Here is a 54,795-nt window from a genome sequence, read left to right on the forward strand (position 1 = left end):
GCGCTCAACAACGAGTACCCGCAGGTCGGTGGCACCTACGAGGTCGTGCACCACACCCAGCTGCTCAACCGCCTGGTGCGGAACAAGAAGCTGGTGCCGGTCGCGACGGTGTCGCAGAACATCACCTACCACGACCCCTGCTACCTGGGCAGGCACAACAAGATCTACAACGCCCCGCGTGAGCTGATGGAAGCCTCGGGTTCGACCCTGGTCGAAATGCCGCGCCACGGTGAGCGGTCGATGTGCTGTGGTGCCGGTGGCGCCCGGATGTGGATGGAAGAACAGCTCGGCAAACGCATCAACGTCGACCGTGTCGACGAAGCCTTGTCGACCAACCCGACCAAGATCGCGACCGGTTGCCCGTTCTGCCGGGTCATGCTCAACGACGGTGTCACCGCCCGGCAGGAACAGGGCCAGGGCGAAGGTGTCGAGGTCGTCGACGTCTCGCAGCTGATGCTGGACTCGATCACCCGCATCGACGCCGCCGAACTGTCGGCGAACCTGCTGGTGGTCCAGGAGCCGAAGGCCGAGCCGGAACCGGAGCCCGAATCGGAACCGGCCCCGGTCGCCGAGGTCGCGACCGAGGCCGCACCGAAGGCCGCCGCACCTGCCGGTGGTGGCCTGGGGATGAAGGGTGCCGCGAAGGCGCCCGGTGGTGGTCTGGGCATGAAGGGTGCCGCGAAGGCACCTGGTGGCGGACTCGGCATGAAGGGTGCTGCCAAGGCTCCGGGTGCGAAGGCGCCTGCTGCCGAAGCCGCGCCTGCCGCCGAGGCGGCTCCGGCCAAGGGTCTGGGTATGAAGGGTGGCGCGAAGGCACCCGGTGGCGGACTCGGGATGAAGGGCGGTGCGAAGGCTCCGGGTGCGAAGGCAGCCGAAGCGGCACCGGCCGCCGAGACCGCGGCTCCCGCGGCCCCGGTCAAGGGTCTGGGCATGAAGGGTGGTGCGAAGGCACCCGGCGGGAAGGTCCAGGCAGCGTCGGCCCCTGTGGAGACCTGTTGAGAATGCGGTGGATTCGCGAATACTGCTCGGACGAGAGCATCTGGCTGCTGTACGAAATCGATGGCGATGGCTACGTGAGCCGACAGGTCGAGCTCGGAAGCATGGACGGTGTACCTGCCACCGCCGCGGCACTTGTCGAGGTATTGCATGCACGTGATAGCGGAGGTATCACCGCAGTTCAGGCATACGAACGCAAGTACGGTGGCGTCGCCGAAGGCAATGCCGAGGAGTGGGACCTCGAGGGAGTCGCTCTCGAGGACATCACCTCGGCCGAATTCGAGAAGGTCTGGTCGGCCGCTCGCGACGCGATAGAACGCCAGGCCGGCAGCTGAACAGAGCTCGCGGGCAAGGCGAGCCCTCACCAGGCGCTCTGCGGACGAACGAGAGTGTGCCCCACGCCCTCACGTGGGGCACACCCTGAAACCGTTGCCGTGGACTACGAGGCGACCTTCGTACGGCGCTCGTCAGGCCCGGCCACGGTCAATGTGCACGCACCGTCCTCGCACGAGCGCTGCAGCCGACCCCTCGATATCGTCTGCATCAATCCGATCGCCCAGCAGGTCGGGCAGCCACGCAGCGCGATCAGCCCGACGGGCAGGAGCAGCAGGCCGGCCGGTCCGGTGAGCGGGATCAGGGCGACCGAGCCGATCAGGGCGGCGAAGCCCACTGTGCCGCGGGCCAGGTGTTTCGGTAGGGATGAGCTGGCGAAGTCGGGGCTGTCAGGTTTCGTTCCGGTCATCGTTTCCTCCAGGAACCAGGTCGGATGCGGATTGCAGTGTTTCTCGTACCGTCGCGCGTGCTCGGTGCAGGCGTGATTTCATCGCGGCGGTACTCAGTCCGAGGGCATCGGCGACCATCCGTCCGCTGTAGCCCTGGATGTCGCGCATGATCAGGACGCGGCGCTGATCGGCGGGCAGGGCGGCGACCGCGGCCGCCACCCGACCCGCTTCCAGGCGTTGCAGGACCTCGTCCTCGGCCGAGGCGGCAGCGGCGACGTCCGGCACCGGAGGGTGATCTCGCAGCCGCACCCGTGCTCGCCGCAGGCACTCGTTGCGGACGATGCGGAACATCCACGACGCCAGTGCGCCGGAGGCCCGCAGCATCCCGATCTTGCGGTACAGGATGATCAGCGCTTCCTGCGCCGCGTCCTCGGCGTCTTCCGGTGTGGCGCACAGGGATCGGGCGAAACGCTGGATATTCGGGTGCGCGCCCGACACCAGCGCGGCGATCGAATCCACGTCGCCGCCCTGTGCCGCGACGATCAGCTGGTGGTCGGGCCAGGTCGACTCAGCCACGCCCGGCTCGTTTGCGCCGCACGACGACCATGCACGTGCACAGCAGTACCAGGCCGACCACAACACCGATTCCGATGATCACAACAAACCTCCGTCTCCGGTCCCGACATTGTGCCGGGACACAGATAAGAGGCAGCGGCGGGCCGAAAGGATTCATGGCTCGTGCGAGCTCAACGACGGGCGGTGACGATCCAGGCCCGCGAATCGAAATACACTCCGGTGCCGCTCGTGTGCCCGGCGAGGGTCGCGAGCAGCCGCGCGCGAGTTCGCTCGGCCGCGTCGGCGTCGAGGGCGGCGAACATGTCCCGGAATCCCCGCAGGCGGAGCAGGTTGGCGAGGGCCGACTCGCTGTCCGCGCCGTAGTAGACCGGCTCGTGCACGTCGGTGAATTCGATGTCGGTGAACCCGGCCGCCGCCAGGACGGTTTCGGTGATGACCGGGTCGGCGAGGGCGAACGGGCCCGGGCCGTCGGCCGGTGCCGCGGCGCGGATCCGCACCAGCGCGGACGCCCACTCGTTGCGGTCGTGCTCCTGCCAGACCAGCAGCACGAGCCGCGCGCCCGGCCGGAGTGCCCGCCCGATATTGGTGAACGCGGCGACCGGGTCGGCGAAGAACATCGAACCGAACCGGCTGATGCAGAGATCGAAAGACGCGGGCGGGAACGGATGAACCTGCGCATCCGCCTGCTCGAAAGCGATGTTGGTCAGCTGCTCGTCGTCGCTGAGGCGACGGGCCCGTTCGAGCATCGGCGCCGAGACGTCGACACCGAGCGCGCTCCCGTCGACGGCAGCGCGGGCGGCCTCACGCGTGGTCAGGCCGGTGCCGCAACCGATGTCGAGCACCCGGTCACGGGCGCCGACGCGCGCGGCGGCACGCAAGAGTGCGTTGTGGGGGCGCAGTTCCGCGTCGTAGTCGAACAGGTCGGTCTCGGCCGCACTGTGCTCATCGGGCATCGCCGTCGCCGCGTCCTCTCGAGGTCCGAGGCTCCATCTCACCACGCCGCGCCGTCGGTATGTGGTGGCCGACCCGCAGGCCGGCCACCACACCGGTTCGCTACGGCGTCGAGTAGCCGATGAGGGCGCCGATGCCCGCACCGATCGGGATGGTGATCAGGGCGCCGACTCCACCGAGGAAGAAGCCGAGTACCGCGCCGATGCCCGCACCGATCAGGGCGCCGATGCCAGCGTTGTGCTGCTTGCGGGCGAGGGTGTCGCCGGCTTCGTCGACGAAGGCGGCCAAGTTGTCGGTGACCACGGCCGGTGCGGCGACGGGACGCAGGGTGACCGACTGCCCGTCGGCCGCGATACCTGCGGCGAGGTCGAAATTGCCCGCGCCGGTAACGATATGGGTCGGCACGGTGGCGACCACCCGGCCTGCCCGATCCGCGAGGGTCACCACGCCACCGGCGAGGCTGAAGGACCCGTCCGCGACGGACGCGGTGAGCCCGGAGCCGTCGGCGAGCGGGCTCGCCGTAAACGCCACTCCCCCTTCGACTCCCTGAACGATCGGAACGGCTGCCGCTGGTCCGGCGTGTGCGGTGGTGGCCGCGAGGCCGAGTGCTCCTGCCGCGAGGACGGCGACCGCGCCGAATCGCCTTGCGCTGGAACTCGTTCGAGACGAGAATGTCATCTTGCCCCTCCAGTCTGCCCGCCGTGATCGGCGGAACATACTCTGCTGGACCGGATCTCGATCCGCGAACATTTTCGCATCGTTAACGACCGAGGGGAACCCACCTGCGGTGATAACGGAAAAACACCACCAGATTTTCCGGTATTCAGGTGAGGTTTTTCTGGAAGCCGAACGGCCGGACGTGATATGGCGGGTGTCGTCAGAGGATCACCCGCGTGCCTCGCCAGGGTAGCTGACACGTAACCATCACCGCCGCCACCGCTGCCGGCTTGCGGAGTGCGAGCTATGTGCGCGCCGCGAATTCTGTTGGCAGTATGGGTAGTCCATCGAGTCTTACCGGAGGCGAATCACATGACCATCCTGGTAACGGGGGCCACCGCGAACATCGGCCGCAAGGTTGTCGACCACCTGCTCGCCGCGGGCCGCACCGATGTGCGCGCGCTGACGGCGAACTCACGCCGGGCGGCGCTGCCTGCCGATGTGGACGTGGTCGAGGGCTATCTGCGACGACCGGAGAGCCTGCCCGCGGCGTTCGACGGCGTGGAGCGGATGTATCTGGCGCCGACGCCGGACAATGTCACCGAGGTGCTGGCGCTGGCCCGCGCGGCAGGCGTCCGGCACGTGGTCGACCTGTCCGGCGAGCCAGAGAGCTGGTGGGGCACCGTCTGCACCGCGGTCGAGGACAGCGGCTTGGCCTGGACCCACCTCTGGCCTGCCGACTTCATGGAGAACACCCTGACCTGGTCGCACCAGATCCGCGAGACCGGCGTCATCCGCGAGCCCTACCCCGATGCCGCGACCGCCCCCATCGCCATGGACGACATCGCCGCCGTCGCCGCCACCGCCCTGCTCTCCGACACCCACCACCGCCGTGCCTACCCGCTGGCAGGCCCGGAGGTCCTCACCCGCACCGACCTGGTCCGTCACCTCGCCACCGCCCTCGGCCGCGACATCACCTTCCGCCGGTCCTCCCGCGAAGAAACCATCGCCGCCCTCACCCCCACCATGGGCGACAACACGACCTGGTACGTCGACAGCGTCCTGACCGACTACTCCCCCGACCCCGCCACCCTGCCCATCACCAGCGTCGGGGACATCACCGGCCGCCCGGCGACCACCTTCGCCCGCTGGGCAGCCGACAACGCCAGCCGGTTCCTCGCCGACTGACCGCCCGAGCGGACTGCCTCGCGGCGGCATGGCGAAATCGCGTTGCACGAGTACAGACCGGTCGATCACGATCGAAAGATGGACACCGAACAGCCGCCGGCGCTGGGACCGGGAATCGTGCCGCCCGATCGGGTGGTGGTCGGCGATCTCGTGATTCGCCGGTGGCAGACCGCGGATCTGGCAGCCAAGTTCGCGGCGGTCACCGCCTCGTACGAGCAGTTGCATCATTGGATGGACTGGGCGGCGGAACCACCGGTCTTCGACGAGATGCGGGCGGCGCACGAGACGGCGACGACGCACTGGCCAACACCGGACGGCGGCTTCAACTACGGCATCTTCGACCTTGACGGACAACTGCTCGGCGTGGTCGGACTCCACGACCGGGTCGGTCCGGCGACCTTGGAGATCGGCTACTGGTGCCATGTCGATCACGTCGGCCGCGGCGTGATCACCCGGGCTGCCGGGGCGCTGACCACGATCGCGCTGGCCCTCCCCGGCATCACCCGCATCGAAATCCATTGCGACGCCGCCAACATCCGCAGCGCCGCGGTCCCCCGCCGACTCGGCTACCGGCTCGAGCGCATCGCCCCGCGCCCGCGGAAGACTCCGGGTGATTCGGGCCACGGAATGTGCTGGGCCAAGAAGGACTGAGCCACTCCGGGCCGGTCAGCCCACGTCGCGGCGCAGCCAGGTGACTTCGGCGCCGACGCAATCGGTTCCCTGCCGGTAGGTCTCGAGATCCTCGTCCCACGGCGTCCCCAGCGCCCGGTCGATCTCGGCCGACAGGTCGAACGCTCCGTGACCGCCGAGTTCCGTGGCGGCTTGCAGGAGGGCACGTAATCGCATCTCGCCCAGCATCACATCGCCGTTGGCGCCGGTGGATCCGTGCCAGAGACCGAGCGCGGGGACGAAGCTGTAGCGTTCGCCGTCGACGCCTTCGCTGGGATCCTCGGTGACCTCGAAGCGCAGAACCGGCCAGGCGCGCAATGATTGGGCAATCCGCGATGCGGTGCCGACGGGGCCGATCCAATCGCTGCTGGCGCGCAGTTGTCCGTCGGCCGGTTGCGCGGTCCAGCGCAATTTCGCGGGGGATGAGAGCGCGGTGGACAGTGCCCATTCGACGTGCGGGCACAACGCGGCGGGCGATGAGTGGATGTAGACCACACCCGCCGTCGCATCAGCGAACTGACTCGATGCGCGCACTACCAACACCTCCAGCCTCGACAAGGAGCGTCTTCCCCAACGACCCGTCGCGGACTGGCGTGGCCCGAGTGTACTGAAGTGTTCGGTGTTGCGGGTGTTACTTCACAGCGTGTTGTGTGTCTCTGCGATCACGGAATCGCTGAATTTCGGCCACGCTGTTCGAGCCCAGTCGCCGAAATTCTCGTCGCTCAGCGCGATCGTCGCCACCCCTATTTCGGGGTCGACCCAGAGGAACGTGCCGGACTGCCCGAAGTGCCCGTAGGTGCGTCCGGAATTGGCCGAACCCGTCCAATGCGGGGATTTCCCGTCGCGGATTTCGAATCCCAATCCCCAGTCGTTGGGTCGCTGGGAACCGAATCCGGGCAGGATGCCGTCGCGGCCGGGGAATTGCACCGAGGTCGCGTCGTCGAGAGTTTGCCGAGATATCAATTCGGGTGTCAGCAACTCGGCGGCGAACCGGACGAGGTCGTCCACCGAGGCTTGGGCCGCGTGCCCGGCGGGGCCGTCGAGGACCGCGCCGCGCATGCCGAGCGGTTCGAACACCGCCTCGTGCAGATACCGCGGAAACGCGATGCCGGTGCTCACGGTGAGGAAGTCGGCCAGTAGTTCGAAGCCCGCGCTGGAATAGATGCGGCGGGCGCCGGGCGCGGCGATGACGTCGGGGGTGGCGAAGGCGACGCCGGAGGTGTGGGCGAGCAGATGGCGCACGGTCGACCCGGGCGGACCGGCTGGCTGGTCCAGTTCGACGGCGCCCTCCTCGATCGCGACCAGCGTGGCGTAGGCGACCAGCGGTTTGGTGACCGAGGCGAGCCGGAAGACCCGCTCGGTGTCGCCGGTGGTCGACGCACCGCCCGCGGTGACGACCGCGGCGGCGGCGTTGGCGACCGGCCAGTGCTGTACCTGCTCGAACGAACGCATATCGGCAGCGTACGAGACGCCGCTACGATCGAGTCACCATGAGTCCCGCTCCATCGATCCACGGCGACGTGGCGGCCGGTTTCGGCCCCGTCGCCGACGCCCTCCGCCGCAACTTCACCGACCACGGCGAGATCGGTGCCGCCGTCGCCGTCTACGCAGGTGAACAGCCCCTGGTCGACCTGTGGGCCGGGCATCGCGATCGTCGGCGCGAGGTGCCGTGGGAACGCGACACGATCGTGCCGGTGTTCTCCTCCTCGAAGGGCATGGCGGCGTTCACGATCGCCACGGCCGTCTCGCGTGGGCTGCTCGACTACGAGCAGCCGGTGGCGAAGTACTGGCCGGAGTTCGCCGCCAACGGCAAAGAACAGGTCACCGTCCGCCAGCTGATCGATCACCAGGCGGGGCTGTCCGGGCTGGACCGGATCGTGAAACTGCGCGAGCTGACCGACCGTGACACCCTCGGCGCGCTGCTGGCCGCGCAGAAACCGGCGTGGAAGCCCGGCACACGGCACGGCTATCACGCGCTCACCCTCGGTCTGTATCAGAGCGAACTCCTGCGCCGGGTCGATCCGGCGGGCCGCAGCCTCGGCCGGTTCTTCGCCGAGGAGATCGCCGCCCCGGTCGGCGCGGATCTGTTCATCGGGCTCCCCGAGTCCGAGCCGATGGAGCGGGTCGCCCAGCTGTCGGCGACGAAGGGCCTCGACATCCTGCGCTACGAACTCGCCGACATCCCGGTGCGCATCGGCGCCGAGGTCTACGCCAAGCGGGGGCTCTCCTATGCGGCGCTGACCAATCCGCGCCCCGGCGCGCCCGCCCGCGCCGCCCGCCGGGAGTTCCTGGAAATCGAGTGGCCCGGTATGAACGGCGTCGGCAATGCCCGCGCGCTGGCCCGTGTCTACGGTGCGGCGGCCGGTCGCACCGGTGCGCTGCCGATCGGCGACGGCGTGCTCGATCTGCTGGCCGCCGCCGATACCGCCGACGACGTGCCCGCCGGCGACCTGGTGCTGCACACCAAGAGCCGCTACCACCTCGGATTCCGCAAGTCGCGCGGTAGTTTCCGCTTCGGCTCGGACAAACGCGCCTATGGCACAACGGGATTGGGTGGATCGTTCGGCTTCGCCGATCCCACGACGGGCCTCGGCTTCGGCTACAGCATGAACCGTCTCGGCATGGCGATTCTCGACGATGTCCGCAGCCGCAACCTGCGCGACGCCGTCCTGCGGTGCGTCGGCTGAAATCCCGCGCAATCCGGCCGACGGGGGGCGGGCGGCGTCACGAACGAGCGGACAGCGCCGCAGCGCGCATCGGCGGGCAGACCCACCGATGCGCGCTGTCGGCTCGTAGCTCGATCAGTGTCCGGCGACGCCGCTGATCTCGTTCGGTGCCGACGCCAATGTGACGGTGGCGGTGACCTTTCCGTCGGCCAGGTCCACCCGGTGCACCTGCTTGGTCGCCGGGTCCGACACGTAGGCGACCCCGCCGCGCACGAACAGCGCAGGCCGCGCGTTCTGCCAGTCGAGCGGTTCCTGCCAGGTCCCGATCACCGGGATGGTCCGGGTGACCGCGCCCACGACCGGGTCGATGACGTGGATCTTGCCGTCGGTGCCGAGTACCAGGGCCTCACCGGCCGGGCCGCGACCCAGCGAGCGGAAGGTGTAGCTGGTGCCGATGTCGACCAGGCGCAGGGTGCCGTCGGTGGTGTTCACCAGCGAGATCCGCTGCGGCCGTTCGAGTTCGGCGTCCTTGTCGACCTTGTAGTCGCCGAGCACGATCGGCGAGGTCTCGCTGCCGGACATGTTGCCGATCCGGCCGTAGGGGTCCGGGCTGGCGACCTTGGTGAACTTCCCGTCGCGGTAGACGAGCGCGCCGGTCTGGCAGCCGATCACCACCGCTTCGCCCTGGGCGGTCGCTTCGCCGTGCACGCCGGGGCAGTCCTCGTTCCGGCTGAGCTCCTTGCGGTTTCCGTCGAGCGCGACGGCGCCGACGCGCTTGTCCGCGGTGCCGAGGGTGAGTACCAGCTGCTCGTCGCTCAGTTCGATGGCGACACCGTGGTGCGGCGCGGCCGCCTGGTAGACCTCGGTCTTCGGCGTACCGTGCGCGAGCTGTGCCGAGTCGAAGATGGTGACCTCGCCGGATCCGTCGGCGAACAGCACGGTCTTGCCCGCGTGCCGCACCACGTGCCCCGGCTTGACGGCGGGGAATTCGGTGCCGGTGAATTCCTTGGCGTAGGCGTCGAAGACGCGGAACCCGTCCTTGGTCGACACCATGAGGTGATCGTCGTCGCCTGCCGGGTTGAGCCGGTTGAATCCGTCGAGCTTCACCTCGCCCTGCTGGGCCAGCGTGGCGCCGTCGAGGACGTAGATGCCGCCGTCGTAGGTGAGGACGACCGGCTCCGCGCCCGGGGTGTGCGCGTGGTCGTGCGCGGCATCGTCTGTGCCACAACCACTCAGCGCGACCACCGAGGCGAGGACCCCGGACATGGCCACCATCGTGGTGATCCGTGACCGACTGTGCATGTGCTGCTCCATTTCTCCTGCGTGAACTACGTTGCCGGCCCGGACAAGCCACGGGCGATGGCCTCGGTGTTGGCGCGCGCCATCTCCAGATAGGTGGCCGCACCGCCACCGGCCGCGGTGAGCGATTCGGTGTGCAGGCCGATCACCTGCACCTGCACACCGGCGTGCTCGGCCAGGACGCGCGAAAGCCGGTCGGGCTGTGCGGAATCGGCGAAGATCACACCGACGCCCGCTGCCCGGATCGCGCCGGCGAGCTCGTCGAGATCGGAAGCGCTGGGTGAGGCCAGGGTGGTGCCGCTGGGAATCACCGCACCGATGACGCGGAAGCCGAATCGCTGTGCGAGATAACCGAACACGTGATGGTCGGTGACCAGTTGCCTGCGGTCTGGCGGTATCGCCGCGAACCGGTCGGTCATCCACCGGTCCAGTTGGTCGATCTCGGCGAGGTAGCGATCGGTGTTCGCGCGGACTTCCCCGGCATCGATGCCGTCGACCTGCGCGAGGACTTCCGCGCTGATCGCCTCGACCGCCTTGCGAACCCGCTGCGGATCGGTCCAGAAGTGCGGGTCCGGCTTCCCCGCTGACTCGTCGGAGGTGTACGCGATCGGGTCGACCCGTTCGGCCACAGCCAGCGTCGGCACCCCGGCGGCGGCCGCCGCCTGCACATGCCGGGCCACGCCCTCTTCGAGACCGAGCCCGTTGTGCACGACCAGCGCCGACCGTTCGATATCGGCCGCCTGCCGCGCCGAGATCGCGAACGAATGCGGATCGGCCCCGGCCTGCATGAGCACGGTCACGGGCACGGTATCCCCGACGACCGCCCTGGTCAGGTCACCGAGGATATTGGTCGTCACGACAATCCCGGACCGATCGCTACCCGTCGAGCAGGCGCCGATCAGCGGCACCATCATCGCCACGACAACAGCCAAGACCATCGCGACAGGCAACCGGCTCCGCCGCACCGAATGACCGCTGGAGGGAGCCGAACTGAAGTTCATCGCGTTCACAGCCCCGTCTCCACCATCAGCGAAGGCGCGATATCCAGCGGGAACGTACGCGCCACCCGGAGGTTGTCGTTGTAGGCGATCTCGTGGATGGTGCGCGCACGAATGTCGTTGACGTAGGCGCGATCCGGGTCTACGTGGATCGAGGCATGATCGTCGACCGGGCCAGGGGGCAAGGCGAGATGCGCTGTCTCCGCGCCGGTGACCGGATCGATTCCGTGCAGGACGCCGTCACGGGTGAGCACGAGCAGCGACGATCCTTCGCCCGCCGTGTTCACCGCCACTGCGTCGGCGATCGGAGTCAGCGTCCAGGTCTTCTTCCTGATGTCGAGGGTCCACACTCCCTGTCGGCCCGCGAGGGCGGTCAGCGTGGTGCTGCCGGGCCGATGGGTAAAGGCGGTCGCGCGGTCGGCGGGCGGTGCGGGATACGGGATCTTCTCGGTGACGAACCCGTCGTCCCGCTGTGCCACGACGATCGCGCCGTCCGCGCATCCGAAGACGACGCCGCGCCGGGTCACCGCCTGCCCCTGCGGCTTCGGGCACGTCGCGGACTGCACATCCCCCGCCGCACCGTCGCGTCCGCGCACCTCCACGCGTCCCGCATTGTCGGCGACGATCAGCCGCTCGGCGTAGGGCACCGCGATGCCGTCGATCCGCCGCGGCTCCGCAGCCACCCCTTCGCCCAGCGCCGCACGATCGAACACCATGGTCTCGCTGACATCCGAAACAACCGTTACGACAACGGGATCGCTGTGCGCCGAGACCACCGCGCCACTCGGCCCCGGCCCACCACTCGACCCTCCCGCGCCGGACAGACCCCCCACCGAGATATCGCCCGATCCGACCCCGCGAATCGGCGCGCTGTAATAGTGCCGATGGTCGCCGTGGTCGACCGTCCACGCACCGCTGTCCACGATCGAGAGACGCCCACCCGAACTCACGAACCCGAACCGGCCGTCGCCAACGAGCCGCATCGCGCCAAGGGCCGACGCACCCTCTGCTGAAGGTGGTTGCGAGGAACCGGCTTTCACAGTTCCCGCATCGATCGAAGTCACCTTCTCGGTCAAGAGGTCGACGACCCGCACATCCCCCGTGCCCGCATCGGCCACGATCAACCGGCTCTGCGCCTCCGCCATCTCCTCGGCACCGGCGACGAACCCGTGCGGCGCTTCCTCCACCACCGGGGTCTCCCCCGACCCACACCCGACCAGCGGCAGCGCCGCGAGCGCAGCCACCGAGGCCGCACCCATCCGGCGCGCACCGAACCGGTCCCGCAGCGCGGCGACAATCGCCGACAGGAAGAACGAGCCGACAGCCACGGCCGCGATCGTCGCGCCCGCCGCGGTGTGCGCGTGCCATGAAATGAGCAGCCCCACCGCCGTGGAGACCCCACCGATCAGCGCCGCGACCACCATCACCACCGGAATCCGATCCGACCAGTACATGGCCGCGGCGGGCGGCGCGATGAGCAGCCCGAACACCAGCAGCGTCCCGACGACATGGAACGACGCCACGATCGCGAGCGTCACCAGCCCGATCAGCGCCACCTGCGCCGCCTTGGGACGCAAGCCGAGGGTGTGCGCCTTGCGCGCATTGAAGGTCGACGCCACGAACGCGCGATGACCAAGCACCGCGATAACCAGCGCGATCACCAGCGCCACAACGAGATACAGCAGATCACGCGACCGCACGGCCAGCACATCACCGAACAGGAACCCGGTCAGATCGACAGCGAACGACTGCGATCGCGACACGATGATCACCCCGGCGGCGAGCATGCCGACGAACAGCAGCCCGATCGCGGTGTCGGGCGCGAACCGCTTGCTGCGCCCCAGCATCGAGACACCGAAAGCCATGGCAGCGCAGCTGATCGCGGCCCCGAGTATCAGGTTCCCGCCGAGCAGGGCCGCCACCGCGACACCTGGCAGCATCCCGTGCGACATCGCGTCACCGAGAAAAGCCATGCCGCGCACCACAACCCAGGTCCCCGCCAGCGCGCAGACACACGACACGAGCAGCCCACCCCACAGCGCCCGTTGCACGAATGCCACCTCGAACGGGGCGAACAGCCAATCCATAGCGCGGAACCATATACTGAAAACGATTATCGTTTCAATTGAGGTGAGATGCAGCACACAGATGACACAGCGATCAAGATCGAGCACGTGACGGCGGGTTACGGCTCCACGCCGGTGCTGTCCGGGATGTCGGCGACGATTCCGCGCGGACAGATCACCGCGATCGTCGGACCCAACGGATCAGGGAAATCGACCCTGCTCGGCGTACTCGCCGGGACCGTGCCCACCCAGTCGGGCACGGTGCATCGAGGCACAACGCGACGGCCCGCATTCGTGGTGCAGCACACCGCGATTCCACCGACATTGCCGATCACCGTCGGCGAGACCGTGGCGATGGGTCGCTGGGCCCATCGCGGACCGTGGCGGCGCCTCACCCGCGCGGACCGCGCCATCGCCAGCGCCTGCCTGGAACGGATGGATCTCACCGCACTGGCCGCACGGCGCCTGGACACCCTCTCGGGTGGACAACGCCAGCGCGCACTGCTCGCCCAAGCGCTGGCGCAACAGTCCGATCTGCTGCTGCTGGACGAACCGGCGACGGGCCTGGACGCGGCCTCTCAGACGGCGATCTCGGCGGTGCTGGCCGAGGTCAGCGCCGCGGGGGTCACCGTCGTGCAGGCCACCCACGACCTGGCCGAGGCCGACAAGGCAGATCACTGCCTGCTACTCGGGGAGGGCCGTCTGATCGCCGCGGGGCAGCCGGGCGAGGTGGTGGTCCGGTCGTAGAATCGACAGCGCCCGCTCCACCCGCGCGTCCCGCAGCAGGAGGAAATCATGGCCGCGACACCGACCTCGGTCGACGATTATCTGGCCGGCCTGCCGGAGGCGGAGCGCGCCGTCCTGCAGCAGATCCGGGAGACGATTCACCGGGTAGTGCCGGGAGCGGGCGAGAAGATCAGTTACGCCATCCCGGCCGCCACCCTCGACGGCCGGGCGTTCATATCCTTCGCCGGATGGAAGGTCCATGTGAGCGTGTACCCCATCCCCGAGGGAGACGAGGAGTTCGAACGTGCCATCGAGCCCTACACAGCGGGCCGTGGCACCCTGAAATTCCCACTCGGGGAACCGATTCCGTACGATCTGATCGCGCAGGTCGCGGTCCGGCTCGCCGAGCGGGAACGGCAGCGGTGACTTACCAGTCGGCTTCGGTGAAGCGGATGATGCCGCGAATGTTCTTGCCGTCCAGCATGTCCTGGTAGCCCTGGTTGATCTCCTCCAGCGAGTAACTGCGGGTGACCATGTCGTCGAGGTTGAGCTGACCCGACTTGTACAGCGACAGCAGGCGCGGCGCGTCCTGACGGGCGTTGCCGCCGCCGAAGATGCAGCCCTTCACCGTCTTCTGCAGCATGGACAGCAAGAAGCTGTTCATCTTCACATCGCCGGCGTCCATGCGGCCCATCGAGGTGACGACCAGCGTGCCCGCCTTGGCGGTGAGAATCAGGCCCTCTTCGATGTAGTCGCCGTGCATCTCACCCATGGTGAGGATGACCTTCTCGGCCATCCGGCCCTCGGTGGCGTCGATCATCGGCATGATCGCGGCGGCCATGCTCTCGTAGGTGTGGGTGGCGCCGAACTTCTGCGCCTGCTCGCGCTTCCACGGATTCGGGTCGATGGCAATGACTTTCGATGCACCGGAGAGCACGGCGCCCTGCAGCGCGCTCATGCCGACGCCGCCGATGCCCGCGATCACCACGGTCTCGCCCGGCTGCACCTCGGCCACGTGGGTCGAGGAGCCGAAGCCGGTCGGCACGCCACAACCGACGAGGCACGCGACCTCGAACGGGATGGTCGGGTCGATCTTCACGACCGAGGTGTGGTGCACCGTCATGTACGGGGCGAAGGTGCCGAGCAGGCACATCGGGATGACGTTCTCGCCGCGCGCCTGGATGCGGTAGGTGCCGTCCGAGATCGCCTGGCCCATCAGCAGACCCGCGCCCAGATCGCACAGCGCCATGTTGCCCGCGACGCACGCGGGACAGCGGCCACAGGCCGGGATGAACGACAGGATGACGTGGTCACCCACGGCCAGGTCGGCCGGGCAGTTCGGGCCGAGCTTGGTGATGACACCCGCGCCCTCGTGCCCACCCATCACGGGGTAGCCCGGCATCGGCGTCGCGCCGGTGACGATGTGATGGTCGGAGTGGCACATGCCCGCCGTTTCCATCCGGATCTGCACTTCACCGGCGACGGGATCGCCGACCTCGATCTCCTCCACCGACCACTGCTGATCGGTGCCCCACAGGATCGCGCCCTTCGTCTTCATGTCCGGTAGACCTCTCGCCAAGCTTGTGCCTCGTTGTGATTGCACTCACCCTAACGAAGAATCGGCCAGTTCTGAAACACGTTCTAGAAATATTGCCGAGAATTATCTATCCGCGCACGTCATGGACGTGATGGACGAGGTCGTGGAGGAAGTAGCGGGACAGCGAGGTGACCGTGAACAGCGATCCGTCGCTGCGCGCGCCTCGCAACTCGAGCCGATCGGCGGGGACGGCGGCGAAGGCCGAGGCGGTCTTCTCGGCGGCCACCGCGAGCTCGCTCGCGACCCGCGCCGGGTCCTGTTCGCCGTAGCGGTCGGCGACGGCGGTCGCGTCCTGATCCCAGTTCTCGAACCGCGGCGGCTCGACACCGTCGCCGGCCAGTATCAGGGCAAGGCGGGTGTCGAAGATCCGGCACACGTCGCGTACGTGGGCGCCGTACTCGAGTACCGACCAGGTCGTGTCGTCGGGACGGACCCGGGCATCGGCGCGCTCCAGCGCAGCGCCGAGCCGGGCGGCACTGTCGAGCGTGCGCTCGGGAACCGCCGCGTAGGGTGTGTGCTCGGCGTCGTATCCGCAGTCGGGGCAGGCGCGTTCGAGGACCCAGGTCCAGTTCTTGGTGTCGGGAACGATCATGCCGTCAGCCTAGGATGTCCGAATCTTTCGATCCATCGATATTCTGCCAATCATCGGCGAGATCCGGGCATCACGCGATCAGCTGACGTGCCTTCTCGAACAGTTCCATGGTCACCGCGTGCAGGAAGTCGCCCACCGGCTTGGGCGCCTTGCCCGCGAACGCGCGCGCATAGGTGCCCTCCAGGACGATGCCCAGCTTGAAGCAGGCCAGCACCTCGTACCAGGTGACGTTGCTCAGGTCGCGGTCGGAGAACTTGCCGTAGTGCTCGATCATCTCCGCCGGCGTCGGCAAACCGCCGACCGTCCCGAGGGTGCCCATCAGGCCCGCGCCGACGGTGCCGGGAACCGGGCGGGTCGCCAGCTGCCAGCCGAGGTCGAGCAGCGGGTCGCCGATGGTGGACATCTCCCAGTCGACCATCGCCGCAACCTGCGGGCTGTCGTACTCGAACATCATGTTGGCCAGGTGACAGTCACCGTGCATGATGCCCGGTGTCCAGGTGGTCGGCCGGTTGCGTTCGAGCCAGTCGCCGACCTGGTCGACACCGGGAATCCGCGGGCCGGGGTAGCCCTCGTTGGCGGAGTAGGAGTCGAGTTCACGCAGCCAGCGCGGCACCTGGCGTTCCAGGAAACCCTCGGGCTTGCCGTAGTCGGCCAGGCCGAGCGCCTGGTAGTCGAGCGAGCCGAGGCGGGCGATGGCCTCGACCGCGGACAGGCCCATCTGCCGCCGGATCTCCGGGTCGCCCGCGTGCAGGTCGGGCAGTTCGGTCTGCGGGTTGAAGCCGTGGATCGGCTCCATCAGGTAGAACACCGCGCCGATCACGGCGTCGTCGTCGCAGGCGGCGATGACCCGGGGTGAGCGCACCTCGGTGCCGTCGAGCGCGCCGAGTAGTCGTGATTCGCGCCGGATCACGTCGTTGCTTCTGGCGCGCAGATGTTTGGGTCCGCGTCGCAACACGTATTCGCGATCGCCGCGGGTGAAGCGCAGCATGATGTTCTGCGTGCCACCGCCGATCGGGGTCACTGCACCGAACGCGCCGCCGGGCAGGCCACGTTCGTCCATCCAGCGCCCGATCGCCGCGAAATCCGCGATGGTCGGGTCGACATCGACCGGTTGCGAAACAGACATGGCGATCATTGTGCCCGAGGCGGGACTCCGGTGGGACCGACGTAGGATTTCTGCCAGTATGCGCACGCTGTTGATCGACAACTACGACTCGTTCACCTACAACCTCTATCAGCTGATCAGTGAGGTCAACGGGAACGAGCCGACCGTCGTGCGCAATGACGAGGCAGGCGAGCTCGAACTGGGCCGCTTCGACAATGTGGTGATCTCGCCCGGACCCGGCCGGCCCGATCGCGCCCGCGACATGGGGGTGTCGACGGCGGTGATCGCGGAGTCGACGCTGCCGCTGCTCGGCGTGTGCCTCGGCCACCAGGGGATCGTGGTCGGCGCGGGCGGCACGGTGGGCCGCGCACCGGAGGCCAGGCACGGCTACCTCGATCGCGTCGCGCACGACGATCGCGACCTGTTCGCCGGGCTGCCGCAGGATTTCACCGTCGTCCGGTATCACTCGCTGGCCGCCGAGGAACCGCTGCCCGAGGTGCTGGAGGTGACCGCGTCGACGAGCGACGGCGTGGTCATGGGCGTGCGCCACCGCGAGCGGCCGCAGTGGGGTGTGCAGTTCCACCCCGAATCGGTGTCGAGCGAATTCGGCGCTGCGCTGCTGCGCAATTTCGCCGATCTCACCAAGGCGCGCACCCACAATGGTGCGCCGATCCTCGTGCGCGGACCACGCGACCTGTCGCCGCAGCCGACGCCAGAACGTCGATTCGTGTTGCGGCACAGTGTGATCGAGCGCGCCATCGATACCGAGGCGATCTTCCTGCGCCGCTGCGCCGGCTCACCGACCGCGTTCTGGCTCGACAGCGAACACGTCGAACCCGGCCTCGACCGGTTCTCCTTCCTCGGTGACGCGAGCGGACCGCACGCCGAAATCGTCGGCTATCGGGTCGGCGAGGGCACCGTCACGGTGACGGACGCCGAGGGCAGCAGGTCGGTCCCCGGCACCGTCCTGGACTATCTCGACCGCGAACTCCGGCGCAGGCACTGCGAAACCCCGCCCCTGCCTTTCGATTTCGCCGGCGGCTATGTGGGCTATCTCGGCTACGAGGTGAAGGCCGACTGCGGCGCGAGCGCGGCGCACCGCTCCCCCACCCCGGACGCCGGGTGGATCTTCGCCGATCGGCTGATCGTCGTCGATCACGAAGCAGGCCGGACACACCTGCTCGCGCTGGCCGAGGACGATATCGAGCGGGCGGATCGCTGGCTCGCCGAGACGGATGCGGCACTGTCCGATCTGCCCACCTGGGTCAATCCCGCCGATCTGCCTGTCCCGGCCGATCCGGATGCCGTCCAGGCGCATCTGGTCCGCGGCCGCGATCGCTATCTGGCCGATATCGCGGTCTGCCAGGAGCGGCTGCACGCGGGCGAGTCCTATGAGATCTGTCTGACCGATGCGGCCGCGGTCGCCGCCGCCCCCGACGACGGGCTCGCGCTGTATCGACGGCTGCGCCGCTGCAACCCGGCGCCGTATGCCGCCTACCTGCGTTTCCCCGGCCTCGATGTGGCCTGTTCCTCGCCGGAGCGGTTCCTCAAGATCGACCGGGATCGGGTGGTGGAGAGCAAGCCGATCAAGGGCACGGCGCCGCGCGGCCGGACCGTCGCCGAGGACGAGCACCTGCGCCTGTCGCTGGCCGACGACCCGAAGACCCGCGCCGAGAACCTGATGATCGTCGACCTGTTGCGCAACGATCTGGGCCGGGTCTGCGAGGTCGGCTCGGTGCACGTGCCGGAGCTGATGGCCACCGAAACCTATTCCACCCTGCACCAGCTGGTGTCGACGGTGCGCGGGACGCTGCGCCCCGACGCCGGGGTGATCGCCTGCCTGCGGGCCTGCTTCCCCGGCGGCTCGATGACCGGCGCGCCGAAACTGCGCACCATGGAGATCCTCGACGAGCTGGAAACCCAAGCGCGCGGGATCTATTCGGGCACGATCGGCTTCCTCGGCATGGGCGGCACCGCCGACCTCAATATCGTCATCCGGACGGCGGTCCGCTACGACGACGAGTGGCGGATCGGCGCGGGCGGCGCGATCGTCCTCGACTCCGACGCCGAGGACGAGTACGCGGAGATGGTGCTGAAAGCGGCTGCGACCTTCCGCGCGCTGACGCCGGGCGACTGAGCGCCGGAAGATTGGCCGCCTGCGCTCGCGGTCAGCCGGTCAGCGCCGTGGCCGTGAGCGCTTCTTCGTCTGGGGTTCGGGGGCGGGTTCCTCGCCTGTGCGCCCGGTGATCCGGCCGAGCAGCCCGACACCAGGCAGCTTCGCCAGCGCCCCGAAGAGGTCCTCGCCCAGCGAGATCATCGCTTCGAGCCGGGGCAACAGCCGGTCATAGGTCGCGAAGACCGGATCGGCCAGCGCCAGGGTCCGGTCGAGCCGGTCGATGGTGCTGTTGAGCCGGTCCACCGCGATCGACAGGTTCTCCACCAGATCCGGCAACTGCGCGGCCAGCTGCGCCGAAGCCGGTGGCAACCGCACCGCGGCGTCGAAGGCGTACCCCGCGGTCTGCTGAGCGGCATCGATAGCCTGCCCCGCCGCCGTCTGCGCCGCACCGACCGCCGCCTGCGCGGCCGACAACAGGTCAGCCCCCGGCACCTTGCGCCCCTGCGGCTCCGGCACAGGCTCCGCAGCGCGTCCCCGTTTCTTCGGGTTCGTCATGACTCCACTGTGCCGCACCGATGCGAGAGACGCAGGGATGCGCACTCCGTGTCAGCGAACTTCCCTGATTCGTTCAGGCGACGGCCACCTCGCATCGTCGCCGTCGGCGCGGCAATCGCGATACCACGCCACACAGCTCAGCGTGATTCCGGCGACGGTGACTGCCGCCGCGACCAGGTACACCGCGCGCAGGCCGCTGCTGTCGATGACCCGACCGCCCAACCAGCCCGCGAACGCCGCAGCGAGCTGGTAGGCCGATGCGTTCACCGCCATCGCCAGCGTCGGTGCCGCCGCCGCGGTGCTCAGCACCCGTGCCTGCGTCCCGGGGATCACCGAAAAGCCCAGTGCGCCGAGGACGAACACCAGCACAGCGATGAGCACTGGGCTGGTGCTGACCAGCCACATGAGGGCAAGCGTGCCCGTCAGCAGAGTGAGCAACCCGATCTGCGAGGGCATCGGCGCACGGTCCGACAAGCGACCACCGATGAGATTTCCGACGGTCGCGCCGACACCGTAGACCAGCAGCCACCCGGCGACCGAGCCGCTGCTGAAGCCACCGACACCGGTCAGCAGCGGCGAAAAATAGGTGAACACCATCAGCACTCCGGCATTGGCGACGGCGGTGATCGCGATCGCCAATTGCACATCGCGACTGCGGAATACACGCAACTCCGCCACCGACGACGCACCTGCATTCGCCACCGCGGGCACCAGTCGCACCACGAGCAGCAGCCCGAGCGCACAGACCGCGGCGACCGCCGCGAAGGTGGCACGCCAACCGTACTGGGAACCGATGAAGGTGCCCAGTGGCGCACCCAGAATCATCGCCACATTCATTCCGAAGACCAGCTTCGACACCGTCGACGCCTGTTTGTCGTCCGGCGCCGTCGACACCGCGGTGACGATCGCGTTCGCGAAGAATGTCGATGTCACCAGCGCGGTGACGACCCGGGCCGCGAACAGCACCGCATACGCCGGCGCGAGCGCCGATGCGATATTTCCCAGCACGGCGATCACCAGCAGCGTCACCATCAACGGCTTTCGGGGAAACCGCGTGGTGACAACGGTCAGTGTCGGCCCACCGACAATCATTCCGATGGCATATGCGGTGACCAGCAGCCCCGCGGCCGGGATGGAGACATCCAGGTCGGTGGCGACATCGGGCAGGATGCCCGCGATGACGAATTCGCCTGTGGTGATTCCGAATACGCACAATACAAGTGATGCAAGACTCGACCGCATGATTCTCTTCTCTGTCCGAATCAACAGCCTGCCTGCCGAAGTCACGAACCAGCAATGGCGCAACGATTGGAATCGGCGTAATTTGATAATGTGTCGATTATCGATCGAGCCGAGCTCCACCCGACCAGCATCGATGATCCGACCGCTCACCAGCTGCGTCTCCTGCTGACCCTTGCCGAGGAACTTCACTTCGGTCGCACCGCACGCCGGCTGTACCTGACCCAGCCGGCCCTCAGCCAGCAGATCCGATCCCTCGAGGAACGCCTCGGCATTGCGCTGTTCGACCGATCCAGCCGCCGGGTCGAACTGACCGCCGCGGGACGCGCGGTGCTGCCCGCCGCCCGGAGCGTGGTGGACGCGGCCGACGAGCTGCGCAACATCGCACGCCGCATGGCCGCTGGATCCGAACGGCTTCGACTCGGGGTGTGTGAGAGCTTCGCCGCGCTGCAGTCCACCCGCAGCGTCATCGCCGCGCTTACCGAACTCCACCCCGGTCTCGGTCCTGACGTTCGGGTGCTGGATCGATTCAGCGACCAGCTCGTAGCCTTGCGGTCGGGCGAGATCGACGCGGCCTTCACCCATTTCCCGGTGCCGGACGACCTGCACTGTGGACCGCTCACTGTCGAACCACGGCTGGCGTGCATCGCGAGCTCCGACCCGTTGGCAGGCCGCTCGTCGCTACGCCTGACCGATCTTTCCGGCCATCGGGTGATCAGCCTGGTGTCACCGACATTCCGGGCAGGCCATGACTTCTGGTCGGTGAATCCGCGGCCGGACGGCTCCGAGGTTCGCCATGCCCCGCACCAGGGCTCGAGCTTCGAGTCGATGCTGTCCACCGTTTCGCTCGGCGCGGCGGTCGCCTTCGTTCCGGCAGTCGCGGCCGAGCTCTACCCGCGACCCGACCTGCGCTACCTCGCCGTCGAAGACCTCACCGAATGCACGTTCGGCATCGCCTGGCACCCGGGTAACCCGGTTCCGGCGAAGCTGGCCACCCTGCACAGCGTCGTCGACGGTTATCGGCGCCGGGCCTGCGCCCAGGCGAACACGCACCGATAAACCCTGTCGGTGGGGCATGACATCATGCGAGCACCATGGAACTACGTAAGGGCGCGCACGCGCCGGTGCCGACATCGCTTCTCGCCGTGGTTCTTTCATGGCGGTCGGCGCATGCCGTCGATGCGCATGCGCTGCTGGTCACCGAGTCGGGGCTGGTGCGCGGCGATCGGGATTTCGTGTTCTTCAACGCGCCGCGACATGCCTCGCAGGCGGTGACGCTGGATCAGGAGCCGGCGCCGGGGACGGCGCGGTTGAGTGTGTCGCTGCCGCGGACCGAGGCGGAGGTGGCGCGCATTGTCGTCAGCGCGTCGCTCGACGAGGGCACTTTCGATCAGCTCACCGATCTCACGTTGACCGTGCACGCCGCGGACGGGCCGGTCGCCCAGTTCGTGCTGGACGGTATCGAAGATGTGCAGGCGATGATGTTCGGCGAGTTCTACCGGCGCGACGGGCAGTGGCGGTTCCGGGCGATCGGTCAGGGGTGGTCCGGTGGGCTGGCCGGGCTGGCCACCGAATTCGGCGTCACCGTGAACGAGCCCGCCGCCGGACAGCCCGGCGCCGAGCGATCGGGAACACCCGCGCGGCCATCTTCGGCACGGCAGGTGTCCTCACGCACCGCCGATCGCGCGGAGTTCGCCCGCGCACCACATGGCGACACAACGTCGACTGCGGCCGAGTTCTCCGACCACAACACCCCCGCCGATCCCGGCACCCACGCGCATACCGGACGCTCACCCGCACGCCCGCCTGCCCTCACCCGGCGCGTCATCGATGTCCCGCCGCCACCACCGCCGAATCCGGAACTGGCCGACTGGCATCCCGACCCGCAGGTCCCCGGGCAATTGCGCTGGTGGGACGGCGACGAGTGGACGACGAGCACCCGCCCGCACATCCAGGATCACCGTGTCCGCTGCCCCCGCTGCGGTAACCCGTTGCGCCGCAAGATCTTCGGCGGCCACGGCCAATGCCGGTCGTGCGCGGGTGAGGTGGAGGAATTCCTCACCCACTGGCGCAACCGGGCCCGGCGGGTACTCACCGGACCAGGCACCCTGTCCGAGGACTGGCTCGAGGTGTGGGCTGCCTTGCGCTACCAGCGCATCGACGAAGAGCACGGACGCGCGGTGCTGCGCGAGGCCGGACTGACCCAGGTGGAGCGGATGGTCGCGTTCGCCTTCGCCGACGGCGAGGTGCTGGCCGACGAACTGGACGCCTTCGAGCACGTGGTGAGCGAACTGACCCTGTCCGGCCCGATCGTGGAGGACCTGCGCCGCCGGATGCACCGCGGCCGCACCCTGTCCCGGCTACGCGCAGGCGAACTGCCCACCATCGACACCCCGGGCCTGCACCTCGATCCCGAGGAGCGGGTGCACCTCGACCTGCCGGCCGTGCACATCAGGATGCTCGCGCGCGGCCCGCGCAACACCGAGGGCCGGTTGATCGGCAGCTCCAAGAAGCTGCGTTTCGTCGGCGACGGTACCGGCATCGAACTGCCGTGGAACCGTGTGGTTTCCGTGCACCCGGAGCATGGCACCGTGGTGCTGGCAGCGACCTCGGCGCGCGGCGGCGCCACCTTCGGGGTCACCGATCCCGACTATGTGGCCGCCGCGCTGGAAGGTGCCCTGCGCGTGGCGAAACGCCTGGTCCTGACGCCGGGCCAGCGCGACAGCCGCAGCATCCCGCAGGACGTGAAAGCCCAGGTGTGGCAGCGTGACGGTGGCTGCTGCGTCGAGTGCGGTGACGGCCACTACCTGGAGTTCGATCACATCATCCCGCTCAGCCGCGGTGGCGCGACGAGTGCGGCGAACCTGCAGATCCTGTGCCGGGCATGCAACCGCGCCAAGGGCGCCCGGATCTAGCCGACCCGGCCCGCCCGCGACAGCAGGTAGGAGCGCAGGACCAGCCGGAGTTCGTCGACGAGCGCCGGGCGCTGCGCGGGGTCCGCGTCGACGATCAGCGGCATCATGCCCCGGACGAGCTGGATGGCCACGATGGTGGCGCGCTGGCGATCTTCGGGCGCGAGTTCCGGGAACGCTACGCCGAGCAGAGCCTCGAAACGCGCGTGCAGAGCTCCGTGTGCCGGTGCGATGGCCGCGCGCAGGGATTCCGGCATGTCGGTGCGCGCGAAGAGCGCTTTGAAACCGGGGTGGGCGACGTTGAACTCGACCAGGGTGTCGAGCACCCCGTCCAGCAGAGCGTCGATGTCGAGGCCGGCGGATTCGTCGGGGACTCCGGCGCCGAGTGATTCGAGTTGTCCCCGGTAGAACTCGGCCAGCGCGGCGGCGATCTCGTCCTTGTTCCGGAAGTACTGGTACAGGGAGCCGGGCGAGATGCCCGCGGCGGCGGCGACCGCGTTCGTGGTGGTTCCCTCGTATCCGCGCTCGGCGAACACGGCAGCGGCCGCGCGCAGGATTTCTTCGATCCGGCGACGTCCGCGTTCCTGACGGCGCACCTCGGACATGTTCCTCCTCTTGAAAATACGAGCAATCACTCGTACTCTCTTTTGCGAGCGCTCACTCGCATTTTTCGCAGCCTAACAGAGGGGCCGCCGTGCTCGGATCATTCCTCACCCGTCGCCCACGTGCCGTACTCGCCATGTCGCTGGCCGTGTTCGGCCTGCTCGCCGTCGTAGCGAGCGGCGCGCTGGACAGCTTCGCACTGAACCGTTTCGAACGACAGAACTCCGAATCTTCCCTGGTACGAAGAGATCTCATCGACACCTTCGCGACCGGAAGCCCCAACATCACGATGCTGGTGACCGCGACGGACGGCGACGTACGCGGCGACCACGTCACCGCGATCGGTCAGGAGCTCACCGACGAACTCGCCGCGTTCCCCGACGTCGTCGAGGTCCGCTCGTTCTGGCAACCCGGCGCCCCGGAGACGCTGGCGAGCACAGACTTCCGGCATGCGCTGATCCTGGCCGTGGTGCCGGGCGACGCCGACCATGTCCGGCGGATGGTGCTGCCCGCTATCGAGACCGCGTTGCTCACCGAGGTCGATCCGGCGGTGACGATCACCCTGGGTGGCGCCGACCAGGTGTTCCGCGAGGTCGCGACCCAGGCGTCGACCGACTTCCTGCGAGCCGAACTGATCGTGCTCCCGCTGGTGCTGCTGCTGTTGTGGGCGGTCCTGCGACGGTGGACCCTGGCGCTGGTGACGATCGGCATCGGGTTGTTCTGCGTGGTCGGCACGCTGGCGCTCCTGCGGGTCGCGACCGTCTTCACCGAGATCTCCACCTTCGCCGCGAATATCGCGCTGGTCATGGGCATCGGCCTCGGCGTCGACTACGGATTGTTCATGATCTACCGGTTCCGGGAGGAGCTGGCGGCCGGCGCCCAGGTCCCGGCCGCGGTCCGGCGTGCTGTCGCAGGCGCTGGGCGAACCATCGTGTTCAGCGCGGTCACCGTCGGCGCGAGCCTGGCGGTGCTGCTGGTCTTCGGTTTCCCGTTCCTGTCGTCGTTCGCCTACGCCGGTATCGCCGTCGCCGCGGTATCGGCCCTCGCCGCCGTCGTGATCCTGCCGGCGGCGCTGTACCTGTTGGGGCACCGGGCGGTGTCCGCCCGTCCCGCCCGCGCACTCGACCGTGGATTCTGGTACCGGGTGGCCGACACCGTCATCCGCAGACCGGTGGCGACCGGCGGTGCCGCCCTGCTCGTGCTGCTCGTGCTCGGAGCCCCCGCGCTCGGCATGAACTTCGGCGCCCCCGACGACCGCGTGCTCGGCGGAGCTCCGCCGGTGCGTTCGATGTACGACACGATCCGCGCCGACTTCGCGACCGAGGAGGCCGACGCGCTCCAGGTCCTGGCCCGGCAAGCCGATCCAGCCGGAGTGGGGGTATACGCGGCGACGCTGTCGTCGGTTCCCGGTGTGCTCCGGGTGGATTCGGCGGCGGGTTCGTTCGCCGACGGCACCGCGATCCCGGGCCCGCCGTCCACCGGTATGTCCGCCGGGCAGACGACGTGGCTGCGCGTTCTGCCGACCGGCGAGCGGCTGCTGGCCGACCCGAGCGGTCTGGTCGCCGAGATCCGCTCTGTGCCAGCGCCTTTCGCTGTAGCTGTCGGTGGCTACCCGGCCGAACTTGCCGACTACCGCGACGGCATCAGCGCGCGACTCCCCCTCGTCGCCCTGCTGATCATGACCGTCACCTATGCGGTGCTGTTCCTGATGACCGGCAGCGTGCTCGCTCCGCTGAAGGCAGCGGTACTCAACATGCTGTCGATGTCGGTGATGTTCGGCGTGCTGGTGTGGGGTTTCCAGAACGGTGCGCTGGCAGGCGTTCTCGGCTTCGCCCCCACCGGCAGCATCGAGCCGAGCATCCCGATCCTCATGTTCTGCATCGCCTACGGGTTGTCGATGGACTACGAGGTCTTCCTGCTCGCCCGGATCAAGGAGGACTACGACCGCACCGGTGACCCGATCGGTTCCATTCCCCGTGGCGTCGCGCGCTCGGCCCCGCTGGTAACCGCCGCCGCCCTCATCCTGGCCGCTTCGTTCGCGGTGTACAGCACCGGCGAGGTGGTCTTCCTGCAGCAACTGGGCATCGGCATGGCACTCACCGTCGCTGTGGACGCCACCCTGGTCCGCGGCGTGCTCGTCCCAGCGTTGATGCGCCTGGCAGGGCGGGCGAACTGGTGGGCGCCAGGGCCGCTGCACAGGCTGCACGACCGCTTCGGGCTGCGCGAGGCGCGGCACGCCGGCGGTTCCCCCGACCGGAACGGGGTGCTGGTGTGAGACACCGCGAGCGGCTCCGCCCGCGGTGCGCTCGCGGGAGCTAGCCGAGGATCGCGTTCATGATGGTGCCGCCGCTGGTGGCCACCACGCCGCCGATCATCGCGCCGGCGATCATCTTCGGCGACTCCATGGAGCTGCCGTTCCACTTCTCCCAGGCGAACTTTCCGCCCGCGACGGTGATGGCCAGCACACCGGACAAGATCATGAACCACGTCAAGTACTGGACCATTTGCATGATCTTGTCCGACAGTGGCGGCGCCTCGGGCGTAGGGTTGCTGACCTGCGCGAACGTCGTGACAGTCTCGGCCATCGACGTCAGGATGATGCTCATAGCCTGCTCCCCTTTTCGCGTGATGCGAACTGCGTTCCAGCACTGTCGTATTCGGACGAGTCCAGGATAGGGGCGCGAACCCCCAGCACGCCAACAAAACCGATCGGTCCGCTGCGGGCGGGCGGCTGCGGCACCCGATTCGACCGGATAACATCAGCGACAGCAGTTCATCGCCGTTCCCCCCGAGTACCGAGTGAGAGCAAACATGATTCTGGCCGCCGTCACCGATACCCTGGCGCAGATCGGCAATCCGACTCCCGAAGCACCCCCGATGTCGGACAAGATCTTGCAGCTGGTGCGTTATTTCACCTGGTTCATCCTGCTGTCGGGCGTCATCGCCATCACCTACGCGGGCGGCAGGTTCGCCTGGGAGAAGTGGACCGGCGGCGGTCTCGAGTCGCCGAAGATGATCGCCGGCGCGATGATCGGTGGCGCGGTCGCCACCAGCGCGGGCACCATCATGAACGCCATGCTCTGATCCCTTTCCGCTCGCAGGCGGTCCGGGAAATCCCGGGCCACCTCGACCGGCAAGGCACCCGATGACCCGAGTTCTGTTGTTCAGCAAGAGAACTCGGGTCGTCTGGCGTGCGGGGTCTCGAGTGTCGGCACATGGCAGCTACCTCCTTTGCCGTGCGGCGGGGCGAATCGGCTAGGTGTACAGGCGGTCCAGGAACGCGTAGAGGTTCTCGCGCACCCGCTGCGCCTTCTCCTCCGGCGTCAGGTCCTCGCGATACCGGCTGCCCAGCGCGGGCCGCTTCTTGTTGCGGGCATACAGCGAGCAGGCCAGATCGGTGCAGAGATAGCTGCCGATCGTGTTGCCGCGGCGTCCCGATTCCCCGGCCTTGTTCGCGGTCATCAGCGAGACGCCGCCGCCGGTGTGGGTGGTCAGGCAGAACGCGCACATCTGCGTCTTGCCCGATCCGCCGGTCTCGTGCCGCAGGGCGACGCCGACCAGTTCGCCGTCACGCGGGACCGCGAGATAGCAGCGGCCCGGATACGACGGGTCGGTCCAGCCGAGGAAGTCGAGATCGTCCCAGGGGCGAGCGTCGAGGTCACGCGGCACGGACAGGCGTTTGGCGTCCCCTTTCGAACAGTTGACGAACGACGACCTGATGTCGCGTTCGGTGACGGGTTCCATGGAGTGTCCTTTCGGTGTGTCGGTCACAAACGGTAGACACGCTAACGATGTCCCGTGAGCACTGACAACCGAGTTTCCACCCGCGGCCGTCAGCTCACCGGTGCGACGATCCGCTCGCCGATCCACCGCCCAGGATGCACAACGGATTCGCCACCATGGCCGCCTGTGCCGAACCCGACGACGAACCGGTGATCCCGGAGTCGACCGGTGGCGTATTCGGCACCGGTGCGGCCGGGTCGCCCGAGCCGCCCGTCACCATCGACTCGCCGTCGAGATTCGCCGGTGCCGAGACATCGAGCAGGTCCAGAACGGTCGGTGTGATGTCGGCGAGGGTGTACCCGTTGTTCTGTGCTCCCGCCGCGAACCCCGCTCCGCGGGCGATCACGAAACTGGCCGTCTCGTAGGCGCTCTGCCCACCGTGCCCACCATCCGGCTTGTGCCCATGGTCGGTGGTGACCAGAATCGTCCACCGCTCGTTCGCATGCGAGGCCGCCCGCGCGTCCACCGCGGCAGTGATCTTCCCGACCAGGTCGTCCACCCGGCCGATGGCATCGCGATACGCCTGCGGCCAGACCCCGCGCAGCGTGTGTCCCACGATGTCCACCTGATCGAGGTGCGTGAACAGCAGATCGGTCCCGTCCTCGGTGATGGCCGAGACAACCTCGGCGGTGGCATTGGCATCGGCGGTGGACTCACACACACCCGCACCGGTGGGATCGATCTGCGTGACGGCCACCCGGTCGGCCTGCGGGCTGCCGGTGCGCGCGATCATGCCGATCGTGTCCCAGGTCCCGATGGAAGCCGTCGACAACGACGGACGCTCCCGCTCCACCTGTGTGAACACCGTCGGATACTGCGCGAAAGGCCCTGCGTTGCAGGTGGATCCATTGTCCTGAATCCCGTGCTTGGTATCCCACACACCGGTCAGCGCCGTTGCCCACGACACGCACGACATGGTGGTGTGCGGGGCGATCGAGGTGCGGGCCAGGGTGCCCTGCGCGGCCAGGCGGTCGAGGTTCGGGGCATCGGCCGCCGAGACCTCACTCCACAGCGTGCCGTCGATACCGATGACCACGACCTTGTTCACGACCGGAGCCGCCGGGGCGGGCGCTGCCGCGGCGAGTGGGACAGCGGCCAGGGCGGCGGCCGCGAGGATGCGGTGAGTACGAGACATGCGCGGCACCGTAGTTGCCGAGCGTGCCCGGCACCCAGAAAATTGGGCAATTGACCAATGAAGTCCCGCCCAATGGGAAATCCCATCGTCGCGCAGGCACTTCCCGTGTCGATCTGATGACCAATGTCGCCATCGCGCTGCCGCGCAGTCCCCTGCATCTGGCACACACCGCCTACGATCTGCACCTGCTCAGCCGCGGCCGGTTTCGACTCGGCCTCGGTTCACAGATCCGCCCCCACATCGAGAAACGCTACGGCGGAACGTGGTCACGACCCGCCGCCCACATGCGCGAAACCGTGCTGGCCGTCAAAGCGATCCTCGCCGCCTGGCAACATCGGACCCCGCTGCGATTCGAAGGGGAGTTCACCCGGCACACCCTCATGGCGCCCACCTTCGATCCCGGACCCAATCCCCATGGGATACCCGAAATCTGCCTCGGCGCGCTCGGCCCGATCATGACCAGGGTGGCCGCCGAAGTCGCCGACGGTCTGCTGATCATGCCCTTCAACAGTGCCCGCCATCTGACCGAGCGAACCTGGCCCGCGATCGAGAAGGGGCTCGACCGCGCCGGGCGCGAACGATCCGACCTTGCGGTATATCCGCAGGTGATCGTAGCGATGGGCAGGACCGCCGCCCAGCTGGACGCGGCCTCGGTAGGCGCGCGTCGCCTCCTCGCCTTCTACGGATCGGCGCCCGCCTATCGCCCGGTGCTCGAGGTGGAAGGCTGGTCCGACCTACAGCCGAAGCTCAACGAAATGTCCAAGCGCGGCGATGTCGCGGCTATGACCGACCTCATCGACGACCGGATGCTCAGTACGCTCGCTGTCCACGGCACACCTGAGGAGTGCGCCGCCGCCATCCTGGCTCGCTTCAGCGGCTTTGCCGACCGAATATGATGCTATTTCCCGGGTTACGCCGTCGCCGACGGCCACATCCGTGACCTGATCTCCGCGTTGCGGAATGGGTAGTAGGTCTAGTGGATGATGCCCGCGGTGCGGGCGGCGCGCAGCCAGTCGGGGAATTCGCCGAGCAGCCTGCGGTAGAGCTCGGCGTCGTCGACGCGGTCGATGTCGTCCAGCGCGAAGAAGCCCGCGTTGTCGACGACGCGCCCGTCGAGTTCGTCGAGGGTGCGCAGGACGCCGAAGTTGGCCTTGCCGAGGCCGATGAACTGCCAGAACGCGGGCAGTTCGGAGGCTTCCCGCATGAGGGCGGCGATTTCGCGTTTCTTGGCGAAGCCGCCGTCGGTGAAGAACAAGACCAGGGTCGGTTCGGCGCCGGCCGCGAGGGTGTCGATGACGGCGCGCATGACCGGGAGTTCGTCGTTGCGGCCGCCGATGCCGTCGTAGTCGATGCTCTGGTGGGTGCCGGTCAGGTGCAAGTACGTCTGGGCCCACTGTTCGCCGCCCGCGACGGTGATGTCGGGCAGTTTGGCGTAGGTCAGAGCGTAGAGGTAGGCCTCGAGGGTGCCGTCGTCGTCGAGCTGGGTGGCGACGGGGATCATCCGCTCCACCACGCGGTGCACGGTGCCGCCGCGATACAGCTTCTGCATGCTGCCGGTTTTGTCGATCACCAGCACCACGCGGGCGCGCGTGCCGAACGCGCTCTTGTCGATGAGCACTTTCGCGACCTCGTGCTTACGCAGGTCCAGCACCTGCCGCTTCTCGAACGACAGCGCCGCTTCGCCGGGCACGGTCCGAATCTCGGGCTGCGCCACGGCTTCCGGCTCGTCGTCGACGCTCACCCCATGATCGGTGACCAGATCGGCGAACCCACCGGCATACCCCTGCCCGACGGCCCGCACCTTCCACTGCTCGCCGCGCCGGTACAGCTCCAGCGCGATCACCACAGACTCCCGATCGAGCCCGTCGATCACGTACTCGTATAGCACATTTCCCGCGGCATCGGCGACCGAAGCCACCGGTGGCACCGCACCGCCGAACGTATCCCCCTCTGCCGCAACGGTGATCACCGCGCGAATCTGCTCGATCTCGGCGGGCACCGTCGCGGGCGACACCGTGAGCTCCGCTCCATTGAGCCGAACCCCCGGCGCCTGAGGCTGATTGAAGAACACGAAGTCGGCGTCGGACCGCACCTTCCCGGTCCCGGTCACCAGCAGCGCCGACAGATCCGCCGCCACCCCGCCCCGCACGGTCAGCACCACCTCCGGCTGCGTCAACCCCGCGTTCTGTCCCTTCACCAGCGCAGCAGCCACCGCCACTCCCTCATCCGTTCCGCCGTAATGCACCACACCTTAGGCGCAGCGACCGGCGCGGGCAGCGGGATCCGTGCTAGATCCAGCCCTTCTCCCTGGCCTTGAGCGCGGCTTCGTAGCGGTTGGAGACGCCGAGCTTGCTCATCGCGGAGGACAGGTAGTTGCGGGTGGTGCCCGGCGACAGGTGCGCGCGGCGGGCGATGTCGTCGACGGACGCGCCGTCGGCGGCGAATTCGAGCACGTCGGCCTCGCGGGCGGTGAGCACGGTGTCGCCTGCGCTGATGGCCTCGGCGGCCAGTTCCGGGTCGACGTAGCGCCCGCCGTTGTGGACGGTGCGGATCACCTCGGCCAGGGTCGCCGCCGAGGTGGTCTTGGGCAGGAACCCGCGCACACCGGCCGACAGCGCGCGCTTGAGATAGCCGGGCCTGCCGTGACTGGTGACGATCAGGGTGCCCGCGCCCGGCGCGATCCGCTGGAGCTCGACCGCGGTGTCGATGCCGTCGATCCCCGGCATCTGCAGGTCGATGACGGCCACCGCCACCGGCTCGCCCGCGTTCGCGCGCCGTCGCCAGAGGTCGACGAGTTCCGTCCCGGAGCCGACGTGCGCGACGACTTCCAGGTCGGCTTCGAGGTCGAGCATCGTCGCCAGTGCGGCGCGGATGAGAGTCTCGTCGTCAGCGAGGTAGACCGGAATCACTTCTTCTCCCAGTGGATTTCGAGGATGAACTCGTCGCCGGGCGCGGAGACGTGGAGGGTCGCGCCGACGGCGGCGAGCCGTTCGGCCAGTCCACGCAGCCCAGAACGTTCACCGGTCGCGCCGTGCGGGTTGTCGTTGCGCAGCGACATGCCCGCGCTGCCGAGCGCCAGCGTCGCGACCGTCGCCGCGGAGTGCTCGACGATATTCGTCGTACCCTCGCGCACCACCCACGCCGCGACTTCGTGGAACTGCGGCGGCACCTTGGCCGCGTCACCTTCGACGACGAGCTCGCAGCCCACCGCCGCCAGCAGCGAACGCGCCCCGGCCACTTCACCGCGCAGGTCGATATTGCGGTAGCCGCGCACCAAGGTGCGCATCTGCCCCATCGACTCGACCGCGAGCTCCCGCACCGCCTCCATCTCCGCCACGGCCCGCTCCCGGTCACCGGAACGCGACAGCGCCACGGCCAGTTCGCTTTTCACCGCGATCGCCGAGAACCCACGGCCGACGACATCGTGCAGATCGCGGGCGAATCGCAACCGCTCCTCGGCGACTTGCAGTTCGGCCTCGACGAGTTTGGCCCGGTCGAGTTCGTCGACGACTCTGAGTCCCCACACGGTGAAGATCGTCAAGCCGACGACGAATACTCCGGTGAGCAGATACACCGCCGCCAGCGCCAGCGCGGACAGTGGCGACGATCCGAACGCGAGGCCGGTGGCGAGACTCAGGCCGAGCAGCACCCACCACCGGTGCCGGACGAAGGGGATGACGGCGAACATAGCCAGCAGGGCCGCGAGTCCGCCCGCCACCCGAGCGTCGCGGACGATCGGCTCGGCCGTGGCCAGCCGGGCGATCGCCGCCGAAATCGCCCACATCGCCAGCAGTGTCACCGCCGCCAGCAGCGGCGCCCACTGCCGCGTCACCCCACCCGGCACCGTCGCGAAGTCGTGCTGTGCCGCCACCGCGAGGACCGCGGTGATTCCGGCGATCACGATCAGCGGGGCCGACCACGGCGAGCCCGCGGAATGCAGCATCACCACGACCACCCCGAGGATGCTGGCCTGGAAGGTGAGCCGCGTGGAGAGGCGGAACTTGGCCGCGCTCGACAGCTCGTGCCACCAGGCGGTCCATCGGCTCACCCGCGATCGTCCCACCGGAAGCTCGTGCGGGTCAGCGCGAGCGCCAGGACGGTCCATATCGCCAGTGTCGCAAACGGGCGGCCCGATTCGGTGACGGTGCCGGCGAAGCTCGATACCGCGTCGGACTCCGCGGCCGTCGCCGTCTTGCCGGACGCGCCGAGGAAGACCAGGTCGGAGACGGCGGCGAACGGTGTCCAGTCGGCGAGCGCGGCCAGCCGGTCGGGCAGCACGTTGCGGATCGAGGCGAGGCCGACCATGGCGAGGGCCATCACCGGCAGCGAGGTGATCTGCGCGGCCTCGGCGTTCTTGGTCACCGCGCTGGTGGCCAGCGCGAGCAGTGAGAACACCCCGATCCCGGCCACGAACGCCAGCACCATCAGCACCGGGTTGACCGGTGCGGGCGCACCATTGCCGTAGACCGCCACGGCGACGGCGGCCGTGCACACGAGGGTGACCAGGAGACCGGGCACCGCGGGGGCGGATTGGATCTGCCAGTCGGCGGCCTCGCCGGTGCGCAGCCGCTTCAGCACGCCCTCGCCGCGACGCGTCGTCACCATCGACAGCACCGAGTAGTACTGCACGAAGATCAATGCCATGAGCGCGAGCATTTCGAAGGCGACCGCTGCCATCGCGGTCGTCGGCTCGGTGTCTGTGCGGGCGGTGAAATAGGTGACCAGCGGGATCCCGACCGGGAACAGGGTCGCCATGTAGACGAGAGTCTTGTTGCGCCGGAACTGCAGCCATTCCGCCTTGGCGAGCGCGGTGAGCGGGCGGGGGCGAGGTGCGGTGATGGTGGTCATCGTCGTGCTCCGATCAGTTCGGGGGTGTTCGGCCGCGCGTCGGCGTCGCCCGCGATGTCGAGGAAGACCGATTCCAGGGAGGCTGCGCGAGCCTCGAGCCCGGTCAGCCGGACGCCGGCCTCGCGGGCCCAGGCGAGCAGTTCGAACAGGTGGCCTTGCAGGTCGTCGGTGCTGACGGTGACGCGCTCGCGTGCTTCGATGTTCGCGCCGCGCAGCTGCGGCACCGGCAGTCCGGGATGGTCGAAGACGATGCGCGCCGGATGGTCGTCGACGATCTCGCGCAGGGTGCCGCGCCGGGCGATCACGCCCTTGTCCATGATGGCGATGCGGTCGGCCAGCGATTCGGCCTCGTCGAGGTAGTGCGTGGTGAGCACCATCGTCACCCCGGCACCCTTGAGGTCGGCGAGCAATTGCCATGTCCTGCGGCGGCTTTCCGGATCGAGTCCGGTGGTCGGCTCGTCCAGGAACAGCAGGCGCGGCTGACCGAGCAGCGCGCAGGCCATGTCGACACGGCGCTGCTCACCACCCGACAGCGAACCGACCCGCACCTCGGCACGGTCGACCAGGCCGACCTGCGCGAGCACAGTCTCGACGGTGGTCGGGTTGGTGCAGGTGCCGCGCCACATCTCGAGTGTCTCGGCGACGGTCAGTTCGGCGGGCAGCCCACCGGACTGCAACATGATGCCGACCTGCGCGCGCACCTGATCGCGGTGCCGGAGTGGGTCGAGCCCGAACACCTCGACCGCACCGGCCGACGGCGCCGCGAGCCCTTCCAGCAGGTCGAGCGTCGAGGTCTTGCCCGCACCGTTGGTGCCGAGCAGCGCGAAGACTTCCCCCTCGGCGATGTCGAGATCCACGCCTTTGACAGCCTCGAAGGCCTGCTCGCCGCGACCATAGGTGCGTCGCAGTCCGCGCGCGGAGATGACGATGTCGTTCATCGTGTGCCCCTTTCTCACGCCTTCTACAGTCGCCGACGGGGGCCGTCACCAGTAGTACGCGCGATCACCGACTACCGATGAGATCCGCATGGACAGACGATGACAAAAGTCATCCCCGCGCTGGATGCGGGTGGGCCACAACCCTCTTCCGCGAACTCGCTCAGCGGCGGCGCAGCGAGGCATCGAGCAGTGACGGTGGGGTGTCGTGCTTTTCGTCAGGGGCGAGGTCGACGCCGGGAGCGACGATCGCATCGATCGCGTCGAGGACGTCGGCGGGCAGGACCGTGTCCGCGGCCGCGAGCTGAGAGTGCAAGTGCGCCAAGGTGCGTGGACCGATGATGGCGCTGGTGACACCCGGATGGGCGGTGACGAAGCCGAGGGCGAGCTGGATCATGGTCAGTCCGGCCTGGTCGGCGACCACGGCCAGCTGTTCGACCGCGTTCATCTTGGCCTGATTGGCCGGGATGGCGGTGTCGAATCGATGCGGCATGAATCCCGCACGGCTGGTGGTGATCTCGCGGTCGGCACGGATCGCGCCCGAGAGCCAGCCCGACGCCAGTGGGCTCCACACCAGCACCCCGAGTCCGTATTCCTGCGTGACCGGCAGGACGTGAGTTTCGATGCCGCGCTGCAGGATCGAGTAACTCGGCTGCTCGGTGACATACCTGCCCAGGTGATGTTCCCGCGCCGCCCACTGCGCCTGCACGATGCGGTACGCGGGGAACGTCGACGAGCCGAAGTAGCGGATCTTGCCTGCCCGCTGCAGGTCGGTCAGTGCCGACAGCGTCTCCTCGTCGCTGACGCTCGGGTCCCAGCGGTGGATCTGATAGAGGTCGATGTGGTCGACACCGAGGCGGCGCAGGCTGTCGTCGAGCGCGGTGACGAGCCAGCGGCGCGAACCGCCACGGTGATTGCGTTCCTCCCCCATCGGCATGCTCGCCTTCGTGGCCAGCACGATGTCGTCGCGGCGGCCTGCGATGGCTTTGCCGATCAGCTCCTCCGACTCGCCCTGCCCGTACATGTCGGCGGTGTCGACGAGGTTGATGCCGCCGTCGAGGGCGACGTCGACCATGGCGGTGACCTCGTCCTGTGTCGAGTTGCCCAACCGGCCGAAGTTCATCGCGCCGAGCACGAGACTGCTGACCTGCACGCCGGTGCGACCGAGGCTGCGGTACTGCATGAATTGCTCCTCCGAGAGCTGTGTGACTTGGTTCAGGTCGCCGGATCTGACATCCTGAACAAACGGAACGACGTTCCGATAATCAACATACGGAACATTGTTCCGCTTGCCAACCCCGGAGGCAGAGTGGCCGACAACGACAGCGCGCCCGCGGCGCCCCGCAAGCGCGCCGACGCGCGGCGCAACCAGCAGACCCTGCTCGACGCCGCCGCCGCGGCCTTCGTCGCGTCCGGCGTCGACGTCCCCGTGCGCGAGATCGCCACCGCGGCGGGCGTCGGCGTCGGCACGATCTACCGCCACTTCCCCACCCGCGCCGACCTCATCGTCGCCGTCTTCCGCCACCAGGTCGAAGCCTGCGCCGCAGCGGGCCCCGTTCTCCTGGCGTCCAGCGAGTCTCCCCACGCCGCCCTCACCGCATGGATCGACCAGTTCGTCGACTTCCTCGCCACCAAACACGGTCTCGCCGAAGCACTCCAGTCCGACGACGCCGCCTTCGAAACCCTGCACACCTACTTCCTGGACCGCCTCATCCCCACCTGCGCCCAGCTCCTCGAAGCCGCTGCGGACGCAGGCGAAATCACCTCCGGCACCGACCCTTACGAGTTCCTGCGCGCGGTCGGCAACCTGTGCGCCGGAGCGGGAAACAACCCGCGCTACAACCCGCGTCGCGTGGTCGCTCTCCTGGTGCGGGGACTACGCAACTAGGATTCGCCAGCGAACCACGCTGCGGTGGCGGATCATTGGGAACATGAGGTTCGATGTCGCGTTTCTGCAGTACGCCGGCTCGGGTCCGATGCGGCACGAGGAGCGGTTACTCACCGAGGGCCTGAAACGTCGTGGCATCCCGGTCCGCCACTACAGCATGAAGCGAATCCACCACCGGCAGTTGCCCTTGGGGCCGGACACCTTCATCGCCGGCGACATGGACGCCATGCACGGGGCAATGCGTCAGCTACACATCCCGGTGCCCGCGCCCGACGACTACCCGGAAGCCCTGCGGGACTTCCTCGGGCGCCGGGTGTGGACATCGACACTGAGCGAGGTCGAGCACGCACTGGAAACCAGCTCTGCCACACCGCTGTTCGTGAAACCGGCCGACCGGCGCAAGAGCTTCACCGGAACCGTCTGCTATTCCGAACGCGACTTCACCGCGTGGGGCGGCCGGAGCAGGCGCCAGCGGGTCCGATGTTCCGAAGTCGTCGCGTGGCGCACCGAGTACCGCGTCTACGTGATCGACCAGCGGATCGTCGCCGTCGACCACTACGACGGCGACAGCACCATCCCCCTGGACATGACCGTGGTCGAGTCCGCGATCGCCGCCTACCACCGCACCGGCACCGCCCCGATCGCCTACGGCATCGACTTCGGCGTCCTCGCCGACGGCCGGACAGCCCTGGTCGAAGCGAACGACGGCTACGCCCTCGGCGCTTACGCCATCACCGCCGACGACTACACCGAACTCGTCATGCGTCGCTGGAGCGAGCTACTGGCGACCTGACCGGTGTGACCTGCCTCATCCCTTGTCACAAGAATCGCCCGGCCGGTGTCTTATGCCCGAACCCTCGAGGCGAAGGAGACACCGATGAGCGAGAAGATCGACGTGGTTGTGGTCGGCGGCGGATACGCGGGTGTCATGGCCGCCAATCGGCTGACGCAGCGCGACGACGTGGCGGTGACGGTGATCAATCCGCGGGCGAAGTTCGTCGAGCGGATTCGGTTGCATCAGCTGGTGGGTGGGTCCGATGACGCGGTCGCCGAATACAGCGAGGTACTGGCGACGGGTGTGCGACTGATGGTCGATGCGGTGTCCGGGATCGACGCGGCCGGGCGCACCGTGGCGCTGGCGGGCGGCGACACGATCGGCTACGACTACCTGATCTACGCGGTGGGAAGCGGCAGTGCGGCACCTCGCGTGCCGGGCGCGGCCGAATTCGCCTATCCGATCGCGAGTTTGGAGGAAGCGCAGCGGCTGGCACCCGTGCTCGACGCCACGGCGGCGACGGCCACGGTGACGGTGGTCGGCGCGGGGCCGACCGGGATCGAGACGGCCGCCGAGCTGGCGGAGCAGGGTCGCGCCGTGACGCTGATCTGCGGCGATGCGCTCGGCCCGTACCTGCACGCGCGCGGTCGGCGCGCGGTCGCCAAGCGGCTGACCGCGCTCGGCGTGACGATCCTCGAAGGCCCCGAAGCGAAGGTCGTCGAGGTGACCGAGGATGCCGTGCGACTCAGCGGCGGTCATATCCTCCGCAGCGCGGTCACCATCTGGACCGCCGGCTTCGGTGTCCCCGATCTGGCGACCCGCAGCGGCTTACGCACCGACGCCGTCGGCCGCCTGCTCACCGACGAGACCTTGACCAGCGTCGACGACGAGCGGATCGTCGCGGCGGGCGATTCGGCGGCACCGTCGAACCTGCCGTTCCGGATGAGCTGCCAGGCGGCGGGCCCCTTGGGTGCGCACGCCGCCGACACAATCCTGCACCGGATCACCGACCAGCGCCCCGACCCGATCGACCTGGGCTTCGCGGGTCAGTGCATCAGCCTCGGCCGCCACGCGGGCGTCTTCCAGTTCGCCGACAAGGACGATGCCGCCAAGTGGTACCACCTCGGCGGCCGCCCCGGCGCGAAGCTGAAGGAGTTCGTGTGCGGCCACACCGTCAAGCAATTGGCCACCGAGGCGCGGAAGCCGGGCACGCATACCTGGGCCAAGGGTGACCAGCGTGCGCAGCTGCTGCGGGACCGGACCGCCACCGACGCGGCGCGATCCGCTGCGCCGATCGGGCACGGGTGATCACCCGGCCCAGAACTCTTCCACTGCCCGAACGAACTCGTCCGGGCGCTCGAGCGGAAGGAGATAGGCCGCCCCATCGATGACAGCCGCCGATCCCGACGGCAGAACAGCCGCGGACGCCCGCGCCTGCTCGGGAGTCCAGTCAGTATGGTCGCTGCCGGTGAGGAACAGCGTCGGCGCCTGAACCGCGGGCAGTGCCTGCGTGAGGTCGCGACGGCGCAGCGAGACCGAGACGATCGCGTTCGCCATCGCGTGCCGGTCCGCCGCGCCGAACTCCTCGCCCACCATCGCGACGGCCGCCGGATCGCTCGCCCACGTGCGCGGCGACAGCAGCACCTTGCTCAGGATGTCGACCAGGAACCGAGCCGGGCCGAGGACGCGGTAGAGCACGAGCAGCAGTCGCGTCCGCTGTCGCCCCTTCCACGTGTACGCGTGCACGGGCGTGCCCGCGGTGACGAGCGTACGAACGAGTTCGGGGTGCCCGGCGGCGACGAGGATGCCCACATGACCACCCCACGCGTTCCCGACCCAGTCCACGGGCACATCGACGCCGAGCCGGTCGAGCACCTGAACCGCGGCCTCGGCACATTCTCCTTGCGTGTACCGGCGGCCGCAGTCGCCGCTCGTCCCGTGCCCTGGACCCGTGACGATGACGAGCCGACGATCGCGGGCCAGCGCGGGCTCGACGCGCACCCAACTGCGACTGTCGACGAACAAGCTGTGCCAGAGGACGGCGGGCGGGAGCATGCCGTCCGGATCCGTGTCACGCACGGCCAGCGGGCCGACAGTTGTCTCGATGACCTGCTCGGACATCGCCGCCATCCCTTCGATTGACAGTGTCAACCTGAGACCAAGTATCGTCCGGTAGATTGACACTGTCAACCATGAGGGGAGGCGCTCTTTGTCAGCGAACGCGACGCTGCGCGACCGGCTCATCGCGACCGCCCTGGACCTGCTCCGGGACGAACCTCCGGAAACATTGAGCATCCGCAAGGTGGCACAAGCTCTGGGCACCAGCCACCAGGCCCCGTATGTGCACTTCGGCGACCGTCGTCGCTTCCTCGCCGCCGTAGCGGGCGCTGGACTCGCGGAAGCCGCGGCCGATGCCGAGACCGCTGTAGCCACCGCGGGGCCTGCCCCCGAGGACCGACTGCGCGCCCTCGTGCACGCCTACGTCGACTTCGTCGATACGCGGCCTCACGTGCACGCACTCGCATTCGGCCCGCTCGTCGCGATGAGTGACGATCCCGTCCTGCAAACCGCCGCGACCCGGTATTGGACCGTCCTGTCGACCACCGTCGCCGCCAACCAGCCCGCCGGGGTGGACAACGACGAAATAGCACGCAGGACGGCGATGATCTGGGGGACGGTGCACGGAATCGCCGGACTGGCCGCGGCGGGAAAGATCCCGAGCGGCGTCCCTGCCGATCGAATCACCCTGCTGGATAATGCCGTTCACGCGCTGCTGACGGGTTGGCGCATCGGGGAACCATAGCGAGGGCTCAATCTCGCTGGGCTCGGCCGAGGATTTCCTCGACGACATCACTCTTGGCGTTGGCATAGTGCTGCACGAACTTCCAATCGTGCTGAGCCAGCTCCCATTTGATCCGCTCGTAGTAGACCCGGTCCTCGTCATGAGTGCGAAGCCGGTCGCGGAAGGCGAGTATCCGCTCGATCTCGACGGCGCCTAATTCTGGCGAGAAGACGTGCAGGTTGACGCTCCATGGCGCACCGTCTTCTCTCCGCCGGATAAGGCAGCGATGTTGATACCAGTTCGGTTCCCGGATACGCAGTGTGTACCCGGCAGCCTCGAGAGCGGGAACGTAGGCGGCCTCATCAGCGGTGTCCGGGACGACCAACAGGATGTCGATGATCGGTTTCGCCGCGACCGGCCTCGAATCGCACGAGTTTCACCCCGCCACCGACGAGACCCTTCCGGGAGTGCCCGGTTCGGGTTCACTGGTCAGCTTGCTCGCCAGAGGGCTTGCACGTGCGGGTTCGAGTCCAGCAACTGCATGGTCGAACCTGCGGCGAGAACGCGGCCCTCGTGCAGAATCGCCATCCGGTCGGCGAAGCCGCCGGTGACCATTGCCCGCAACTCGTTGCTCACAACGAGCACGGCAGCACCAGAGGTCGCATAGGCACGTAACGACTTCCATACTTCGTGGGCGGTGCCCAGGTCGAGGGAATTGGTAGGCCCGTCTGCGATGAGAACCGACGGTGCGGGAATCAGCGCAGCAGCCAACGCGGCGCGTTGGATCTGCCCTCCGGAGTGTTGATGCGGGAACAGCTCCCGCGCGTCCATGGGGTAGTGCGCCGCGGCGCAGGCGCGTTCGACAGTCCACGCGCGATGGCGCATTTCCAGTGCGCGTAGCTGTGCCCCCACCGTCTTCCGAGGGTCGAAAGCACTGAGCCCTTCCTGGGGGACATAGCCGACGACGTGACCTTGCAGTTGCGGCCATCGATGCGCACTCACAATCTCGCCGCCGATCAGGATCTGCCCTCGATACTGCGCTGTGGCGGGCAATCGTCCCGAAAGAGCTGCCGCGACCATCGTCTTCCCAGACCCCGGACCACCGAGCAGGGCAGTGATCTTGCCTGCGGGCGCCGCCAGATCCACTGCAGTGAGCACTGCCTCACTCCATCGTCCGGTATCGACATGAACTGTGAGGCTTCGCAATTCAGCGCTCAAGGCGGTAGACCTCCTGGCGAGACACAAGGGGCGAGGTGCTGAAGCAGACTGTAGCCCTCGCCTGAGCCGGACCCGAGAGCTTCGATGCCGAGATCGAGGCGCACTGTCATGCCGCACAGCGCGCGCCCCCGCTACAGCTTGACGACACATCCGCTGGTCAGCGGGGGAAAGTGGGGCGGGTGGGGCTCGAACCCACGACCAGCGGATTATGAGTCCGCGGCTCTAACCGACTGAGCTACCGCCCCTGGTCGCGGGTGTCCGCGAACGAGTCGCATGGTACCCGGTGGGGTGCGATGTTGACCACTCGGCGAGCCAGGTGGCGGGGTTCGGCGGGGCGGGCGAGGATGGGCGTATGGCCGACATCTTCGTGCGGGTTCTCCGGGGGCATCAGTGGGTGTACGAGCACAGTGGTGGACTGGTGGGGCACCGGTTGCTGTTCGGGAACCCGACCTTGTTGTTGCGGACGGTGGGGCGCAAGACCGGGCAGGCGCGGACCTCGGCGTTGACCTACGCCAAGGACGGCGCGGACTTTCTGGTGACCGCGTCGAACGGCGGGTCGGCGCGGCCGCCGGGGTGGCTGGCGAATGTGAAGGCGCAGCCGGAGTGTGAGATCCAGGTGGGGACGCGCAAGATCGCGGTGACGGCGCGGGCGACCTACCCGGAGGATCCGGGCTATGCCCGGCGATGGGAGTTGGTGAACGCAGTCAACGGCGACCGGTACCGCGCCTATCAGACGAAGACGCGGCGACCGATCGCCGTAGTGGTCCTGCGACCGAAAACAGAGGCCGGCTAAGCCTTTTCGGCCTTCTGCTGACTCACGCGTGCCCGCTCCTCGCGGTCACGCCGCTCGATACCGCTCCCCGGGTTACTGGCCAGCTTGATCACCCCACCGACCAACAAGAGAACCCCGACTATCACCGCGATGACAATAATTCCCTGCACAGTATGAACTTATCGCGTATTCCGTTGCGGCGCAGCATGAGTTACAATCACGCGCCGATCGTCAACAGCGTACGGCCGAGGGCCGATCGTCTCTCGATGGCCGAGTGCGCCTGTTCTACCTGGTCGATCGGAAACGTCTGTCCGATAACAACTTCCAGCCTCCCCGCGACAACCTCCGCCTGCGCGCGGTCGGCGAGGGCCGACCAGTCGACCTCACCGGCGACGATATCGAACAGTCCGAGCACCGTGACACCGCGGGCGGCAGCAGCATCCGCGTCCACTGTCGCGAAATCACCTGCCGCGGAGCCATATCCGAGGAAGAGGCCTTTGTCGGCAGCAGCGGTCAGCGCTTGGCCGCCGATGGCCCCGCCCGTGCCGTCGAAGACGACGTGGGCTCCCCCGCCCGTGATCTCGCGGACCCGCTGCTCCCAGTCGCCGGTCGAGTAGTCGACGACAGCGGTTGCGCCGAGTCGTTCCGCGAGAGCGAGTTTGCCGCCTCCCCGCGCCGCCGCTACCACCTTGGCGCCCGCCGCTACCGACAGCTGGATGAGCAGGGTGCCGAGCCCGCCCGCCGCCGCGGTGATCAGAACCCACGAATCCTGTTGGACGGCAGCGCGATCGAATACGGCCAGCGCGGTGCGACCGTCGTGGGCGAGCGCGACGGCCTGCTGGGTGCTCAGCCCATCGGCGATCTCGATCAGCGTCTCGGCCTTGGCGAGCGACTTCTCGGCATAGCCGCCGGTCGGCACACCGCCGCCGATACCGCTGGCGGCGGTCTGGGTGACCACCCGCTTGCCGAGCCAGCCGGGATCGACCTCGGCACCCACCGCGGAGACGACACCGCCGATCGCGCCGCCGGGCACATACGGCGGGCTCAGCGGGAAGAAGTCCTGGCCCCAGCCACTGCGCAGCCGGGTGTCGAGGAACATCACGTCGGCGACTTCGACATCGACGACCACCTCGGCCGGACCCGGTTGCGGCGCAGGGAGTTCCCGCACCTCGAGCACTTCGGGACCACCGAATTCCTTGACCTGCACTGCACGCATCGCGACTCCTTCGTGGTGTTCACGGGACGCGTCCAGCATGGAACCTCGAGTGAAGTTCAGGTCAAGGGTGCTGCGGCGTGGATCACACGATCACGAGCCGCCACCGCAACCGCTGCCACCACCGCAGCTGCTGCTCGACCCACCACCACAACTGCTGCTCGACCCACCCCCGCAGCTACTGCTACTCGATGAGCCGCCACCGCAACCGCTGTTGCTGCCGCCGGCGCAGCTGCTGGTCGAACCCCCTCCGCAGCTCGATCCGTGACCATGCGGCCCCGGCGACCCGTCGAACAGCCCGAAACTGCCCGCCGACCCGGCCAGCCAGCTCTGATCCACGTACCCCTGGTGAGTGCGGGGCGGGCTGAGCTTGCGGACCAGCACCACGATGGCCGTGACCAGCACCGCGACACCGATCACCAGAAACGCGAGCACGATCAACAGCATCGAAACCATGTCTGCAGGCTATCCGCCCCGGCCGCCCCGAGCAGCACCTACGGGCGACCACGCAGGGGGCTTACAGTGAATTCGTGGCGCTTTCGTTCCTTCGACGCGGTCCGCGACCGATCGACCTCACCACGGTCGATCGCGCGGTCGCCGACCTGCACTTCCCTGACGCGATCTTCAAGACCTGCCCCTGGCAGCCACGCGACCTGGTGGAATCCGGTCTGCGCCAATGGTTGCGCTGTTGCGGCGCGGCGATGCGCGACGACCAGGTGATCGGCATGCCCTCGCACGCGGTCGACGAGGCCTGGCACGGGTTCATCCTGTGCACCCAGCTGTACGCGAAGTTCTGCACCGAGGCCTACGGCCGCTTCCTGCATCACTTCCCCGACGGCGCGGGCGACAGTGCACCCGACCACGGGTCGATGATCGAACAGCTGGGCCGCACCGTGGTGGCCTGGTCGCTGGTGGCGCGACCGGACGAAGAATGCGTGCTGTGGGACCTCGACCGGCAGGTCGGGGTCGAGAAGCCGTGGGGCGTGGACGCCCGGCACGTCGCCGCCGTGGAGGAGCAACTGCGCCGGGCGTGATCGCCTAGACCAGCTTCATCCGGCGAGCCGCGAACCGCACCGCGCCGGGCGCGATCCGGTTGATCCGGTACTGCACCCACGATTCCGGCGTCACCGGCACGATCTCACGGCCGCTGCGCACCGCCTTCACGATCTGCGCCGCGACCTTGTCGGGGGTGTAGCCGCGCCGCTCGTAGAGCTTGTCGAACTTGCGCTGGGTGGCGGCTTCCTCCTCGGCGGAGACACCCGAAATACGGGTGTTGGCAACGATGTTCGTGTGCACGATGCCGGGGCACACGGTCGACACCGCGACACCGCGATCGGCCAGTTCGGCACGCAGGCAATCGGAGAACATGAACACCGCCGACTTGCTCGTGGCATAGGCGGCCATGTCCCGCTGCGGGCTGTAGGCGGCCATGCTGGACAGGTTCACGATGTGCCCGCCGAGGCCGCGTTCGGCCATGGCGGCGCCGAAGGCACGGCAGCCGTTCACCACGCCGCCGAGGTTGATCCGCAGCACCCGGTCGAACTCCTCGGACGGGGTGTCGAGGAAGCTGCCCGCCTGGCCGACGCCGGCGTTGTTGATCAGGATGTCGGGCACGCCGTGCACGGCGATCACCTCGGCAGCGTGCTCACGCACCGCGTCCTCGTCCGACACGTCGAGCGAATAGGCGTGCGCGACACCATCTTCGGCGACGATGAGCTCGGCGGTCTCCTTGGCCGCGTTCGCGTTGACGTCGGAGATCACCACCTCGGCGCCGAGCCGGGCGAAGGCCAGCGCGGTCTCGCGGCCGATGCCGCTGCCGCCGCCGGTGATCACGACCAGCTTGTCGCCGAATTCCTTCCGGCCGCGACCGACCTCGGCGCGCGCCAGACCGCGGGGCACCTCGCCGCCGCCGAGCGCGTCGATCAGTTCGGTGGTCGCGGTGGCCAGCAGTTCCGGATGCGAGAACGGCATCCAGTGCCCGGCGGGTACGTCACGGCGCCACAGCCGCGCGGTCCACTTGTGGGAATCGTCGTAGCCGGCGGGGCGCACGGCCACGTCGCGTCCGGCGACGATCAGCTGCACCGGCACCTCGGTGCGGCGCTCGCGCGGCGACAGCATGCGCTGGGCGATATTCGCGCGGTAGATGAGCAGCCCGTCGACCATGTCACGCCGGAACGTGGGCCCGAGCACGACATTGGCGGGCGAAGTGTCGTTCATGACGGCGACGGCACGCTGCCACACCTTCTCGGTGCCGATGGCGTTGAAGGTGGCGCGCGGCAGCACCGGGGTCATGAAGAACGCGGTGTAGGCCGAGGACAGCGCCTGGGTCACCGGCTGCCAGATATTGCGCGGGGTCGGCCGGGAGAGCCGATCGCGCGTCCAGGCGGCCAGGTGATCGAGGTTCGGGCCGGACACCGAGGTGAACGAGGCGATCCGTTCGGTGGCCTGCGGCTCGCACACGGCCTCCCACACCTGCACCGAACCCCAGTCGTGGGCGAGCACGTGGACGGGACGGTCGGGGCTCACCGCGTCGATGACCGCGTAGAAGTCGCGCGAGAGTTCCTCGAGCCGGAAGTCGGCGGTGCGCTGGGTGCGGGTGGACTCGCCGTGGCCGCGGGTGTCGTAGGCAACGACGTGGAAGCGTTCGGCGAGGCGCGGAATCACCTTGTCCCACAGGTGATGGGTGTCGGGCCAGCCGTGCACGAGCACGATCGTGTCGGCCGCGGCGTCACCGTATTCGAACACGGCGAGCTCGAAATCGCCGTTGCGGACGGTGCGCCGGTTCGCGACCGGCGTGGTGTCGGCAGTCATATCGCTTCGGACTCCTTGTCCTGGAATCGAACTCACAGGTCGAGCACCAATCGCTCACCGTGCGAACGGGATACGCAGGCGAGCATCTCGCCCGCGGCGTGGTCGTCATCGGAGAGGGTGTTTTCCCGATGGTCGGGTGTGCCTGCCAGCACTCGCACCACGCAGGTGCGGCAGAAGCCCTGCCTGCACGAGTAGGGCTGGTCGGGGCGGGTGTCGAGGATGGCGTCGAGCGCACTGCGATCGGCGGGCACCTCGATTACCGCGCCGGTGGAGGCGAATTCGATCTCGAACGCGGTGCCGTCGACGATCGGCGGCGGCGAGAACCGTTCGAAATGCAGTTCCACGTCGGGCATGGCGCGCACCGCGGCGACGATCGCCGAGGTCATCGGGGTCGGGCCGCACGAGTACACGGCGGTGCCCGCGCCGACGCCGGGCAGCAGGGCCGCCGCGTCGGGCAGGCCGTGCTCGTCGTCGGTGCGCACGGTCACGTGCTCGCCGAAGCTCTCCAGCTCGGCCAGGAACGGGATGGTGTCGCGGGAGCGGCCGGTGTAGACCATCGTCCACGGCACCCCGAGCCGGTGCGCGAGCCGCGCCATCGGCAGGATCGGGGTGATCCCGATGCCGCCTGCGACGAAATGCAGCCGCTGCGCGGGCGAGCCGTGGCCCGGCACCGCGAACGGGAAGGCGTTGCGCGGGCCGCGGACGATGAACCGGCTGCCGACCGGCAGTTCGTCGTGCACCTCGAGCGAGCCGCCGCCGCCCTCGGGGATGCGGCGCACCGCGATCCGGTAGGCGTGCGCGTCGGCGGGGTCACCGCACAGCGAGTACTGGCGCAGCCGGCCCGAGGGGAGCTCCAGATCCAGGTGCGCGCCGGGCCGCCACGCGGGCAGTTCCCGGCCGTCGGGCGACTCCAGGCGCAGACTCACCACGTCCTGGTCGTGCGCGACGACCCGGCGCTCGGTGACGACCACCGGGAACCGGCGATCGTCGACGCGCGGGCGCAGATCGCGGCGATTGACCAGGCCACTCCACCGCAACCTGGCCGTCGCGATCGCGTGCAGCACCCTGGTGCCGGGATCGTGCCGGTGCTTGCCGTAGAGGTCGCCAGGCAGTGCCTGGGGTATGTCGCGCACGGTCACGAAGCGGCCGCCCGCGCGGCAGGCGACTGCGCGAGATAGGCGACGGCCTGCGCGGTCGACCCGACATTCTCCGGGCTGTAGCCGGGCTGGAAGGTCGACAGCGCGCTGATCAGCAGCGACGGGATGCCGGGGAGCGCACCGCGCCACATCGCGGCCAGGACCGCGGCGATGACCCGCAGATAGCCGTGATCGGGCAGCTTCGGATCCTGCTGCACCAGGAACTTCGCGCCACGCACCACCAGGGCGATGAAGATCGGGAACACCAGCACCATCGAGGCGCAGCGGCGCACGTAGCCGACGCCGAAGTACTCGGCGACATCGTGGGCGACGTTGCGGTGCTCGACTTCCTCCGCCCCGTGCCAGCGGAACAGGTCGGCCATGCGCGGGTCGGCGCCGAACTTCTCCAGGTCGGCGTTGATCACCCAGTCGCCGAGCCAGGCGAAGAAGTGCTCGAGGCAGGCGATGAACGCGAGCCGTTCGACCAGCATCTGCCGTCCGGCGCGGTCGTCGCCGCCGCGGGGGCCCAGCGTCTTGCGGAACAGAAATTCCATCTGCCGCACATAGGGGCCCGCGTCGACGCCGTTGGCGGTGAGCACGTCGTTCAGGACCTTCTCGTGAGTCTCCGCGTGCATCGATTCCTGCCCGATGAAACCGAGCATGTCCTCGCGCAGCTTCTCGTCCTTCACGTAGGCCAGTGCCTCGCGATAGGTCACGATGAACATGCGCTCACCCTCGGGCAGCAGCATGTTCAGCGCGCTGATCAGGTGTGACGCGTACGGTTCGGCCGACATCCACTGCAGGTCGACGCCCGCCCAGTCGAATGTCACATTGCGAGCGTGCAGAGCGACCTTGCCGGGATCTACCTCCGGTCGCCGTGCTGCCCGGCGAAGTAGCTTCATCGGTACTCCTCGTCCTACCGCGCGTTACTCCTTCGAGTGCCGGGCGCGACGGTGCGCCGGTCGTGCGGTAGGGACAATGATACATGTACGTAGTAATTGAGGTAACACCTAATTTCGTGGCGTTTTGCCGATATCAGGCCACGAGAAGCGCCGCGCAGACGACGTCCGGCGACGGATCCGGTGCAGCGAAACACCCGGATCCCAGGTCCCGTCGCGTCCGCGTGTCAGCGGGTAGCAAGCGAAGCCGATGACGGCGGCGCTCGCGTGCCCGATATCGGTGAAGGTCCGGCTCAGCAGGATCGGCGGAATCACCACCGCGAACACACCGAGGACGTACCACCAGCGCCACGGCCGCACCAGCCGATAGGCCAGCACGGCGGCGACGCCGGCCAGCGCGTAGCTGACGCCGACGTCGAGGGTATACATCGCCCGGTGCGGCGCGTCGTCGTTGCGGATCGCCCACAGCAGCACACCCTCGCTGAGATAGGTGGCGCCCACGTGCGCGAGCACGGCCACCACCAGCCACCGCCACGTGCCGAGCCACCGCTCGGCATTGGCGTGAAAGATCGTGAACAGCACCGCGTAACCGAACCAGCCGCCGCCGTCGGTCCAGAACGCGCTGCCGATCAGCACCCGGAGGGGGTCCTCGCCGAGGTGGTACAGGTTGGTCGACCGATGCCCGAGCCAGGCCCTGGCCTCCTCGGGTGTGAGCCGGTGGATGATGACGGTCGTCACCGCCAGCGCGGCCAGCCACAGATACGTGCCAGGCGCGCTGCGCAGCCACCGCCAGATCCCGGCCGCCACCGCGCCTGCTCGTGCCCGCCCGCTGCCCGATGCGCTCACCTTCGCCAGTGTGCCGGACTCCGCTGCTGTTTCCGCGTACGAAGCCCGGGTAGTCGGCAAACAGAAACCCCGATCGAGACGCGGAGGTGTAGCTATGCCGCAGCAAGCATGGAGTAACAAGCGCGAACGGCAGTACAAGCACATCAAGGATTCGCAGAAGGAGCGCGGCGTCGGCGAGGACAGGGCCGAGGAGATCGCGGCGCGCACGGTCAACAAGTCGCGGGCGCAATCCGGTGAGGCCGAGCGGTCGAGCAAGCTCTCCCGCACCGATACCTCGCCGCAGCGTCGTGGCGGCCAGCGAGCCCATCGCAAGGGTCCGCGCGGTCTGACCCGTGACCAGCTCTACGAGGAAGCGCGCCGCCGCAATATCGACGGTCGCTCGAAAATGAACAAGCAGGAACTGGCCCACGCCCTCGGTCGCGACTGACGACCTGCGAAAGGTTCGCCATGCAGATCGGATTCAAACTGGCCGCCGAGGCGTTCGGCCCGAACGAGCTGGTGCGCCAAGCGGTTCGGGCCGAGGCCGCCGGCTTCGACTTCGTCGAGATGAGCGACCATTTCCACCCGTGGCTCGACAACCAGGGCCATTCACCCTTCGTCTGGACGGTGCTCGGCACCATGGCGGCCCGCACCGAGCGGATCGGCCTGGCCACCGGCGTGACCTGCCCGATCATCCGCTACCACCCCGCGATCGTCGCGCAGGCCGCCGCGACCACGGCGCTGGTCTCGGACGGGCGATTCACCCTGGGTATCGGTTCCGGCGAACGCCTCAACGAGCACATCGTCGGCCGGGAGTTCCCGCCGATCCTGGTGCGGCAGCGGATGTTACGGGAGGCGCTCGAGATCATCCGGCTGCTCTGGCAGGGCGGGTATCGCAGCTACGACGGCCGGTATCTGTCGCTGTCGGACGCGCGGGTGTTCGACCTGCCCGACACCCTGCCCGAGATCGCCGTGGCGGCGGGTGGTCCCGACGCCGCGGCCATCGCCGCCGAACTCGGTGACGGCCTGTTCGCCACCGAGCCGAAAGCCGATCTCGTGCAGGCATATCGGCGGGCAGGCGGCTCGGGACCGCGGTACGCGGAAGTCGGCGTCGCCTTCGCCGAGAACGAACGCGACGCCGCCGCGGCCGCGCTGTCGACCAACCGCTGGTCGGTCGGCGGCTGGAAGGTGCTCAGCGAGCTGCCCAACCCGGCGAACTTCGCCGCGGCGACGACCACCGTCCGCGAGGACGACATGCTCGAATCCTTCGTCTGCGGCAGCGATCCCAAGCGTTACGTCGAGGCGGTGCGGGAGTACACCGACGCGGGCTTCGACCGTGTGGTCCTGATGAACGCGGGCCCGGACATGGACGCGTTCCTCGATTTCTATGCGGGCGAACTCGATTCGCTGCTGCGCGCGACCGGCTGACATCGGCGAAAGGCAGGTGAGCACGGTGATCCGTGTCGGCACCTCCGGCTGGCAGTACCGCGACTGGCGTGGCGTGCTGTATCCGGACGGTCTGCCGATGCGGCGCTGGCTCGAGCACTACGCCGACGCGTTCGCCACGGTCGAATCCAACAACGCGTTCTACCGGCTGCCGAGCCGGGAGACCTTCGCCGCGTGGCGGGAGCGGACACCGGCGGACTTCCTGGTCGCGGTGAAGGCAAGCCGGTTCCTCACCCACATCAAGCGCCTGCGCGAACCCGAGGAACCGGTGCAGCGCCTGCTCGACCGGGCCGAAGGCCTCGGTAAGCAACTCGGCCCGATCCTGCTGCAACTACCGCCGACCCTGCGCGCGGATGTCACGCTGCTCGACGACTGCCTGCGCTGCTTCCCCGCGTCGGTGCGGGTCGCGGTGGAACCCCGGCACGAATCGTGGTGGACCGATGACATCCGCGCGGTGCTGGAAGCCAGGCGCGCCGCACTGGCCTGGGCCGATCGCGACTCCCGCCCGATCACCCCGCTCTGGCGCACCGCCGACTGGGCCTACCTGCGCCTGCACGCGGGCCGCGCGCACCCGGCGCCGCACTACGGCCGCCACGCGCTGGACAGCTGGGTGCACCGGCTGCTCGACGCCTGGCCCGACACCGCCGACATCCATGTCTACTTCAACAACGATCCCGGTGGCGCGGCCGTGCGCGACGCGATCACCTTCGCCCACCTCGCGGACGGGGCAGGCGCGCGCGTCACCCGCGTGCCCGGGTCCGCACAGGCCCCGGGCACGGCGGACATCGGGATCACCAGCCCGGATCGACGTCCATCGGCACGTTGATCCAGCTCGGGCGGGCCGGGTCCAGCTCGAGGTGCTGGGTCCGCAGGCCGCTCTCGTTCAGCAACGGCCGCAGCGGGATTCCGCTGGGGAAGTTGCTCGCGAACACGTCGACGCGCAGACGATGACCCGGCAGCAGGACGCCGTCGGTGGCGCGGATGCCGATGTCGATCGTGGTCGGTTCGCCCGGCACGACCGGCTGGCGGGTAGCCAGGGTGAGAATCGGGTACGGGTCGGTGTAGTCGCCGTTGGGTGAGCGCGTCGACTTGCCGTCGTCGACCGCGCGCAGCGAGGCCACCAGCTGACCCTGCGACCACACCGTCGAACGACCGTCGGGCGCGACGTCGTTCACCGTCACCGTCCAGTAGCCGTCGGTCGCGTCGAGCACCGTGTTCAGGTGTGCCGCGATCGAGCCCGAGATGCGGGTCGGCTGGGTCACCGGCGCGGTGGTGAACGTCAGCGCCGCGCCTTCACTGATCCTGGCGTCCTTGGCACAGACGTCGGGCAGCGGAATCAGACCGGCCGTGCCCTGCGCGGCATCGCGCGAGCAGATGGTGGTCAAGCTCGGGTCGACCGAAACCCGCTGGGCGGCACCGGGTGCGGAAACCAGGCTGCCGTCGTGCCTGCTGCCGGGCGCGGTCCCCGAGGACGCGCCGTCGAGGTACAGCCGCCGGTGCTGCATGCCCGGCCGCGGGAACGCGACGTCGGTGGTCCACTGCTCGCTGCCCTGCTGCCACAGGGTGACCGGCTCGTAGCGATCGATGCCGTTGTCGATGCCCTTGAGCCACTTGTCGAACCAGGCGCGCTGCAGCGATTCCAGCGGCGCGGGCGCACCGGCCTGACCAAGCCCCGAGCTCACGGTCACGTGGTAGACGTTGCCCATGACGAGCTTCTTCTGCTCGGCGGGCACATCGACGGCGTTGTAGATGCGCGGGGTCGAGTAGGTGAAGATGTCGTGCCAGCCGCCGTAGAGGAAGGTCGGCACCCGCACCTGTTCCGGCGCACCGACCCAGGCCGTCCGCAGCGGGCTCTGATCGTCGAGGATCGCGGCCATCTCCGGCGGGATCTGGTCCACGCTCGGGGTGGTCAGCGCGGCGATGAGCACATTGAAGAAGGTGAACGGGTCACGCACCCGGTCGGCCAGCCAGGTCCAGTCGAACTTGCCGGTCAGGATCGAGACCAGGTCCGGCAGCAGTTTGGAGCCGTCGACGGCGAGCAGCCAGGCCGGGATGAAGCCGATGCCGAGCGCGCCACCGGGGGCGGCGACATCACGGATCAGGTCGCTGCCAGGCACGATCGGGAAGATCGCCTTGAGCGCCTCGGGTTGACGCTGCGCGGTGTGCAGCTGGTTGATCCCCGAGTAGGAGATGCCGCTCATCCCGATCTTGCCGTCGGACCAGCGCTGCTTGGCGGCCCAGTCGACGACCTCGACGCCGTCGAGCTGTTCGCGTTCGCCGAACACCTGCCAGGTGCCCTGCGAGAAACCGGTGCCGCGCACGTCGACGACGACCTGGGTGTAGCCGCCGCGGATCAGGTTCCGGTCGACACCGAAGGTACGCGCGGCGCCGCCGGGCAGCGCCTTCATCATGTCGCTGAGGCTGCTGAAGCCGAACGGCGTGAAGTCGAGGTTCTGCAGCACCGGCATCAGCAGGTCGGACAGGCCGGGCACCGCGAGCGTCGAGTCGGCGATATTGGACACGAGCTTCGTGTACGGCGTCATGTTGACGATCGTCGGCGTCGGCTCGGCGATCGACTGACCGTCGGCGCCCGCCGGGTGATAGACGTTGGCTTTCAATACCGTTCCGTCACTCATGGTGATCGGCACGTCCCATTCGATGAAGACGTTCGGGTATTGCTGCGGCCCGTTGTGGGTGGCGACGAATTGCGCGTCCAGCCCGTCGGTGGCAGGCAACGCCTGGCCCACCGGCGCCGACGCGACCGCCCCCGCGACCACGACGACAGATGCGACCAGCGCGGCCAGTCGCCCTCGATGTTTGATCATGCTTCGGTCTCAGCCCTCCACCATCGGGAACCACGACGTTCCCGTACCGGAAAGTAACGTAGCCTGCGTCACGTTCGATCGCAAGAACATGTTCCCGGCCCTCCTTCTGTACCGACCAGCCGCCGCGCCGACCCGATCGGGCCACCTGACAGAATCGACGATGTGAACGCGCCCGAACTCGATGCCGACGGACGCAGATATCGCGGCGCCGCTCCCGGGCAGCGTCAGCAGGAGCGCCGCGCCCGGCTGATCGACGCGGCGACCGAGGCGTTCGGCACCGACGGCTACCGCAACACCACGGTCACCACCATCTGCGCCGCCGCGGGCGTCGGCAAGCGGTACTTCTACGAATCCTTCACCGACAGCGAGGATTTGCTGCTCGAGGTGTATCGCGAGGTCGCCGCGCGGATGCTCGAGGCGATCCATGTCGGCATCGGCGACGTCGAGGCCGAGATCGCCACCAGGGTGCGTAGCGCGCTGTCGGCGTACTTCCAGCTCATCCTCGACGACCCGCGAGTGCCGAGGATCGCCTTCTTCGAGATCCTCGGCGTGAGCCCGACCGTCGACCGCGCCTATCACGATGTGCTCGACGCCCTGATCGACATCTGCATGGCCCTGCTGACGCCGTATGTGGACCTGGACAACCATCCCGCCGTGAGCGTGCGGATGGTGATCCTCGGGCTGGTCGGCGCGATCCTGATCATCGCCCAGAAATGGGTGCTCGACGACTACCGCCAGCCGCTGGAGGATGTCGTCGACAGCGGGTTCCTCGTGGTGACCGCCGTGCTCGAACGGATCGGCTCGGTCACCGAATAGCGCTGCGCTAGATCACTTTTCGCGCTTCGATGCCGTCGAGCAGGGCGGCGAGACCGAAGCGGAAGCTGCTGTCGGGCGCGGCGTTGTAGCCGGTGCCTGCGGCACGCTCCATCCGGGCGCGCAGCCGGGGGAACGTGCCCGCGATCTCGCCCGCCTCGGTCATCGCCTGCGCCAGTTGCGCTTCCGGATCGGCGCCGCCCTTGCTCAGCCGCCTGCGCAAGGAGACGTTGGCGGCGGGGCCGGTCGCGTTGCCGAGGACGAACAGGAAGATCGCGGCGACGGCGCGGTCGGCATCGTCGTCGTCGAATCCGGCCGCCTCGAAGATCGCCAGCGCGTTCTCGTCGTGCCGGGATTTGTTGGGGCCGTAGAGCAGATGGCTCGCCTGCGCCTGCACGAGCCAGGGGTGCCTGGCCAGCGCCTCGTACATGCCGGTGGCCATCGTCTCGGCGGCCGCG

General features: G+C 68.4%; 56 protein-coding genes, 1 tRNA gene and 2 pseudogenes (1 of these 59 only partly in view). 23 read left to right on the forward strand and 36 right to left on the reverse strand.

What is annotated here, in order from left to right:
• Positions 1–999, forward strand: a 999-nt coding sequence (locus ACWF82_RS19700) for a (Fe-S)-binding protein (RefSeq protein ID WP_452503055.1), incomplete at its 5' end; no start/stop codon positions are given.
• Positions 1,000–1,001: 2 nt separating this feature from the next.
• Positions 1,002–1,331: a hypothetical protein gene (locus tag ACWF82_RS19705; protein ID WP_452503057.1), complete on the forward strand. Its 330-nt coding sequence runs from the start codon at positions 1,002–1,004 to the stop codon at positions 1,329–1,331.
• 104 nt (positions 1,332–1,435) lie between these two features.
• On the opposite strand, the gene ACWF82_RS19710 is transcribed toward ACWF82_RS19705, so the two are convergent.
• From ACWF82_RS19710 to ACWF82_RS19725, 4 genes are all read right to left on the reverse strand, one after another.
• Positions 1,436–1,738: a hypothetical protein gene (locus ACWF82_RS19710; RefSeq protein WP_452503059.1), complete on the reverse strand. Its 303-nt coding sequence runs from the start codon at positions 1,736–1,738 to the stop codon at positions 1,436–1,438.
• Entirely contained in the window at positions 1,719–2,294 is a 576-nt protein-coding gene (locus ACWF82_RS19715; RefSeq protein WP_452503061.1) for an RNA polymerase sigma factor, read from the reverse strand. Before ACWF82_RS19715 ends, ACWF82_RS19710 begins: the two co-directional genes overlap by 20 nt.
• Positions 2,295–2,464: 170 nt before the next feature.
• Entirely contained in the window at positions 2,465–3,247 is a 783-nt protein-coding gene (locus ACWF82_RS19720) for a class I SAM-dependent methyltransferase (RefSeq protein ID WP_452503064.1), read from the reverse strand.
• Between the two features lie 100 nt (positions 3,248–3,347).
• Positions 3,348–3,923 (reverse strand): hypothetical protein, encoded by a 576-nt coding sequence (locus tag ACWF82_RS19725; RefSeq protein ID WP_452503065.1) that lies wholly within the window; start codon positions 3,921–3,923, stop codon positions 3,348–3,350.
• 351 nt (positions 3,924–4,274) lie between these two features.
• Between ACWF82_RS19725 and ACWF82_RS19730 the strand changes: the two genes are divergently transcribed.
• Positions 4,275–5,090 carry an NAD(P)H-binding protein gene (locus ACWF82_RS19730; protein WP_452503067.1) on the forward strand — a complete coding sequence of 272 codons (816 nt, stop codon included), beginning with the start codon at positions 4,275–4,277 and terminating at the stop codon, positions 5,088–5,090.
• Positions 5,091–5,168: 78 nt separating this feature from the next.
• The gene (locus ACWF82_RS19735; RefSeq protein WP_452503069.1) at positions 5,169–5,741 is read left to right on the forward strand and encodes a GNAT family N-acetyltransferase; all 573 of its coding nucleotides are present in this window, start codon (positions 5,169–5,171) and stop codon (positions 5,739–5,741) included.
• A 15-nt stretch (positions 5,742–5,756) separates the two neighbouring features.
• On the opposite strand, the gene ACWF82_RS19740 is transcribed toward ACWF82_RS19735, so the two are convergent.
• Both ACWF82_RS19740 and ACWF82_RS19745 read right to left on the reverse strand, forming a co-directional pair.
• Positions 5,757–6,293: a DUF3145 domain-containing protein gene (locus ACWF82_RS19740; RefSeq protein ID WP_452503070.1), complete on the reverse strand. Its 537-nt coding sequence runs from the start codon at positions 6,291–6,293 to the stop codon at positions 5,757–5,759.
• 102 nt (positions 6,294–6,395) lie between these two features.
• On the reverse strand, positions 6,396–7,211 hold the full coding sequence (locus tag ACWF82_RS19745) for a serine hydrolase domain-containing protein (protein ID WP_452503072.1): 816 nt from the start codon (positions 7,209–7,211) through the stop codon (positions 6,396–6,398).
• Positions 7,212–7,249: 38 nt separating this feature from the next.
• Here ACWF82_RS19745 and ACWF82_RS19750 point away from each other — a divergent pair, with 38 nt between their 5' ends.
• Positions 7,250–8,446: a serine hydrolase domain-containing protein gene (locus ACWF82_RS19750; protein WP_452503074.1), complete on the forward strand. Its 1,197-nt coding sequence runs from the start codon at positions 7,250–7,252 to the stop codon at positions 8,444–8,446.
• 114 nt (positions 8,447–8,560) lie between these two features.
• Here ACWF82_RS19750 and aztD read toward each other — a convergent pair whose 3' ends face one another.
• The 3 genes from aztD to aztB all read right to left on the reverse strand — a co-directional run bounded on the left by aztD (position 8,561) and on the right by aztB (position 12,896).
• On the reverse strand, positions 8,561–9,727 hold the full coding sequence (gene aztD / locus ACWF82_RS19755; RefSeq protein WP_452503076.1) for a zinc metallochaperone AztD: 1,167 nt from the start codon (positions 9,725–9,727) through the stop codon (positions 8,561–8,563).
• 26 nt (positions 9,728–9,753) lie between these two features.
• A complete protein-coding gene (gene aztC, locus ACWF82_RS19760) occupies positions 9,754–10,662 on the reverse strand; it encodes a zinc ABC transporter substrate-binding protein AztC (protein WP_452503078.1) in 909 nt (302 codons plus the stop codon).
• A gap of 68 nt (positions 10,663–10,730) precedes the next feature.
• Positions 10,731–12,896: a zinc ABC transporter permease AztB gene (gene aztB / locus ACWF82_RS19765; protein WP_452503080.1), complete on the reverse strand. Its 2,166-nt coding sequence runs from the start codon at positions 12,894–12,896 to the stop codon at positions 10,731–10,733.
• On the opposite strand from aztB, the gene aztA reads away from it, so the two are divergent.
• Positions 12,858–13,535: a zinc ABC transporter ATP-binding protein AztA gene (gene aztA / locus ACWF82_RS19770; RefSeq protein WP_452503082.1), complete on the forward strand. Its 678-nt coding sequence runs from the start codon at positions 12,858–12,860 to the stop codon at positions 13,533–13,535. The two genes, aztB and aztA, sit on opposite strands and share 39 nt — an antisense overlap.
• Positions 13,536–13,583: 48 nt before the next feature.
• Positions 13,584–13,940 carry an iron chaperone gene (locus tag ACWF82_RS19775; RefSeq protein ID WP_452503084.1) on the forward strand — a complete coding sequence of 119 codons (357 nt, stop codon included), beginning with the start codon at positions 13,584–13,586 and terminating at the stop codon, positions 13,938–13,940.
• A 1-nt stretch (position 13,941) separates the two neighbouring features.
• Here ACWF82_RS19775 and ACWF82_RS19780 read toward each other — a convergent pair whose 3' ends face one another.
• The 3 genes from ACWF82_RS19780 to ACWF82_RS19790 form a co-directional block, all read right to left on the reverse strand.
• On the reverse strand, positions 13,942–15,072 hold the full coding sequence (locus ACWF82_RS19780; RefSeq protein ID WP_452503086.1) for an NDMA-dependent alcohol dehydrogenase: 1,131 nt from the start codon (positions 15,070–15,072) through the stop codon (positions 13,942–13,944).
• Positions 15,073–15,178: 106 nt separating this feature from the next.
• On the reverse strand, positions 15,179–15,703 hold the full coding sequence (locus ACWF82_RS19785; protein WP_452503087.1) for a DinB family protein: 525 nt from the start codon (positions 15,701–15,703) through the stop codon (positions 15,179–15,181).
• Positions 15,704–15,773: 70 nt separating this feature from the next.
• A complete protein-coding gene (locus tag ACWF82_RS19790) occupies positions 15,774–16,838 on the reverse strand; it encodes a phosphotransferase family protein (RefSeq protein WP_452503089.1) in 1,065 nt (354 codons plus the stop codon).
• A gap of 49 nt (positions 16,839–16,887) precedes the next feature.
• Between ACWF82_RS19790 and pabB the strand changes: the two genes are divergently transcribed.
• On the forward strand, positions 16,888–18,945 hold the full coding sequence (gene pabB, locus ACWF82_RS19795) for an aminodeoxychorismate synthase component I (RefSeq protein WP_452503091.1): 2,058 nt from the start codon (positions 16,888–16,890) through the stop codon (positions 18,943–18,945).
• 39 nt (positions 18,946–18,984) lie between these two features.
• On the opposite strand, the gene ACWF82_RS19800 is transcribed toward pabB, so the two are convergent.
• Together ACWF82_RS19800 and ACWF82_RS19805 are read right to left on the reverse strand one after the other, a co-directional pair.
• The gene (locus ACWF82_RS19800) at positions 18,985–19,479 is read right to left on the reverse strand and encodes a hypothetical protein (protein WP_452503093.1); all 495 of its coding nucleotides are present in this window, start codon (positions 19,477–19,479) and stop codon (positions 18,985–18,987) included.
• A gap of 51 nt (positions 19,480–19,530) precedes the next feature.
• A complete protein-coding gene (locus tag ACWF82_RS19805; RefSeq protein WP_452503094.1) occupies positions 19,531–20,721 on the reverse strand; it encodes an MFS transporter in 1,191 nt (396 codons plus the stop codon).
• 90 nt (positions 20,722–20,811) lie between these two features.
• On the opposite strand from ACWF82_RS19805, the gene ACWF82_RS19810 reads away from it, so the two are divergent.
• Both ACWF82_RS19810 and ACWF82_RS19815 read left to right on the forward strand, forming a co-directional pair.
• Positions 20,812–21,777, forward strand: a complete 966-nt coding sequence (locus ACWF82_RS19810) for a LysR family transcriptional regulator (protein ID WP_452503096.1) — start codon at positions 20,812–20,814, stop codon at positions 21,775–21,777.
• Positions 21,778–21,812: 35 nt separating this feature from the next.
• Positions 21,813–23,633, forward strand: coding sequence for a TerD family protein (locus ACWF82_RS19815; protein ID WP_452503098.1), 1,821 nt, complete (start codon positions 21,813–21,815; stop codon positions 23,631–23,633).
• Here ACWF82_RS19815 and ACWF82_RS19820 read toward each other — a convergent pair.
• Complete coding sequence (locus ACWF82_RS19820; RefSeq protein WP_452503100.1) at positions 23,630–24,235, reverse strand: TetR/AcrR family transcriptional regulator; 606 nt, start codon at positions 24,233–24,235, stop codon at positions 23,630–23,632. The genes ACWF82_RS19815 and ACWF82_RS19820 overlap by 4 nt on opposite strands.
• Before the next feature lie 89 nt (positions 24,236–24,324).
• Between ACWF82_RS19820 and ACWF82_RS19825 the strand changes: the two genes are divergently transcribed.
• Entirely contained in the window at positions 24,325–26,508 is a 2,184-nt protein-coding gene (locus ACWF82_RS19825; RefSeq protein ID WP_452503102.1) for an MMPL family transporter, read from the forward strand.
• Positions 26,509–26,548: 40 nt separating this feature from the next.
• On the opposite strand, the gene ACWF82_RS19830 is transcribed toward ACWF82_RS19825, so the two are convergent.
• Positions 26,549–26,839 (reverse strand): hypothetical protein, encoded by a 291-nt coding sequence (locus tag ACWF82_RS19830; RefSeq protein ID WP_379308385.1) that lies wholly within the window; start codon positions 26,837–26,839, stop codon positions 26,549–26,551.
• A gap of 205 nt (positions 26,840–27,044) precedes the next feature.
• Here ACWF82_RS19830 and ACWF82_RS19835 point away from each other — a divergent pair, with 205 nt between their 5' ends.
• The gene (locus ACWF82_RS19835) at positions 27,045–27,317 is read left to right on the forward strand and encodes a hypothetical protein (RefSeq protein ID WP_019045974.1); all 273 of its coding nucleotides are present in this window, start codon (positions 27,045–27,047) and stop codon (positions 27,315–27,317) included.
• 171 nt (positions 27,318–27,488) lie between these two features.
• On the opposite strand, the gene ACWF82_RS19840 is transcribed toward ACWF82_RS19835, so the two are convergent.
• Together ACWF82_RS19840 and ACWF82_RS19845 are read right to left on the reverse strand one after the other, a co-directional pair.
• Positions 27,489–27,977 carry an FBP domain-containing protein gene (locus ACWF82_RS19840; RefSeq protein WP_452503104.1) on the reverse strand — a complete coding sequence of 163 codons (489 nt, stop codon included), beginning with the start codon at positions 27,975–27,977 and terminating at the stop codon, positions 27,489–27,491.
• A 94-nt stretch (positions 27,978–28,071) separates the two neighbouring features.
• A complete protein-coding gene (locus ACWF82_RS19845) occupies positions 28,072–29,151 on the reverse strand; it encodes an alkaline phosphatase family protein (protein WP_452503106.1) in 1,080 nt (359 codons plus the stop codon).
• A gap of 92 nt (positions 29,152–29,243) precedes the next feature.
• Between ACWF82_RS19845 and ACWF82_RS19850 the strand changes: the two are divergent.
• A pseudogene (locus ACWF82_RS19850) lies at positions 29,244–30,119 on the forward strand (TIGR03617 family F420-dependent LLM class oxidoreductase); the annotation flags it as partial.
• A gap of 5 nt (positions 30,120–30,124) precedes the next feature.
• Here the strand turns inward: ACWF82_RS19850 and ACWF82_RS19855 are convergent.
• The 6 genes from ACWF82_RS19855 to ACWF82_RS19880 form a co-directional block, all read right to left on the reverse strand.
• The gene (locus tag ACWF82_RS19855) at positions 30,125–31,363 is read right to left on the reverse strand and encodes a vWA domain-containing protein (protein WP_452503108.1); all 1,239 of its coding nucleotides are present in this window, start codon (positions 31,361–31,363) and stop codon (positions 30,125–30,127) included.
• 76 nt (positions 31,364–31,439) lie between these two features.
• Entirely contained in the window at positions 31,440–32,060 is a 621-nt protein-coding gene (locus ACWF82_RS19860) for a response regulator (protein ID WP_452503110.1), read from the reverse strand.
• Positions 32,057–33,199: a sensor histidine kinase gene (locus tag ACWF82_RS19865; RefSeq protein WP_452503112.1), complete on the reverse strand. Its 1,143-nt coding sequence runs from the start codon at positions 33,197–33,199 to the stop codon at positions 32,057–32,059. The genes ACWF82_RS19860 and ACWF82_RS19865 overlap by 4 nt, the downstream gene beginning before the upstream one ends.
• Entirely contained in the window at positions 33,196–33,999 is an 804-nt protein-coding gene (locus ACWF82_RS19870; protein WP_452503114.1) for an ABC transporter permease, read from the reverse strand. Before ACWF82_RS19870 ends, ACWF82_RS19865 begins: the two co-directional genes overlap by 4 nt.
• The gene (locus ACWF82_RS19875; RefSeq protein ID WP_452503115.1) at positions 33,996–34,937 is read right to left on the reverse strand and encodes an ABC transporter ATP-binding protein; all 942 of its coding nucleotides are present in this window, start codon (positions 34,935–34,937) and stop codon (positions 33,996–33,998) included. Before ACWF82_RS19875 ends, ACWF82_RS19870 begins: the two co-directional genes overlap by 4 nt.
• A 160-nt stretch (positions 34,938–35,097) precedes the next feature.
• Positions 35,098–36,117 (reverse strand): aldo/keto reductase, encoded by a 1,020-nt coding sequence (locus ACWF82_RS19880; RefSeq protein ID WP_452503117.1) that lies wholly within the window; start codon positions 36,115–36,117, stop codon positions 35,098–35,100.
• 126 nt (positions 36,118–36,243) lie between these two features.
• Here ACWF82_RS19880 and ACWF82_RS19885 point away from each other — a divergent pair, with 126 nt between their 5' ends.
• The 3 genes from ACWF82_RS19885 to ACWF82_RS19895 all read left to right on the forward strand — a co-directional run bounded on the left by ACWF82_RS19885 (position 36,244) and on the right by ACWF82_RS19895 (position 38,905).
• On the forward strand, positions 36,244–36,822 hold the full coding sequence (locus tag ACWF82_RS19885; RefSeq protein ID WP_452503119.1) for a TetR/AcrR family transcriptional regulator: 579 nt from the start codon (positions 36,244–36,246) through the stop codon (positions 36,820–36,822).
• Between the two features lie 43 nt (positions 36,823–36,865).
• Positions 36,866–37,615: an ATP-grasp domain-containing protein gene (locus ACWF82_RS19890; RefSeq protein WP_452503121.1), complete on the forward strand. Its 750-nt coding sequence runs from the start codon at positions 36,866–36,868 to the stop codon at positions 37,613–37,615.
• 84 nt (positions 37,616–37,699) lie between these two features.
• On the forward strand, positions 37,700–38,905 hold the full coding sequence (locus tag ACWF82_RS19895) for an NAD(P)/FAD-dependent oxidoreductase (RefSeq protein ID WP_452503123.1): 1,206 nt from the start codon (positions 37,700–37,702) through the stop codon (positions 38,903–38,905).
• On the opposite strand, the gene ACWF82_RS19900 is transcribed toward ACWF82_RS19895, so the two are convergent.
• Positions 38,906–39,718, reverse strand: coding sequence for an alpha/beta fold hydrolase (locus ACWF82_RS19900; RefSeq protein ID WP_452503125.1), 813 nt, complete (start codon positions 39,716–39,718; stop codon positions 38,906–38,908).
• 88 nt (positions 39,719–39,806) lie between these two features.
• Here ACWF82_RS19900 and ACWF82_RS19905 point away from each other — a divergent pair, with 88 nt between their 5' ends.
• Positions 39,807–40,400, forward strand: a complete 594-nt coding sequence (locus ACWF82_RS19905) for a TetR/AcrR family transcriptional regulator (protein WP_452503127.1) — start codon at positions 39,807–39,809, stop codon at positions 40,398–40,400.
• Between the two features lie 7 nt (positions 40,401–40,407).
• Here ACWF82_RS19905 and ACWF82_RS19910 read toward each other — a convergent pair.
• From ACWF82_RS19910 to ACWF82_RS19920, 3 genes and pseudogenes are all read right to left on the reverse strand, one after another.
• Positions 40,408–40,782, reverse strand: a pseudogene (locus tag ACWF82_RS19910) (GrpB family protein); the annotation flags it as partial.
• 86 nt (positions 40,783–40,868) lie between these two features.
• Positions 40,869–41,537, reverse strand: coding sequence for an ATP-binding cassette domain-containing protein (locus tag ACWF82_RS19915; protein WP_452503129.1), 669 nt, complete (start codon positions 41,535–41,537; stop codon positions 40,869–40,871).
• Positions 41,538–41,768: 231 nt separating this feature from the next.
• Positions 41,769–41,842, reverse strand: a tRNA-Ile gene (locus ACWF82_RS19920).
• A 107-nt stretch (positions 41,843–41,949) separates the two neighbouring features.
• Here ACWF82_RS19920 and ACWF82_RS19925 point away from each other — a divergent pair.
• The gene (locus ACWF82_RS19925) at positions 41,950–42,390 is read left to right on the forward strand and encodes a nitroreductase family deazaflavin-dependent oxidoreductase (protein ID WP_452503131.1); all 441 of its coding nucleotides are present in this window, start codon (positions 41,950–41,952) and stop codon (positions 42,388–42,390) included.
• Between the two features lie 196 nt (positions 42,391–42,586).
• Here ACWF82_RS19925 and ACWF82_RS19930 read toward each other — a convergent pair whose 3' ends face one another.
• Together ACWF82_RS19930 and ACWF82_RS19935 are read right to left on the reverse strand one after the other, a co-directional pair.
• Positions 42,587–43,585, reverse strand: a complete 999-nt coding sequence (locus tag ACWF82_RS19930; RefSeq protein ID WP_452503133.1) for a zinc-binding dehydrogenase — start codon at positions 43,583–43,585, stop codon at positions 42,587–42,589.
• A gap of 90 nt (positions 43,586–43,675) precedes the next feature.
• Positions 43,676–44,038 carry a hypothetical protein gene (locus ACWF82_RS19935; protein ID WP_452503135.1) on the reverse strand — a complete coding sequence of 121 codons (363 nt, stop codon included), beginning with the start codon at positions 44,036–44,038 and terminating at the stop codon, positions 43,676–43,678.
• A 74-nt stretch (positions 44,039–44,112) separates the two neighbouring features.
• Between ACWF82_RS19935 and ACWF82_RS19940 the strand changes: the two genes are divergently transcribed.
• Positions 44,113–44,616 (forward strand): hypothetical protein, encoded by a 504-nt coding sequence (locus ACWF82_RS19940; protein ID WP_452503137.1) that lies wholly within the window; start codon positions 44,113–44,115, stop codon positions 44,614–44,616.
• A gap of 4 nt (positions 44,617–44,620) precedes the next feature.
• Here the strand turns inward: ACWF82_RS19940 and ACWF82_RS19945 are convergent, their stop codons facing one another.
• The 4 genes from ACWF82_RS19945 to ACWF82_RS19960 all read right to left on the reverse strand — a co-directional run bounded on the left by ACWF82_RS19945 (position 44,621) and on the right by ACWF82_RS19960 (position 49,274).
• Positions 44,621–46,393 carry an SDR family oxidoreductase gene (locus ACWF82_RS19945; protein WP_452503139.1) on the reverse strand — a complete coding sequence of 591 codons (1,773 nt, stop codon included), beginning with the start codon at positions 46,391–46,393 and terminating at the stop codon, positions 44,621–44,623.
• A 32-nt stretch (positions 46,394–46,425) separates the two neighbouring features.
• On the reverse strand, positions 46,426–47,532 hold the full coding sequence (locus tag ACWF82_RS19950) for a PDR/VanB family oxidoreductase (RefSeq protein ID WP_452503141.1): 1,107 nt from the start codon (positions 47,530–47,532) through the stop codon (positions 46,426–46,428).
• Positions 47,529–48,431 carry a metal-dependent hydrolase gene (locus ACWF82_RS19955; RefSeq protein ID WP_452503143.1) on the reverse strand — a complete coding sequence of 301 codons (903 nt, stop codon included), beginning with the start codon at positions 48,429–48,431 and terminating at the stop codon, positions 47,529–47,531. Before ACWF82_RS19955 ends, ACWF82_RS19950 begins: the two co-directional genes overlap by 4 nt.
• A 108-nt stretch (positions 48,432–48,539) precedes the next feature.
• Positions 48,540–49,274 carry a rhomboid-like protein gene (locus ACWF82_RS19960; protein ID WP_452503145.1) on the reverse strand — a complete coding sequence of 245 codons (735 nt, stop codon included), beginning with the start codon at positions 49,272–49,274 and terminating at the stop codon, positions 48,540–48,542.
• Between the two features lie 94 nt (positions 49,275–49,368).
• Here ACWF82_RS19960 and ACWF82_RS19965 point away from each other — a divergent pair, with 94 nt between their 5' ends.
• The 3 genes from ACWF82_RS19965 to ACWF82_RS19975 are packed head-to-tail and all read left to right on the forward strand — an operon-like array spanning position 49,369 to position 51,525.
• Positions 49,369–49,701 carry a plasmid stabilization protein gene (locus ACWF82_RS19965; RefSeq protein WP_452503147.1) on the forward strand — a complete coding sequence of 111 codons (333 nt, stop codon included), beginning with the start codon at positions 49,369–49,371 and terminating at the stop codon, positions 49,699–49,701.
• Positions 49,702–49,721: 20 nt separating this feature from the next.
• Positions 49,722–50,681, forward strand: a complete 960-nt coding sequence (locus ACWF82_RS19970; RefSeq protein WP_452503149.1) for a TIGR03557 family F420-dependent LLM class oxidoreductase — start codon at positions 49,722–49,724, stop codon at positions 50,679–50,681.
• Positions 50,682–50,706: 25 nt separating this feature from the next.
• Entirely contained in the window at positions 50,707–51,525 is an 819-nt protein-coding gene (locus ACWF82_RS19975) for a DUF72 domain-containing protein (RefSeq protein ID WP_452503296.1), read from the forward strand.
• On the opposite strand, the gene ACWF82_RS19980 is transcribed toward ACWF82_RS19975, so the two are convergent.
• Positions 51,491–53,524, reverse strand: coding sequence for a CocE/NonD family hydrolase (locus ACWF82_RS19980; protein WP_452503150.1), 2,034 nt, complete (start codon positions 53,522–53,524; stop codon positions 51,491–51,493). The two genes, ACWF82_RS19975 and ACWF82_RS19980, sit on opposite strands and share 35 nt — an antisense overlap.
• A gap of 162 nt (positions 53,525–53,686) precedes the next feature.
• On the opposite strand from ACWF82_RS19980, the gene ACWF82_RS19985 reads away from it, so the two are divergent.
• On the forward strand, positions 53,687–54,340 hold the full coding sequence (locus ACWF82_RS19985; RefSeq protein ID WP_452503152.1) for a TetR/AcrR family transcriptional regulator: 654 nt from the start codon (positions 53,687–53,689) through the stop codon (positions 54,338–54,340).
• Positions 54,341–54,347: 7 nt separating this feature from the next.
• Here the strand turns inward: ACWF82_RS19985 and ACWF82_RS19990 are convergent, their stop codons facing one another.
• Positions 54,348–54,795, reverse strand: the 3' portion of a protein-coding gene (locus ACWF82_RS19990; RefSeq protein ID WP_452503154.1) for a TetR/AcrR family transcriptional regulator C-terminal domain-containing protein. 227 nt of this gene lie beyond the right edge of the window; only the last 448 of its 675 coding nucleotides appear in the window; its start codon lies off the right edge, out of view — the gene reads right to left on this strand; the stop codon is at positions 54,348–54,350.

The sequence above is a fragment of the Nocardia sp. NPDC055053 genome (assembly GCF_053608285.1).

What these genes read in the sequence shown, in the direction of transcription:
- ACWF82_RS19710 (WP_452503059.1), bottom strand. Translation starts at nt 1,738, where the DNA reads ATGACCGGAACGAAACCTGACAGCCCCGACTTCGCCAGCTCATCCCTA.
- ACWF82_RS19890 (WP_452503121.1), top strand. Translation starts at nt 36,866, where the DNA reads ATGAGGTTCGATGTCGCGTTTCTGCAGTACGCCGGCTCGGGTCCGATG.
- ACWF82_RS19800 (WP_452503093.1), bottom strand. Translation starts at nt 19,479, where the DNA reads ATGACGAACCCGAAGAAACGGGGACGCGCTGCGGAGCCTGTGCCGGAG.
- ACWF82_RS19820 (WP_452503100.1), bottom strand. Translation starts at nt 24,235, where the DNA reads ATGTCCGAGGTGCGCCGTCAGGAACGCGGACGTCGCCGGATCGAAGAA.
- ACWF82_RS19880 (WP_452503117.1), bottom strand. Translation starts at nt 36,117, where the DNA reads ATGCAGTACCGCAGCCTCGGTCGCACCGGCGTGCAGGTCAGCAGTCTC.
- ACWF82_RS19705 (WP_452503057.1), top strand. Translation starts at nt 1,002, where the DNA reads ATGCGGTGGATTCGCGAATACTGCTCGGACGAGAGCATCTGGCTGCTG.
- ACWF82_RS19935 (WP_452503135.1), bottom strand. Translation starts at nt 44,038, where the DNA reads ATGGTTTCGATGCTGTTGATCGTGCTCGCGTTTCTGGTGATCGGTGTC.
- aztD (WP_452503076.1), bottom strand. Translation starts at nt 9,727, where the DNA reads ATGCACAGTCGGTCACGGATCACCACGATGGTGGCCATGTCCGGGGTC.
- ACWF82_RS19970 (WP_452503149.1), top strand. Translation starts at nt 49,722, where the DNA reads ATGCAGATCGGATTCAAACTGGCCGCCGAGGCGTTCGGCCCGAACGAG.
- ACWF82_RS19845 (WP_452503106.1), bottom strand. Translation starts at nt 29,151, where the DNA reads ATGTCTCGTACTCACCGCATCCTCGCGGCCGCCGCCCTGGCCGCTGTC.
- ACWF82_RS19900 (WP_452503125.1), bottom strand. Translation starts at nt 39,718, where the DNA reads ATGTCCGAGCAGGTCATCGAGACAACTGTCGGCCCGCTGGCCGTGCGT.
- ACWF82_RS19840 (WP_452503104.1), bottom strand. Translation starts at nt 27,977, where the DNA reads ATGGAACCCGTCACCGAACGCGACATCAGGTCGTCGTTCGTCAACTGT.
- ACWF82_RS19730 (WP_452503067.1), top strand. Translation starts at nt 4,275, where the DNA reads ATGACCATCCTGGTAACGGGGGCCACCGCGAACATCGGCCGCAAGGTT.
- ACWF82_RS19830 (WP_379308385.1), bottom strand. Translation starts at nt 26,839, where the DNA reads ATGAGCATCATCCTGACGTCGATGGCCGAGACTGTCACGACGTTCGCG.
- ACWF82_RS19945 (WP_452503139.1), bottom strand. Translation starts at nt 46,393, where the DNA reads ATGACTGCCGACACCACGCCGGTCGCGAACCGGCGCACCGTCCGCAAC.
- ACWF82_RS19835 (WP_019045974.1), top strand. Translation starts at nt 27,045, where the DNA reads ATGATTCTGGCCGCCGTCACCGATACCCTGGCGCAGATCGGCAATCCG.
- ACWF82_RS19720 (WP_452503064.1), bottom strand. Translation starts at nt 3,247, where the DNA reads ATGCCCGATGAGCACAGTGCGGCCGAGACCGACCTGTTCGACTACGAC.
- ACWF82_RS19725 (WP_452503065.1), bottom strand. Translation starts at nt 3,923, where the DNA reads ATGACATTCTCGTCTCGAACGAGTTCCAGCGCAAGGCGATTCGGCGCG.
- ACWF82_RS19735 (WP_452503069.1), top strand. Translation starts at nt 5,169, where the DNA reads ATGGACACCGAACAGCCGCCGGCGCTGGGACCGGGAATCGTGCCGCCC.
- ACWF82_RS19980 (WP_452503150.1), bottom strand. Translation starts at nt 53,524, where the DNA reads ATGATCAAACATCGAGGGCGACTGGCCGCGCTGGTCGCATCTGTCGTC.
- ACWF82_RS19815 (WP_452503098.1), top strand. Translation starts at nt 21,813, where the DNA reads ATGGAACTACGTAAGGGCGCGCACGCGCCGGTGCCGACATCGCTTCTC.
- ACWF82_RS19785 (WP_452503087.1), bottom strand. Translation starts at nt 15,703, where the DNA reads ATGATCGTTCCCGACACCAAGAACTGGACCTGGGTCCTCGAACGCGCC.
- ACWF82_RS19750 (WP_452503074.1), top strand. Translation starts at nt 7,250, where the DNA reads ATGAGTCCCGCTCCATCGATCCACGGCGACGTGGCGGCCGGTTTCGGC.
- ACWF82_RS19925 (WP_452503131.1), top strand. Translation starts at nt 41,950, where the DNA reads ATGGCCGACATCTTCGTGCGGGTTCTCCGGGGGCATCAGTGGGTGTAC.
- ACWF82_RS19780 (WP_452503086.1), bottom strand. Translation starts at nt 15,072, where the DNA reads ATGAAGACGAAGGGCGCGATCCTGTGGGGCACCGATCAGCAGTGGTCG.
- aztC (WP_452503078.1), bottom strand. Translation starts at nt 10,662, where the DNA reads ATGGTCTTGGCTGTTGTCGTGGCGATGATGGTGCCGCTGATCGGCGCC.
- ACWF82_RS19895 (WP_452503123.1), top strand. Translation starts at nt 37,700, where the DNA reads ATGAGCGAGAAGATCGACGTGGTTGTGGTCGGCGGCGGATACGCGGGT.
- ACWF82_RS19965 (WP_452503147.1), top strand. Translation starts at nt 49,369, where the DNA reads ATGCCGCAGCAAGCATGGAGTAACAAGCGCGAACGGCAGTACAAGCAC.
- ACWF82_RS19805 (WP_452503094.1), bottom strand. Translation starts at nt 20,721, where the DNA reads ATGCGGTCGAGTCTTGCATCACTTGTATTGTGCGTATTCGGAATCACC.
- ACWF82_RS19955 (WP_452503143.1), bottom strand. Translation starts at nt 48,431, where the DNA reads ATGAAGCTACTTCGCCGGGCAGCACGGCGACCGGAGGTAGATCCCGGC.
- ACWF82_RS19930 (WP_452503133.1), bottom strand. Translation starts at nt 43,585, where the DNA reads ATGCGTGCAGTGCAGGTCAAGGAATTCGGTGGTCCCGAAGTGCTCGAG.
- aztA (WP_452503082.1), top strand. Translation starts at nt 12,858, where the DNA reads ATGCAGCACACAGATGACACAGCGATCAAGATCGAGCACGTGACGGCG.
- ACWF82_RS19870 (WP_452503114.1), bottom strand. Translation starts at nt 33,999, where the DNA reads ATGACCACCATCACCGCACCTCGCCCCCGCCCGCTCACCGCGCTCGCC.
- ACWF82_RS19875 (WP_452503115.1), bottom strand. Translation starts at nt 34,937, where the DNA reads ATGAACGACATCGTCATCTCCGCGCGCGGACTGCGACGCACCTATGGT.
- ACWF82_RS19745 (WP_452503072.1), bottom strand. Translation starts at nt 7,211, where the DNA reads ATGCGTTCGTTCGAGCAGGTACAGCACTGGCCGGTCGCCAACGCCGCC.
- pabB (WP_452503091.1), top strand. Translation starts at nt 16,888, where the DNA reads ATGCGCACGCTGTTGATCGACAACTACGACTCGTTCACCTACAACCTC.
- ACWF82_RS19790 (WP_452503089.1), bottom strand. Translation starts at nt 16,838, where the DNA reads ATGATCGCCATGTCTGTTTCGCAACCGGTCGATGTCGACCCGACCATC.
- ACWF82_RS19775 (WP_452503084.1), top strand. Translation starts at nt 13,584, where the DNA reads ATGGCCGCGACACCGACCTCGGTCGACGATTATCTGGCCGGCCTGCCG.